Annotated in this window: 48 protein-coding genes (2 of these 48 only partly in view); 29 read left to right on the forward strand and 19 right to left on the reverse strand. The window is 53.4% G+C overall.

The genetic code is table 11. The features are described from left to right. Positions 1 to 886 carry the end of an alpha-L-rhamnosidase-related protein gene (locus CCY01nite_RS17185; RefSeq protein WP_146864409.1) on the forward strand. Its footprint begins 1,478 nt before the window's first position, so 886 of the gene's 2,364 nt are visible here — the last part of the coding sequence; its start codon lies beyond the left edge, outside the window; it ends in the stop codon at positions 884 to 886. A 20-nt stretch (positions 887 to 906) separates the two neighbouring features. Continuing rightward, positions 907 to 2,754, forward strand: a complete 1,848-nt coding sequence (locus tag CCY01nite_RS17190) for a glycoside hydrolase family 2 protein (protein ID WP_146864411.1) — start codon at positions 907 to 909, stop codon at positions 2,752 to 2,754. 391 nt (positions 2,755 to 3,145) lie between these two features. Here CCY01nite_RS17190 and CCY01nite_RS27040 read toward each other — a convergent pair whose 3' ends face one another. Further along, positions 3,146 to 3,265, reverse strand: a complete 120-nt coding sequence (locus tag CCY01nite_RS27040) for a helix-turn-helix domain-containing protein (RefSeq protein WP_307726086.1) — start codon at positions 3,263 to 3,265, stop codon at positions 3,146 to 3,148. A 243-nt stretch (positions 3,266 to 3,508) separates the two neighbouring features. Between CCY01nite_RS27040 and CCY01nite_RS17200 the strand changes: the two genes are divergently transcribed. From CCY01nite_RS17200 to CCY01nite_RS17240, 9 genes are all read left to right on the forward strand, one after another. Then, positions 3,509 to 4,090 (forward strand): RNA polymerase sigma factor, encoded by a 582-nt coding sequence (locus tag CCY01nite_RS17200; RefSeq protein ID WP_186831115.1) that lies wholly within the window; start codon positions 3,509 to 3,511, stop codon positions 4,088 to 4,090. A gap of 65 nt (positions 4,091 to 4,155) precedes the next feature. After that, on the forward strand, positions 4,156 to 5,316 hold the full coding sequence (locus tag CCY01nite_RS17205) for a FecR family protein (protein WP_186831116.1): 1,161 nt from the start codon (positions 4,156 to 4,158) through the stop codon (positions 5,314 to 5,316). 333 nt (positions 5,317 to 5,649) lie between these two features. Further along, positions 5,650 to 8,940: a SusC/RagA family TonB-linked outer membrane protein gene (locus CCY01nite_RS17210; protein ID WP_186831117.1), complete on the forward strand. Its 3,291-nt coding sequence runs from the start codon at positions 5,650 to 5,652 to the stop codon at positions 8,938 to 8,940. A gap of 29 nt (positions 8,941 to 8,969) precedes the next feature. Further along, positions 8,970 to 10,349: a RagB/SusD family nutrient uptake outer membrane protein gene (locus CCY01nite_RS17215; protein WP_146864419.1), complete on the forward strand. Its 1,380-nt coding sequence runs from the start codon at positions 8,970 to 8,972 to the stop codon at positions 10,347 to 10,349. 159 nt (positions 10,350 to 10,508) lie between these two features. Next, positions 10,509 to 11,912, forward strand: coding sequence for a TlpA family protein disulfide reductase (locus CCY01nite_RS17220; protein ID WP_146864421.1), 1,404 nt, complete (start codon positions 10,509 to 10,511; stop codon positions 11,910 to 11,912). A gap of 26 nt (positions 11,913 to 11,938) precedes the next feature. After that, positions 11,939 to 12,865, forward strand: coding sequence for an ABC transporter ATP-binding protein (locus CCY01nite_RS17225; RefSeq protein WP_146864423.1), 927 nt, complete (start codon positions 11,939 to 11,941; stop codon positions 12,863 to 12,865). 11 nt (positions 12,866 to 12,876) lie between these two features. Next, positions 12,877 to 15,171: a Gldg family protein gene (locus CCY01nite_RS17230; RefSeq protein ID WP_146864425.1), complete on the forward strand. Its 2,295-nt coding sequence runs from the start codon at positions 12,877 to 12,879 to the stop codon at positions 15,169 to 15,171. 24 nt (positions 15,172 to 15,195) lie between these two features. Beyond that, on the forward strand, positions 15,196 to 15,663 hold the full coding sequence (locus CCY01nite_RS17235; protein WP_146864427.1) for a protein-disulfide reductase DsbD domain-containing protein: 468 nt from the start codon (positions 15,196 to 15,198) through the stop codon (positions 15,661 to 15,663). A gap of 172 nt (positions 15,664 to 15,835) precedes the next feature. Further along, entirely contained in the window at positions 15,836 to 16,948 is a 1,113-nt protein-coding gene (locus CCY01nite_RS17240; RefSeq protein ID WP_146864429.1) for a glycoside hydrolase family 88/105 protein, read from the forward strand. Here the strand turns inward: CCY01nite_RS17240 and CCY01nite_RS17245 are convergent. Beyond that, the gene (locus tag CCY01nite_RS17245; RefSeq protein ID WP_146864431.1) at positions 16,945 to 17,718 is read right to left on the reverse strand and encodes a response regulator transcription factor; all 774 of its coding nucleotides are present in this window, start codon (positions 17,716 to 17,718) and stop codon (positions 16,945 to 16,947) included. The genes CCY01nite_RS17240 and CCY01nite_RS17245 overlap by 4 nt on opposite strands. Next, the gene (locus CCY01nite_RS17250; RefSeq protein ID WP_146864433.1) at positions 17,715 to 20,909 is read right to left on the reverse strand and encodes a ligand-binding sensor domain-containing protein; all 3,195 of its coding nucleotides are present in this window, start codon (positions 20,907 to 20,909) and stop codon (positions 17,715 to 17,717) included. Before CCY01nite_RS17250 ends, CCY01nite_RS17245 begins: the two co-directional genes overlap by 4 nt. Positions 20,910 to 21,067: 158 nt before the next feature. Here CCY01nite_RS17250 and CCY01nite_RS17255 point away from each other — a divergent pair, with 158 nt between their 5' ends. Then, complete coding sequence (locus tag CCY01nite_RS17255; protein ID WP_146864435.1) at positions 21,068 to 22,627, forward strand: family 43 glycosylhydrolase; 1,560 nt, start codon at positions 21,068 to 21,070, stop codon at positions 22,625 to 22,627. A gap of 68 nt (positions 22,628 to 22,695) precedes the next feature. On the opposite strand, the gene CCY01nite_RS17260 is transcribed toward CCY01nite_RS17255, so the two are convergent. Further along, positions 22,696 to 24,234, reverse strand: coding sequence for an alpha-N-arabinofuranosidase (locus CCY01nite_RS17260; RefSeq protein WP_146864437.1), 1,539 nt, complete (start codon positions 24,232 to 24,234; stop codon positions 22,696 to 22,698). Between the two features lie 323 nt (positions 24,235 to 24,557). Here CCY01nite_RS17260 and CCY01nite_RS17265 point away from each other — a divergent pair, with 323 nt between their 5' ends. Together CCY01nite_RS17265 and CCY01nite_RS17270 are read left to right on the forward strand one after the other, a co-directional pair. Next, positions 24,558 to 27,395, forward strand: a complete 2,838-nt coding sequence (locus CCY01nite_RS17265) for a M16 family metallopeptidase (RefSeq protein ID WP_146864440.1) — start codon at positions 24,558 to 24,560, stop codon at positions 27,393 to 27,395. Positions 27,396 to 27,527: 132 nt separating this feature from the next. Then, entirely contained in the window at positions 27,528 to 28,295 is a 768-nt protein-coding gene (locus tag CCY01nite_RS17270) for a DUF4846 domain-containing protein (protein ID WP_146864442.1), read from the forward strand. Positions 28,296 to 28,364: 69 nt separating this feature from the next. Here the strand turns inward: CCY01nite_RS17270 and CCY01nite_RS17275 are convergent, their stop codons facing one another. Further along, a complete protein-coding gene (locus CCY01nite_RS17275) occupies positions 28,365 to 28,568 on the reverse strand; it encodes a cold-shock protein (protein WP_146864444.1) in 204 nt (67 codons plus the stop codon). Between the two features lie 176 nt (positions 28,569 to 28,744). Here CCY01nite_RS17275 and CCY01nite_RS17280 point away from each other — a divergent pair, with 176 nt between their 5' ends. The 9 genes from CCY01nite_RS17280 to CCY01nite_RS17320 all read left to right on the forward strand — a co-directional run bounded on the left by CCY01nite_RS17280 (position 28,745) and on the right by CCY01nite_RS17320 (position 40,198). After that, entirely contained in the window at positions 28,745 to 29,575 is an 831-nt protein-coding gene (locus CCY01nite_RS17280; RefSeq protein WP_146864446.1) for a CvfB family protein, read from the forward strand. A 40-nt stretch (positions 29,576 to 29,615) separates the two neighbouring features. Further along, entirely contained in the window at positions 29,616 to 29,996 is a 381-nt protein-coding gene (locus CCY01nite_RS17285) for an SRPBCC domain-containing protein (protein ID WP_146864448.1), read from the forward strand. Beyond that, positions 29,993 to 30,472 (forward strand): hypothetical protein, encoded by a 480-nt coding sequence (locus CCY01nite_RS17290; protein ID WP_146864451.1) that lies wholly within the window; start codon positions 29,993 to 29,995, stop codon positions 30,470 to 30,472. Before CCY01nite_RS17285 ends, CCY01nite_RS17290 begins: the two co-directional genes overlap by 4 nt. Before the next feature lie 69 nt (positions 30,473 to 30,541). Then, a complete protein-coding gene (locus CCY01nite_RS17295; RefSeq protein ID WP_146864453.1) occupies positions 30,542 to 31,465 on the forward strand; it encodes a helix-turn-helix transcriptional regulator in 924 nt (307 codons plus the stop codon). A 158-nt stretch (positions 31,466 to 31,623) separates the two neighbouring features. Next, on the forward strand, positions 31,624 to 33,123 hold the full coding sequence (locus tag CCY01nite_RS17300; protein ID WP_146864455.1) for a S10 family peptidase: 1,500 nt from the start codon (positions 31,624 to 31,626) through the stop codon (positions 33,121 to 33,123). A gap of 672 nt (positions 33,124 to 33,795) precedes the next feature. Next, entirely contained in the window at positions 33,796 to 36,966 is a 3,171-nt protein-coding gene (locus tag CCY01nite_RS17305; protein ID WP_186831118.1) for a SusC/RagA family TonB-linked outer membrane protein, read from the forward strand. Between the two features lie 35 nt (positions 36,967 to 37,001). Next, positions 37,002 to 38,510, forward strand: coding sequence for a RagB/SusD family nutrient uptake outer membrane protein (locus tag CCY01nite_RS17310; protein ID WP_186831119.1), 1,509 nt, complete (start codon positions 37,002 to 37,004; stop codon positions 38,508 to 38,510). Positions 38,511 to 38,533: 23 nt separating this feature from the next. Next, positions 38,534 to 39,217: a fasciclin domain-containing protein gene (locus tag CCY01nite_RS17315; RefSeq protein ID WP_146864461.1), complete on the forward strand. Its 684-nt coding sequence runs from the start codon at positions 38,534 to 38,536 to the stop codon at positions 39,215 to 39,217. A 6-nt stretch (positions 39,218 to 39,223) separates the two neighbouring features. Next, positions 39,224 to 40,198 (forward strand): DUF5007 domain-containing protein, encoded by a 975-nt coding sequence (locus tag CCY01nite_RS17320; RefSeq protein WP_146864463.1) that lies wholly within the window; start codon positions 39,224 to 39,226, stop codon positions 40,196 to 40,198. A gap of 60 nt (positions 40,199 to 40,258) precedes the next feature. Here the strand turns inward: CCY01nite_RS17320 and dinB are convergent, their stop codons facing one another. Together dinB and CCY01nite_RS17330 are read right to left on the reverse strand one after the other, a co-directional pair. Then, positions 40,259 to 41,326: a DNA polymerase IV gene (gene dinB, locus CCY01nite_RS17325; RefSeq protein WP_146864465.1), complete on the reverse strand. Its 1,068-nt coding sequence runs from the start codon at positions 41,324 to 41,326 to the stop codon at positions 40,259 to 40,261. A gap of 52 nt (positions 41,327 to 41,378) precedes the next feature. After that, positions 41,379 to 41,693, reverse strand: coding sequence for a hypothetical protein (locus tag CCY01nite_RS17330; RefSeq protein ID WP_146864467.1), 315 nt, complete (start codon positions 41,691 to 41,693; stop codon positions 41,379 to 41,381). A 98-nt stretch (positions 41,694 to 41,791) separates the two neighbouring features. Between CCY01nite_RS17330 and CCY01nite_RS17335 the strand changes: the two genes are divergently transcribed. Further along, positions 41,792 to 42,298: a DUF4251 domain-containing protein gene (locus CCY01nite_RS17335; RefSeq protein WP_146864469.1), complete on the forward strand. Its 507-nt coding sequence runs from the start codon at positions 41,792 to 41,794 to the stop codon at positions 42,296 to 42,298. Here CCY01nite_RS17335 and def read toward each other — a convergent pair. After that, entirely contained in the window at positions 42,295 to 42,822 is a 528-nt protein-coding gene (def, locus tag CCY01nite_RS17340) for a peptide deformylase (RefSeq protein ID WP_146864471.1), read from the reverse strand. The two genes, CCY01nite_RS17335 and def, sit on opposite strands and share 4 nt — an antisense overlap. 86 nt (positions 42,823 to 42,908) lie before the next feature. Between def and CCY01nite_RS17345 the strand changes: the two genes are divergently transcribed. Continuing rightward, a complete protein-coding gene (locus CCY01nite_RS17345) occupies positions 42,909 to 43,739 on the forward strand; it encodes a helix-turn-helix domain-containing protein (RefSeq protein ID WP_186831120.1) in 831 nt (276 codons plus the stop codon). 25 nt (positions 43,740 to 43,764) lie between these two features. After that, positions 43,765 to 44,259, forward strand: a complete 495-nt coding sequence (locus CCY01nite_RS17350) for a putative outer membrane beta-barrel protein (RefSeq protein WP_146864475.1) — start codon at positions 43,765 to 43,767, stop codon at positions 44,257 to 44,259. Here CCY01nite_RS17350 and CCY01nite_RS17355 read toward each other — a convergent pair. Next, positions 44,256 to 44,906: a DsbA family oxidoreductase gene (locus CCY01nite_RS17355; protein WP_146864477.1), complete on the reverse strand. Its 651-nt coding sequence runs from the start codon at positions 44,904 to 44,906 to the stop codon at positions 44,256 to 44,258. The two genes, CCY01nite_RS17350 and CCY01nite_RS17355, sit on opposite strands and share 4 nt — an antisense overlap. Positions 44,907 to 45,076: 170 nt before the next feature. Between CCY01nite_RS17355 and CCY01nite_RS17360 the strand changes: the two genes are divergently transcribed. Further along, positions 45,077 to 47,038: a M1 family metallopeptidase gene (locus tag CCY01nite_RS17360; protein WP_222614429.1), complete on the forward strand. Its 1,962-nt coding sequence runs from the start codon at positions 45,077 to 45,079 to the stop codon at positions 47,036 to 47,038. 50 nt (positions 47,039 to 47,088) lie between these two features. Here CCY01nite_RS17360 and CCY01nite_RS17365 read toward each other — a convergent pair whose 3' ends face one another. From CCY01nite_RS17365 to CCY01nite_RS17375, 3 genes are read right to left on the reverse strand one after another with little or no spacing between them, the layout of a single operon-like run. Continuing rightward, a complete protein-coding gene (locus CCY01nite_RS17365; protein WP_146864479.1) occupies positions 47,089 to 47,778 on the reverse strand; it encodes a LytR/AlgR family response regulator transcription factor in 690 nt (229 codons plus the stop codon). A gap of 5 nt (positions 47,779 to 47,783) precedes the next feature. After that, entirely contained in the window at positions 47,784 to 48,830 is a 1,047-nt protein-coding gene (locus CCY01nite_RS17370) for a sensor histidine kinase (RefSeq protein WP_146864481.1), read from the reverse strand. Beyond that, positions 48,814 to 49,824 (reverse strand): LytS family sensor histidine kinase, encoded by a 1,011-nt coding sequence (locus CCY01nite_RS17375; protein WP_146864483.1) that lies wholly within the window; start codon positions 49,822 to 49,824, stop codon positions 48,814 to 48,816. Before CCY01nite_RS17375 ends, CCY01nite_RS17370 begins: the two co-directional genes overlap by 17 nt. A gap of 152 nt (positions 49,825 to 49,976) precedes the next feature. Here CCY01nite_RS17375 and CCY01nite_RS17380 point away from each other — a divergent pair, with 152 nt between their 5' ends. Next, the gene (locus tag CCY01nite_RS17380; protein ID WP_186831121.1) at positions 49,977 to 51,197 is read left to right on the forward strand and encodes a TlpA family protein disulfide reductase; all 1,221 of its coding nucleotides are present in this window, start codon (positions 49,977 to 49,979) and stop codon (positions 51,195 to 51,197) included. 105 nt (positions 51,198 to 51,302) lie between these two features. Here the strand turns inward: CCY01nite_RS17380 and msrC are convergent, their stop codons facing one another. From msrC to sufB, 7 genes are read right to left on the reverse strand one after another with little or no spacing between them, the layout of a single operon-like run. Next, on the reverse strand, positions 51,303 to 51,773 hold the full coding sequence (gene msrC, locus CCY01nite_RS17385; RefSeq protein ID WP_146864487.1) for a free L-methionine (R)-S-oxide reductase MsrC: 471 nt from the start codon (positions 51,771 to 51,773) through the stop codon (positions 51,303 to 51,305). 8 nt (positions 51,774 to 51,781) lie between these two features. Beyond that, positions 51,782 to 52,090: a DUF59 domain-containing protein gene (locus CCY01nite_RS17390; RefSeq protein WP_146864489.1), complete on the reverse strand. Its 309-nt coding sequence runs from the start codon at positions 52,088 to 52,090 to the stop codon at positions 51,782 to 51,784. Between the two features lie 6 nt (positions 52,091 to 52,096). Next, positions 52,097 to 52,525 carry a SufE family protein gene (locus tag CCY01nite_RS17395; protein WP_146864490.1) on the reverse strand — a complete coding sequence of 143 codons (429 nt, stop codon included), beginning with the start codon at positions 52,523 to 52,525 and terminating at the stop codon, positions 52,097 to 52,099. A 14-nt stretch (positions 52,526 to 52,539) separates the two neighbouring features. Next, positions 52,540 to 53,784, reverse strand: a complete 1,245-nt coding sequence (locus tag CCY01nite_RS17400) for an aminotransferase class V-fold PLP-dependent enzyme (RefSeq protein ID WP_146864492.1) — start codon at positions 53,782 to 53,784, stop codon at positions 52,540 to 52,542. 12 nt (positions 53,785 to 53,796) lie between these two features. Further along, entirely contained in the window at positions 53,797 to 55,113 is a 1,317-nt protein-coding gene (gene sufD, locus CCY01nite_RS17405; protein ID WP_146864494.1) for a Fe-S cluster assembly protein SufD, read from the reverse strand. A gap of 4 nt (positions 55,114 to 55,117) precedes the next feature. Further along, positions 55,118 to 55,885, reverse strand: a complete 768-nt coding sequence (sufC, locus tag CCY01nite_RS17410) for a Fe-S cluster assembly ATPase SufC (protein WP_146864496.1) — start codon at positions 55,883 to 55,885, stop codon at positions 55,118 to 55,120. A 16-nt stretch (positions 55,886 to 55,901) separates the two neighbouring features. Continuing rightward, positions 55,902 to 57,347: a Fe-S cluster assembly protein SufB gene (gene sufB, locus CCY01nite_RS17415; RefSeq protein WP_146864498.1), complete on the reverse strand. Its 1,446-nt coding sequence runs from the start codon at positions 57,345 to 57,347 to the stop codon at positions 55,902 to 55,904. Positions 57,348 to 57,589: 242 nt separating this feature from the next. On the opposite strand from sufB, the gene CCY01nite_RS17420 reads away from it, so the two are divergent. Beyond that, positions 57,590 to 57,671: the beginning of a helix-turn-helix transcriptional regulator gene (locus tag CCY01nite_RS17420; RefSeq protein ID WP_146864500.1), read on the forward strand. 560 nt of this gene lie beyond the right edge of the window; the window shows 82 of its 642 coding nt (coding positions 1-82); it begins with the start codon at positions 57,590 to 57,592; its stop codon lies beyond the right edge, outside the window.

Below are 57,671 nucleotides of genomic sequence, written 5' to 3' on the forward strand. Positions count from 1 at the left end.
CCGGTACCTCAGCGCCGCGCGCGGGGTGCTGGACTGGTACGAGGGGCATGTTGATAAAAAAATGGGCATGCTCGGGCCGATGAAATGGTGGAACTTCACCGACTGGAACGACGCATTCCCGAATGGTGTACCGGACGGCGCGGATGACGGGCATTCTTCCGTGATTAGCCTGCAGTTCGCGTATACCCTGCAACAGGCCGCCCCGCTCTTTGAAGCGTTCGGGCAAACCGCGCAGGCCGCGCACTACCGCGAACTGGCCCGGCAGCTGACTTCCTCCGTATACAAACATTGTTATGACGCCGGAAAAGGAGCGATGGCCAATACGCCGGAAAAACGGACCTTTAGCCAGCATGCCGGCATCATGGCCGTATTGTCCGGCGCCATTCCCGCGGCGGATGAACAGGCATTCCTGCAGCGGGTGATCACTGATCCGCAGCTGAGCAAAGCCACGATCTACTACCGCTTCTACCTGATGCTGGCATTGAAGAAGACCGGCATGGGAGACCGGTACTACGAGCAGCTGACGCCCTGGCGCGACATGCTGAAGATCGGGCTGACCACGTTCGCAGAAAAAGAGGAACCCACCCGTTCCGATTGCCATGCCTGGAGCGCCAGCCCGAACTACGACTTCCTGGCTACCATCTGCGGCATCATGCCCGGCAGCCCCGGTTTTGCATCGGTGCTGGTGGAACCGGCGATGGGCGCATTAACGGAAGCGGAAGGCAAAATGCCGCTGCCGGACGGTGAAGTAACGGTATCGCTTAAACGAAAAAAGAACGACGGCGTACGCGCCGTTATCATCCTGCCCGGAAAGCTGAACGGAACGTTCAAATGGAAGGGGAAAACAGTGCCGCTGCACTCCGGCAGGCAGGAGATCAATTTATAAACTAAAACACAGACATCGATATGAAACAACTCCTGGCAGCTTTATTACTGGCTGCATCTTCCTTACAGGCGCAGGACACCTCCTGGCAGATCGTGCCCGGCAGGATCACTTCTCCCTGGAGCGAACAGGTTCGTCCTGATTCCGTGCTTCCCGAATACCCGCGCCCGCAGTTCGTGCGGGATAACTGGAAGAACCTGAACGGACTTTGGAACTATGCCATCACCTCCCGCAAGGAAAGCAAACCCGGCAGTTACCAGGGAAAGATCCTGGTGCCCTTTGCCATCGAGTCCGCCCTCTCCGGCGTAGGCAAAACGGTGGGAAAGAACAACCTGCTCTGGTATCAAAATACGTTCATCCTTCCTTCTTCCATGAAAGGAAAGAAGATACTGCTGCATTTCGGGGCAGTGGACTGGCATGCGGAAGTGTATATCAACGGCAAGCTGGCCGGCGGCCACAAAGGCGGCTTTGATCCATTCTCTTTCGACATCACCACCTACCTCGCCAACGGCAAGAAAAAGGAACAGGAGATCGTAGTGCGGGTATGGGACCCCACAGATGAGGGCACGCAGCCAAGAGGCAAGCAGGTCAGAAAACCGGAAGGCATCTGGTATACGCCCGTAACCGGCATCTGGCAGACCGTATGGCTGGAAGCGGTGCCGCCGACCTACATTGTGGAAGCAAGGCAAACGCCGGACATCGACAAACGTACCATCACCGTGGCTACCACCGTGCAGGGGCCGATGGAAAACGACAAGGTAAAGATCTCCGCCTGGGATGGCGAGAACATGGTGTCTGAAGAAGTGGTGGAACCCGGCGCCACAGCGGTATTGAAGATCAATGAACCGAAGCTCTGGTCCCCCGCCCAGCCTTTCCTCTATGATCTTAAAATGGAGATCATCCGGAAAGAAAAAGTGGTAGACGAAGTAAAAAGCTATTTCGCCATGCGCAAAACATCCATTGGTAAAGATGACCAAGGCGTATTGCGGATGCTGCTCAATAATGAATTTGTGTTCCAGTACGGCCCGCTGGACCAGGGCTGGTGGCCGGACGGCCTGTACACTGCGCCAACGGACGAAGCACTGCGCTTTGATGTGGAGAAGACAAAGGAGATGGGCTTTAACATGATCCGCAAACACATCAAAGTGGAGCCCGCGCGCTGGTATCATCATTGCGACAAACTGGGACTGCTGGTGTGGCAGGACATGCCGAGCGGCGACCTTGGCAACCACTGGGAACCGCGCCCCGGCATCGTTGGCCGCGGCACCGAACAGAACCGTAACAAAGAGTCCGAAAGGTCTTACCGCGAAGAATGGAACGCGATCATAGACGCCCTGTACAATGTGCCCTCCATCGTGGTATGGGTGCCTTTCAACGAGGCGTGGGGTCAGTTCAAGACCGCCGAGATCACCGAATGGACGATGCAGAAAGACCCCTCCCGCCTGGTGAACAGCGCCAGCGGCGGCAACTTTGTGCAAACAGGCCATATCATCGACCTGCATAACTATCCCGATCCCGCCATGCCCGATCCGGCCATTTACGGCAGCAAACAGGCGATCGTGCTCGGCGAGTACGGCGGCCTCGGCCTGCCGGTGGACGGTCACGTATGGCAGCAGAAAGATAACTGGGGGTACCAGAGCTTTAAAACGCCGGAAGAGCTGTTCAAACGGTATGAAGGCATGATCGGCAAAATGGAAGAATTGATAAAAATAGGTTTATCCGCCGCGGTGTACACGCAAACCACGGACGTGGAAGTGGAAACGAACGGATTGATGACCTATGACCGGAAAGTGATCAAGAACCCGGTGGAGAAATTCAAGGCTGTGCATGAGCAATTGTACGATCCATCACTGGTGACGATCGTACCCTGATCCGGAGTTAAATCGAAGCAGACCCATAGATTACCGGGGGATTATCCATGGATCATCCATAGCATATCCATGGTATACCCATAGATGCGAAAAGTGGGTGATGATTTATTAGTGTTTTTTCTTGTTTTACTGCGATTAGCAGATAATTGAACATAAGAAGGTGTCTCAAAAATAGAGGCACCTTCTTTTGTTTTAGACAAAGCTTTTCCTTGTCTTCCAGCCACTGGTAGTTTTGCTCGCTGCCGTAACCGGCGTCCAGACCCTCGTACTGGCCTCGTACTCGCATACTATCGGCCTTGGATCGGCCTTAATCGGCCTTTAATCCGCTTCATACCCGCTTCATCCTGGCCTTGCCCTTGCCTTTATCGGCCATTAATCCTCATCCCTGCCATCAGAAAAACGCCCGCACATCCTCTTTCGTCCGGAAATAAATCCTTGACCGGACTTTGTAGGGTTTGAGCTTGTCGTGCCTGATCCAGTCGTAAATCGTGGGGCGGGTAACCTGAAAGATGGTGCATACTTCCCGATCCTGTACAGTGGCTTGTAGGTAAGGCCGGGAGTTTCGTAAGCCGTCTCAAAAGTAATTTTACCCTGATTTTATTCGGGTATCTGATGGAGAGAATTTTCGTCTGTGCGATTCTCAAGCCCATCAAATTACTTTTGAAGACGGTCTCTTATGTCGCTAAAATATGTATCTTGTCCGGGCTCTCGCATATTTTTAGTTATTTATAAAGGGGATCAACCATTGATGAATATGGATATACACGACGAGAAAGCTTTGCTTCGCCGTGTTGCGCTGGGAGACGAAGCGGCCTTTACGCTATTGTTCGAGCGATGCCAGCCGGGGATCAGTTATGTGGCCTATCAAATGTTGCATGACCTGGAAGATACCAGGGACGTGCTGCAGGAGATCATGTCCAAAGTGTGGCAGAACCGGGCACGGCTACCGCAGCTGGATAATTTCGGTGCTTACCTGCATACGCTTACCCGCAATCATATTTATGACCAGTTCCGAAAGAAGGCGAATGAAGATGCCTTCATCGCACAGGAGTTGCAAAAAGGGCCGTTGTCTCACAATGCGTTTAACGAAATCCAGTACAGGCAGTTGCTGGACCGCCTGCATCACCTGATGAAGCAGCTTCCGCCGCAGCAATACCGCGCGTTCCGCCTTAGCAAGCTGGAGGGACTCCGGTTAGAGGAAGTGGCGGGCCATATGGGCATTGCAAGGGAAACGGTGAAAAAACACCTGAAAGAAGCGCTGAAGACCATCCGGCTGCAATTGCAGCGGCAGGAGAATGGATGGCTGTTATGTATGCTGCTGGCCCTGCACAATTAATTTTTTTTACGCACTACCCCTTTTTCTTTTTTCAATCGTTCATTTATTCAGATACGAGGATCGGTATGAAAACAACACGCAGACAATATTTACTGGACCTATATAAAAAAGGTGGGTGTACCCTTGCCGAAAAGCGTGAGTTGTGGGAGATCATCCGGTCGTCCGGAAGCGAAGAATGGCTTTTGCAGGAGATTGAAACGGAGTTAAAAGCTGCTTCAGCGCCATTTTCGGTGATACTTTCCGAAACGGAAACGGCCGGCGTGTTGCGGCAGGTATTGTCTGAAAACAAGGTAGCAGACCGCCGGTATGTTGTACTCCGGCGGGTGCTTTCAGCGGCGGCAGTTGTACTGGTCGTGGCGGCCGCCGGGTACTTCCTGTTGCGGGAACCGGTAAAGCAGCCCGCCGCAGGCACCGTGGTGGAGGTAACGGCCGATATTGCGCCGGGTACCAGCAAAGCGGTTCTCACGTTGGCGGACGGCACCACAATTATGCTGGACAGCACCGGCAATCAGATCCTTGCGCAAGGGGGCACGGCCATCCGTCAGCATGGCGGCGCCTTGCAGTATGATGCCAGCGCCGGAGGAGAAACGATCGGTTATAACATACTTTCCACCCCGCGCGGCGGCCAGTTCCATATTCTGCTGCCGGACGGTACCGGCGTATGGCTGAATACCCTTTCTTCGCTGCGTTATCCCACTGCTTTTACAGGAAAGGAAAGACGCGTGGCAGTAACAGGGGAAGCGTATTTTGAAGTAGCGAAAGATGCCGCCCGTCCATTTATCGTGCAGGTAGATGACCAGTCAGAATTGATCGTGCTTGGCACCAGCTTCAATGTAAATGCTTACAAGGATGAAGAGGCAACGAAAACAACCTTGCTGGAAGGCAGCATCAAGATCGTGAAAGGCGGGCGGCACGCGATATTATCTCCCGGCCAGCAGGCGCAACTCGGAAAGTCGGGTGCTATTCAGGTGCGGGAGACCAATACGGCCAGGGCCGTAGCATGGAAGCACGGCGTATTCAATTTTGAAAATGCCAGCCTGCCGGAAGTGATGCGCCAGCTGGCGAGATGGTACGATATAGAAGTGGCATTCGCCACAGATGCTCCCCGGATAGAGTTTGTAGGTGAGATCAGCCGCAGCACCTCTTTGAAGGGCGTATTGAAAGGACTGGAAAAAACAGGGGTCCGCTTCCGGTTGGAGGGCAGGAAGCTGACCGTAATGCCTTGATGCAGGGCAGGAATTAAATACATATCACATATTCTTACGTACAGGCATGAGCGGTAGCCATTAGCTGCAGGGGAAACGCATGCCTGTACAGGAAACGAAAATTCCTGGCGTGGCACAGCCCCGTCAGTCCACATAAAGGCCGTCCATAAAAAAACCGGAAGTGCTGGTAACACATCCGGTAGTGTGTGATGGCTGAACGTTCGTAACAAAGCGGCCTAGGAAACTGCTTTATTTAATTGATCAACCAAACAATGCAAATCTATGCAAAAAAAATGTGATCGCTTGCCGGTTCATCCGGCATTACAGCGATGTGTAACCAAAATCTTGCTGGTGATGAAATTGACCATCATGCTGCTCACCGCGGCTTTCATCAACGTTTCTGCCGCGGGTTTTGCCCAGGGCGTTACTTTGTCCGGCAGCAATTTGCCACTGGAAAAGGTCCTGGATGCCATCCGGGAGCAAACGGATTACGTGGTGTTTTCCACCCGGCAGGACCGGGAACATACAAAGCCAGTGACGCTTTCCGTAAAGAACATGCCGGTGGAGGAAGTCCTCAGGATCGCACTGAAAGACCAGATGTTGGGCTTTACGATCGAAGACAAAACCATCTTCCTGTTCCGCGCTTCTCCTTCCGCCCAGCCATTCGCCGCAAAACCACTGGATAACAAACCGGTATTCATTCCTGTAACCGGCAGGATCGTGGATAAGGCCGGCCAGCCGGTGCCGGGTGTTTCGGTACGCGTCAGGAACAGCCAGACGGGCACCATTACGGATGCCGAAGGCCGTTTTTCGCTGGTGAATATTACAGCGCATGCGGTCGTTGATATTTCCGCCATCGGATTTGCCAGCCTCACCATTCGCCTGTCCAACGGCGCATTTGCCGCCCAATTACCGGCGGGTGCTGCTTCTGAAGAAGCTGGCAGTATACTGCGCAGCGCGCCGGAAGACCTGCTGATACAGCTCGCAGCAAGCACCGCCACGCTGGCGGAGATCACCGTCAACAAAGGATATTACCGTTCAAGCCAGCAGCTGAATACCGGCTCTGTGTCTACCGTCACCGGCAAAACAATAGAAAAGCAACCGGTCAGCAATGTGCTGGGCGCGTTGCAGGGAAGGGTGCCCGGCATGGAGATCACGCAATCCAACGGTTTGCCCGGCAGCAACTTCACTGTGATGATACGGGGTAAAAATTCTATCGATAATGGTAACGAACCGCTGTATGTGGTGGACGGTGTTCCCTGGCTGAGTAACTCCCTCACCGTGGTATATGGTGCACAGGGCTCCCAGAGCCCTTTCCATAGCCTCAATCCAGTGGATATCGAAAGCATAGAAGTGCTGAAGGATGCGGATGCCACCGCCATCTACGGCAGCCGCGGTGCAAACGGCGTGATATTGATCACCACCAAAAAAGGAACTGCCGGCAAGACCACCGTGGATTTCAACTACTATCGCGGTATGGGCAGGCCCACGCATCTGATGCCGATGATGAGCACACAGCAATACCTCGAAATGCGCCGCGAAGCCATGCAGAACAACGGCCAGACGCCCACCGTGGTCAATGCGCCGGACCTCCTGCTGTTTGACACCACCCGTTATACGGACTGGCAGGATATGCTGATCGGAAAGAATGCGAATGTGGATGATGCCAAGGTGACCGTGTCCGGTGGTAACGGAAATACCCGCATGCGCCTCTCCGCAGGATTCCGGAGGGAGAACACGGTGTTCTCGAAAGAGCTGGCAGACAAACGCAGCACCGTGCAGCTGAACGTTTCGCAGGGCAGCAATAACAAGCGGTTCCTGGCTTCGCTGACCGTCAATTATTCAAATGATGATAACCGGCAATTGCCAACTGATCTGACCTCGCTGACTTATGCCATGCCACATATCAAGTTGTATGAAGACAACGGCGATGTTGCATGGACGGAGAACGGCTCCTCCGTGTATACCAACCCCCTGGCCAACTTCAGGGAAACTTTCGTTGCAACGACCAATAACCTGATCAGCAACCTGAACCTGGAATACAAGCTGGCCGAAGAACTGACCCTCAAGCTGAACGCCGGGTACACCAATACGCATCTGAAAGAATCCTCTGTACGTCCGCTGAATTCCATTCAGCCCGGCAACTCCAGAACAAGCGGCTGGGGGTATTTTGGAGACAATGCTTTCAAAAGCTGGATACTGGAACCGCAGTTGCTGTATTCCACCTCCCGCAAGTCGGGCGATTGGGACGCGCTGTTCGGCATGAGCTGGCAGCAGGACCACAACCAGGGCCAGCGGCTGATGGCCGAGAACTACAGTAGTGAAGCGCTGCTTTATTCGATTGCCGGGGCAGGGCTTATTACGGCAACGGATCGTTACAGCCTTTACCGGTACCAGTCTTTCTTCGGCAGGATCAACTATTCCTGGCAGAAAAAATATGTGGTCAACCTGACAGGGCGGAACGATGGATCTTCCCGTTTTGGCCCCGGCAGGCAATATGCATTGTTCGGCGCCGCCGGCGCGGCATGGGTATTCTCTGAAGAAAGCTTTGTGAAGGAAGCCCTGCCGTTTCTGAATTTCGGCAAGCTGCGCGCCAGCTACGGCATTACGGGGAACGACAGGATAGGGGACTACCAGTTTATGGATACCTACGGTGCGGTTTCTTACATCTACCAGGGTATCAAAGGCATCTCGCCGCAGCGCCTTTTTAACGCGGACTACGGATGGGAAAATAACCGCAAGCTGGAAGCCGCCCTGGAACTGGGTTTCCTGAATGACCGGATCAATTTTTCCGGCGACTGGTTCAAGAACCGCAGCGGCAACCAGTTGGTGAGCTACACGCTGCCTACGCAGACCGGCTTCAGCGGTATTACCCGTAACCTTCCTGCGGTTGTACAGAACAGCGGTGTGGAATTGCAGCTGGATGTGCTGCCGGTGAAGACCAGGAAGATCCGCTGGAACAGTGTTTTCAATATTACCATTGCGCGCAACAAGCTGTTGGAATTTCCGAACCTGGCTACTTCCAGCTATGCAAGCACTTACGAGGTGGGCCAGTCCCTCAGCATTCTCAAGCTTTACCCGTACCTCGGCGTAAGTCCTGAAACAGGCGTCTATACCTTCGACCTCAACGCCGGAAGATCAGTTATAAAAGATATGACCACGAAGTATTACGGTGGATGGGGGAACAACCTGCAATGGAAGAATTTCAACCTGGATGTTTTCCTGCAGTTTGTGAACAGGCCCGCGCGCGATTTCAGGAACTCGTTGAGCGCTTCGCTTGCAGGCATACGCGGATATAACATGCCGGCAGTGATGGCGGAACGCTGGCAGAAAAAGGGCGATGAAAGCCGCTTCCAGCAATATTATGTATCGGGCGGCGATCCCTCCGCGGCGATGACCAACTTCCGGAACTCCACCGGCATTGTGGTAGACGGTTCTTTCATACGCCTGAAGAACGTGGCGCTGAGTTACCAGTTGCCGGAAAACATCAGCCAGCGTATGCATGCCACCTACAGCAGAGTGTACCTGCAATGCCAGAACCTGCTGACGCTTACGGATTATGAGGGACATGACCCTGAAACCCAGGGCGTGCGGGTTTTGCCACCGTTGAGAATGCTCACGGCAGGCGTGCAGGTATCTTTTTAACCACCGTTTCAGGATTTAAATGTTTTATCATGAATTTCATCAAGCCTTCTTCTATTCTATCATATAGCTGGTACCTGGTGTTGCCGGCCATGCTGCTGACATCCTGCAAAAAATTCCTCACCATAGATCCGCCTGTGAACCAGCTGGTGAAAGCTAATGTGTTCACGGACGATCAAAGTGCGCAGGCCGCCGTTACCGGCATTTACAGTTCCCTGAACAGCCTGATGGGCCCTCTCAATTTCTGTGCTTCCGGTAATGCGGACGACGTGGAATATTCCGGTTCGGATGAGAGTTATATCCAGTTCTGCAGCAGCAGCCTGCAGATCGATAACTCTTATATAGCGTCTGCCTGGCGCTATCTCTACAAAAGTATATACGATTGCAACGCCGCCCTGGAAGGGCTAACCGGCTCAAAGTTGAGCGAAAGCCTGCGCACACGGCTGACGGGAGAAGTGCGGTTCCTACGGGCGTACTGCTATTATTGGCTGGCCGGTTTATGGGGTGATGTGCCGCTGGTATTGACTACCGACTATGACAAGAACCAGTCCCTGCCGAGAGAAAAGGTGGCGCTGGTATATGCGCAGATCATCAACGACCTCACCGAAGCAAAAGCGTTGCTGACGAATGAATATTACGGCGCAGAGCGCGCTTATGCGAACAAAGCAACGGCGTCAGCCCTGCTGGCGAGAACATATCTCTTTCTTGGCGACTGGGAAAAAGCGGAATCCGAAGCCGGCCTGGTCATTTCCGATAATCAGTATCAAATGGCCGATCTGGCCGTGACATACAAAAAAGGAAGCACTGAAACGATCTGGCAGATCGAGCCTTCTGCGCTCTATACCGCTGTGGGGTTGCAATACGTGCCCTGGTATGTTACCAGCGTTCCCTACTGGCCGCTGGCCGCTACGTTGCTGGACGCATTTGAGGCGGGCGATGAAAGGAAGACGCAGTGGATCGCCAAAACCACCGTTCGCGATGAGGATTATTACTATCCCTATAAATACATGGCGACTATACATGAACGGACGGAAAAGAACGAGTACGTGATCGCCTTCCGCTTGGCCGAAATGTACCTGACGAGAGCGGAAGCCCGTGCGCAGCTGAACAAAGTCAACGGAACGAACAGTGCGGAATCTGATCTGAATATCATCCGGGGAAAAGCCAACCTGCTCCCGCTCACCGGTATGGGCAAAGAAGCTGCGCTTGCTGCAATAGCGCAGGAGCGGCGGCTGGAGTTCTTTTCGGAATGGAGCTTCCGGTGGCTGGACCTTAAAAGGACCGGCAAGGCCACCGCTGTGCTCGGCAGCCTGAAAGGCAGCAACTGGTCTGAAGACGATCTGCTCTGGCCCATCCCTTTTGCGGAAAGACAAGCCAACCCTTTTCTTGAACAAAATAAAGGATACGAGTAAAACTTCCCGCGGCCCGGGTAAAGATGCCGGGCCGTTTTTCTGACCGCCAGCCGCGGTGTTTTCATCCACATCTATAACGCAGTATCCGCCGCCTTGCATGCAGGGCGGACAGGGGAGCTGCATGCTTCAAAGCATTCATCGGAAAAAATAAAAATACATATGAGAACATTCATTTTATTACTACTGGCGATGATCGCCGGTACACAGGCCCTGCATGCGCAGAAAAAAGTCATACAGCTGCATGCCATGAAGATAGGGGATACCGTACTCGCAGGTATTCCGATGAGGCACATGATCAACCATTCCGCTCCGAAAGCCACCTTCGGGGATTTCAGAGGTAAATGGCTGATCCTGGATTACTGGGCGATCAACTGTCCCGCCTGCATCATTGATATGCCGTCTATAGACACCTTGCGCAGAAAGTTCAACGACAGGCTGAACATCGTGCTCGTGACCATCAATAACGAAGAGCAGGTGAATAAACTGTTGCAGGAACGGAAAGAAGTGGTCAAAGGCGCGGTGCTGCCTTTCTCCCTGAAAGATACGCTGGTGACCCGCCTGTTCCCGCACCGGATCATCCCGCACGAGGTATGGATCGATCCAAACGGCGTAGTGAGGGCTATCACGGACGGGGACCAGGTGAATGAGCGGAACATTGAAGGGATGCTCTCCGGCAAGATCACCTCCCTGCCGCTGAAAGACGATTTCCCGAAAGAATCCACTGCGCCCGTTTCCGCGCTGCCGGACAGTCTTTTTGTTGGGCATTCCTACCTGCTGAAGTATCGCCCCGGTATTGGAAGCCGCACGGGAGACCAGCTGGATTCGGTCAACCATGTCCGCAAGCTGAAACTGCAAAATCTGCCGGCCCTGTCGCTGTTCTATCATGCATTTTGCAGCGCAACGGATTATGGTTCCAACATCAACAGGATGCGTGTCAGCATCGAGATCACAGACAGCGCGCTGTATGAGTTGTACGGCCGGCCGGTGGAGGAAAGGGGCCGATGGGCGCCGCATCCCAGGCATTTTCCCTTTCTGCGTTGGCCAGACAAGGATGCGTACTCGAAAGACATGTTGTACACCTATGAGTTCTTTTCCCCCGAAAACATGCCTGACAGCTTGCGTTTTAAATATGTGATGCAAGATCTGAACCGCTATTTCCCGATCAAAGGAAGAATAGAGCACAGAAAAACGCCGTGCTGGATACTGGTGGCGGATACGTCTGCACAACGACTGCTGGCAACGAAAGGAGGCGAGCCATACTATCTGCATAATACTGACTCGATCGGCACAAGGAACCGTTCCTTCCGTGAAACCCTGTTTAACTACGGCTTGTCCCGCTTCATGGACCATCCGCAGATCATCGACGAAACCGGACTGGACCCCGAAATGAAAGTGGATTTCTACCTGGATATGACGGCTTCGCCGTACCATGACCGCAAGAACGGGTTGGTGGTGAATACGCCCCTGCATTATCAAACGGCAAAAGACCAGCTGGCGAAATATGGCCTGCATCTGCATCAGGCCTGGCGTGAAATACCCATTCTTGTCATCTATAACGAATAGTATTTCCTCACGCTAAAAAGAAACAGATGCAACAGAATATTGTCAGCGTACAACAGCTGTCACATCGCTACAGCAAGTCCTGGGCGATACGCGACATCAGCTTCGACATCAGCCAGCACGGCATTGTGGGTCTGCTCGGCTCCAACGGTGCCGGGAAGTCCACCACCATGAACATCCTCTGTGGTGTACTGAACCAGACGGAAGGCAAGGTGTATATCAACGGCATCGACCTGCGGGAAAATCCACGCGAGGCCAAGCGACTGATCGGCTTTCTGCCGCAAAATCCGCCATTGCATTTCGACCTTACGGTGGATGAATACCTCGCCCACTGCGCTGTATTGCGGCTGGTGGAGAAAGACCAGGTGAAGGCGGCGGTGGAAGCGGCCAAGGAACGCTGCGGGATCGCGCATTTCAGCAACCGGCTGATCCGCAACCTCTCCGGCGGTTACCGGCAAAGGGTGGGCATTGCGCAGGCCATCATCCACCGCCCCAAGCTGGTAGTGCTGGATGAGCCCACGAACGGCCTCGATCCCAACCAGATCATTGAAGTGCGCAGCCTCATCAAGGAGATTGCGGCGGACAGGGCTGTCATCTTCTCCACGCATATCCTTTCCGAAGTACAGGTGATCTGTAAAGACATCAAAATGATAGAAGGCGGCAGAATGGTCTTTGCCAATACGATGGACGCCTTTAATAATTATATCGCACCGTCCAGCATGCTGGCCCATATGGAAAACCCGCCGGAAGAAGCGGAGCTGTTAGCGGTTCCGGGTATTGCAAAGGCCACTTTCCTGACCGGCAAACTGGTGCGCCTGCACTTCAACACTGCTGAAAAAATAACGGAAACGTTTATACGCGTTTCCATCGAAAGAAGCTGGCGTTTAACGGAGATATCGCTGGAGAAAAGCTCGCTTGACGAGATTTTTGCACAACTCTCCCAAAAAGCATCATAATACTATAGCATATGAGAATAATTTTCAGAATAGCCCGCCTGGAGCTGAGCATATTGTTCTACTCGCCGATCGCCTGGCTGATACTGGCCGTATTCATTTTTCAGGCCGGGCTGCAGTTCTCGGACCTTGTGCTGAGGCATGAAGCCGCGCAGCAGATCGGTACGCGCCTTCCGTCGCTCTCTTTCAGGATATTTGCGGATCGGCAGTACAATGGCGTGTTCCACGAGATACAGAGCAAGCTTTTCCTGTATATACCGCTGCTGACAATGGGGCTCGTCAGTCGGGAAATATCCAGCGGTTCCATCAAGCTGCTGCTGTCTTCTCCGGTACGCACCAGTGAGATCGTGCTGGGCAAGTTCCTGGCGATGACCGGTTATGCATTTCTCCTGGTGTTCCTGGCCAGCTGCATTGTGCTCGCAGGAGGCATTGCCATTGAATCGCTGGATTACAAATTCATGTTATCCGGTCTGTTGGGCATCTTCCTCGTGATCTGCGCTTACTCCGCCATCGGCCTGTTCATGTCCTGCCTCACCTCTTACCAGGTAGTAGCGGCCATTAGCACGCTGGTGGTGCTAAGCGTACTGAACTATGTGGGAAAGATAGGGCAGGATATAGACCTGGTGAGGGATATCACTTACTTCCTCTCTATCGCGGGACGGTCAAACCAGATCATCAGCGGGCTTGTTTCCAGCAAGGATGTGCTGTATTATGCGATCGTAACGGGTATGTTCCTGGGCTTCAGCATGCTCAACCTGCAGGCAGCCCGCGAATCCAAACCGTTCTGGGTAAAGGCCGGTAGATATGCGCTGTTGATCGCTGCATGCCTGACAACAGGCTATATTACCTCACGCCCGGCATTTACACTGTATTACGATATGACCGTTCACAAAAGCCGTACTTTAACGCCCGCCAGCCGGGAGATCGTGAAGAACGTGAAAGAGCCGCTGCAGATCACCACCTATGGTAATGTGCTGGACAGGTATTTTTATATGGTCACGCCGAAGCAGCAGAATTTCGACATGCAGCAGTATGAGCTGTACACCCGTTTCCTGCCGGATATGAAGTTGTCTTACGTGCATTACTACGACACTGTACCTAATAAATCACTGTTCACGAACAACAAAGGCCTGTCGCTGGAAGAGCTGGCAAAGAAAGTAGCCCGTTCCCGGAACATGGATTTTGACCGGCTCCTTCCGCCGGCCGAAATCCGGCAGCAGGCAGACCTTGCGCCGGAGGAGAACCGGCTCGTTCGCCAGGTGAGCCTGAACGGAAAGACCAGCTTTATCCGTACGTTCGATGACATATTGCATTATCCTTCGGAAGCGGAGATCTCCGCGGCTATCAAGCGCCTGCAGCATCCGCCGGTTAAAGTCGCTTTTCTGCAAGGCAGGGGCGAAAGGGATTTCGCCAGGGCGGGAGATAAGGACTACAAAAACGCGACAACGGAACTGACCTTCCGTTACTCGCTGATCAACCAGGGATTTGATGTGATCGGATTGAATCTCGCGGAGCAGCATATTCCGGCCGGTGTTGCCGCCATCGTGGTCGCGGACCCGAGAGCGGCCTATACATCCGCCGAGATCGGCAAGCTGAAAGATTTCCTGGATGCCGGTGGTAACATGCTGATTGCCGGGGAACCCGGCAGGCAGGAACTGCTGCAACCTGTTCTGGACCTGCTAGGCGTACATTTTATACCCGGCCAGGTGGTAGGGAACAACAAGGAATATCCACCCAATTTCATCTTCGCTGATATAGACACACAAGCGGTCATACTGTCACCCGTTTTTGAAAAGCTGCTGGAAGACAGGATAAAGGTCAGCCTCTCTGGCGCTTCCGGATTGCAGTATGACGAAAACGGCTCCTACAAGGTCATGCCCCTGCTTTTCAACAACCCCGCCGATACCTGGAACAAGGCTGGGAAGTATAATGATGATTCTACCCATGTGAGCTTTCTGGCGGAAGCAGGAGACCGGCGCGGAACGTTCCCCGTTGCGCTGGCGCTTTCCCGGGATGTGAAGGGGAAGGCGCAAAGGATCATGATACTCGGGGATGCGGACCTGATGAATAATGTAGAGTTGGCGCGAGCGAAACCCAGAGTGGCTAATTTTTATTTCAGTATTTATACCTTTAAGTGGTTGAGCAATGATGTGTATCCGGTGAATACGGACAGGCCGGAGCCGCCGGACAGGAAGTTCAAGGTCAGCCGCGCAGGCGTGCAGACGCTTAAATACCTGTTGCTCGGCGCCATCCCCGCGCTCATCTTCGGCGCCGGAGCGTGGACGCTTGTAAGGCGTAAACGGAGCTGACATTAAACTGTTAAAAATGCATATATGAGACGCTGCCTGATAGTAATGTGCCTGCTTGGTATCACATACGGTCTTCATGCCCAGCAAAAGGAACCTGTTAGCTGGCAATACACCGTAAAGCATCTGGGAGGCCGGAAAGCGGAATTGCATCTTACCGCTTTATTGGAGAAAGGCTGGCACCTATATAGCCAGCATCAGCCGGAAGGCGCCATCGCCACGCCCACCAGGATCGAATTCTCCAAAAATCCGATCCTGGCACTTGGTGGGCCGGTAAAGGAGATCGGCCGGCTGGAAAAGTACACGGTCAGGGAACTGAACGTGGTGCATCATCAGTATGAAGGGACGGTGGATTTTGTACAGTCCATCACCCTTAAAACAAAGGCGAAGACGGTCATTAAAGGTACCGTTCGTTACCAGGTATGTACAGATGAGATGTGCATGCCGGAAGAGCTGGCGGCATTCGCCGTGGAAATACCGGCAACGGTAAAATAACATAAAAGGCCGTCTCAAAAGAAATAGAGGCGGCCTTTTACTTATGAGATACTAATTCCATTATCTGAGAGAAGACAGCAGGAACGACACATCACAAACTGATATAAATCGACAAACAATTGAACAGATTTTGCGGTCTTAATTGGGTTACTTTAATGCCAAAATTATTATTGTGTACAAAAGATTATTTACCACGTTACTCCTTCTGCCTTTCCACTTCCTGTTTGCCCAGAAAAATACGCTGACCGGCTTTCCCAAAGGGTATGCTCCCGAAGAAGTGGGGAAGCTCATCGCCTACCGTTTTATTGACAAGAAGCATGCGCTTCATGCCGGGAAATGGATCAGTTACCCGGAAACATTTTACTGGAGCGGCGGCCTTAAATTTGCCACATTAACAGGCGATACCGCCCTCATGACCCTCTTGCAAAACAAGTTTGAACTGCTGATAACTTCGGAGAAGCAATTGCTGCCGATTAAGAATCATGTGGATTTGAACATGTTCGGCAGCTTGCCGCTGGAGCTTTATCAAATAACCGGGGATAAAAAATATTTTGAATTAGGCATGCCATATGCGAACACCCAGTGGGAAGTGCCTGGTAATGCGAAGCCTAAAGAAAAAGAATGGGCGGAGAAAGGATATAGCTGGCAAACGCGCCTGTGGATCGATGATATGTATATGATCACCATTGTGCAGACACAAGCCTATAAAGTGACCAGGGACCTCAAATACCTCGATCGCGCCGCCAGGGAAATGGTGTTGTACCTGGATGAATTGCAACGCCCGAACGGCCTTTTTTACCATGCACCGGATGTTCCTTATTACTGGGGGCGGGGCAATGGATGGATGGCCGCGGGTGTAACGGAGCTGCTACGTTACCTGCCAAAGGACCATAAGGACCGTCCGCGTATCATGAAAGGCTACCGGAAGATGATGAAAAGCCTGAAAAAATATCAGCGGCCGAACGGCATGTGGAACCAGTTGATCGATGAACCGGATTACTGGGCGGAAACCTCCGGCTCGGCCATGTTCGCCTATGCCTTCATCACAGGCGTTAAACATGGATGGCTGAATGCCAGGCAATATGCGCCGGCGGCCCGGAAGGCATGGATGGCGATGGTGCCGTATGTGAATGAGCAGGGCGCTGTGGCCGAGGTTTGTGTTGGAACGAATAAAAAGAATGACAAACAATACTATTACGACCGCCCGCGCAGAACAGGCGACTATCACGGCCAGGCGCCCTATCTCTGGTGTGTGAACGCCCTCCTGGAAAAGGTGACCGACTAATTCGCCTGATCCTTGTCCAGGGAATTGATGTATTCCCCGGGAGAAACATTGAAGTACCGCTGGAAATTTTTGTTGAAGAGGCTCTGGCTGCTGTAACCCACCATCCTGGTGATCTCGGACATCGTAAATTCATTCTGCGCGATCAAGCGCGTAGCCTTTTTAAGGCGGGTGATATTGATCAGCTCTTTGGGCGATAAGGTGGAAAGGGATTTTATCTTGCGATAGAGTGTCGGACGGCTCATGTTCATATGTTCGGCCAGCTGATCGATATGCAGGTTCGGGTCGCTGATGTTTTTACGGATGTACTCGTCGAGCTTGTTCAGGAAGGCTTCGTCGGTTTTGGAATGCGCCATCACACGTACGTCTTCAAAAGGCGAGCTGGCAAAATGGGTCTTTATCTTCGCGCGGTTTTCCAGCAGGTTGGCTATTTGCAGCTGCAGCAGTTCCGCGGAGAATGGTTTCTGAATATAGAGGTCGGCTCCCACTTCCAGACCTTCGATATGCGACTGGTAAGTATTTTTGACCGTCAACAGTACTACCGGGATGTGGCAATATTCAACGTTCGATTTGATCAGCTGGCAAAGCTCGAAACCATCTATCCCCGGCATCATGATGTCCGATATGATGAGGTCTACGATCTCTGCGTCCAGTATCTTTTGTGCGATCTCTCCGTTGCCGGCCAGATGCAGTGTATAGGTGTCGCCCAGCACCTGCGACAGGAACTCCAGGATATCTTCGTTATCGTCTACGATCAGAATTCTGTAGGTCATGCTTTTTTTATCTTTTTCCAACTGCCTAATTTAAATTCAATTTTTTGATGGACCGGCAAAATTAACTCAAAAACGATCATATCTGTATTGCCGGATACGAGCTTTAGCGAGCCGTTATGTAATTCCGCCAGGGATTTGGCCAGTGAAAGCCCGATCCCGGTGCCGGGTTTGTCTTTGCCGCGCCATCTGAAAAACGGCTCAAATATCCGCTCTCTGAATTCAGGAGGGATGCCTTTCCCGTCATTACTGAACCGGATGGTAAATTGTCCGTCCACCGCACTTTCCGCCACTAAAGCTACGCTGACTGTGGTAGCGGCGTATTTGATGGCGTTCGAGATCAGGTTGCTGCAGATCTTTATCAGCGCTTCCCTGTCTATAAACGCTATAAAGGAATTTTCAGGCAGCCCGGCATGCAGGGATATATTGCTTTTTTCGGCTTCCGCCCTGAATGCTGCAATTTGTTCTTTCAGCAGCCTGCTGATATCGGTATTGACGAAGTTTAACCCGAACTGGTGTATTTCGGTCTTACGAAAGTCAAGCAGCTGGCTGGTTAGCTCGGCCAGGCGTTTGGCGTTCCTTTTCACCATCAGGAGGCTTTTTTTCATTTCTTCTTCCTCCGCCTTTTTAGCCATCAGCTCCACCGGCCCCAGGATCAATGTGATCGGGGTCTGTATCTCATGCGCGATATTGGTGAAAAACTCGATTTTCGCCTGGTAAATCTCTTTTTCCTTTTCGTGCTCAAACAGCTTCTGCTTGTTGAGGTTCTTATGCTCCAGGTAACGGTGATAGTAGCGTATGGCCCAGAACAGGATGGTCATCAATACGAGCAGGTACACAAAATAAGCGGTATAGGTTTTCCAGAAGGGGGGAAGTATCCTGATAAAAAGGCGCCGCTCTTCCCCCGTCCAGCTACCCGTATTGCTGCGGGCCCGCACGGTGAACGTATAATCGCCGGCAGACAGGTCGGTAAAATAGGCTTTACGGTTTTTGCTTAAATAGGTGCGGGTTTTATCGAGTCCCTGCATCAGGTACTCGTATTGGGTCACTTCCGGGGATGAATAATTCAAGGCGGCAAATTCAATGCTGAAATTGTTTTGATCGTACACCAACACAACGGTGTCTGTATAAAGAATGGAGGTGTCGAGCGGACTGTTTTTCACGTGGGGGATCACTTCCTTGTTGTTGATCTGGAAGCCGGTGATATAAGTGGGAGGCCCTGACGCTGTTTGTTCAAAATCCTTCGGGTCAAAAGCGATCATTCCCTTTACAGATCCAAAATACATTTTACCATGGCTGTCTTTGTAAGCCGAGCTGAAGTTGAACTGATCGGTGATCAGCCCGTTGGATTTCGTGTAAGTGCTGAACTGTTCTGTACGGATATCAAAGCATATCAATCCTTTGAGCGAGCTGATCCACAAATGCCCCGAATCGTCTGCCAGCATACGGAACAGGATATTGGTGGGCAAACCGTTTTCGGTACTGAACTTTTTTAAGGTCTTCCTGTCCGGACTTAACCTGATCAGACCGCCGCCTTCCGTAGTAAACCACATGGCGCGGCTGCTGTCTTCCAGTATGCCATATACCGGGAATTCGTTGATGACGGTATTGTTGACCGAATCCCCAAAGCGGATATTGCCATGTTTCCCCGTCCGTGGATTGTAATAGAACGCCCCCAGCTGCACGCTGCCCGTCCAGATATTGCCTTCGCTGTCCTCATAAATGTCAAAAACATACGAGTTGTAAGGTATTTCCCTGATGCGGCTGAATGTCTTCCGCTGCCTGTCGTACGTAAACAAACCGGAACTGTGGTATCCTGTGCCCACAAGCAAGGTGCTGTCCCTGGTAAGATAGATGGACAGTACAAAATCACCCGCGTCGCCGTTCTTTTCTCCAATGAGCTTGAAACGTTCCGTTACCAGGCCGGTGCGCATATCCATTATTTCCATCCCCTTGTAATACGGGCCGATGAACAGCTGATCGCCCAGGGCCAGCAAGCCGTGTACGTTAGGATAGGAAATATCTCCTTTTTTTCCGCCTGCGGTATAGTTGGTAAATTTTCCTGTTTCCGGGTCAAACTTGCTGATGCCCGCATCTTCCGTACCGATCCATAAGTTACCCTTATCGTCCGAACAGATTTCCCGTACGGCATAGCCCGTTATGGAATTGGTGCCCGCCACCGGATAGTATTTTTTAAACCGGGCGTTCTCCTTCGAATAGTAATTCAATCCGCCAAAAAAGGTGCCTGCCCACATGCCGCCCTGGTTGTCCCTGTACACCGCGTAAACGGCATTATCTGAAATGGAATAGGGATCGTCCGCCCGTTTGCGCAGGTTAACGCTGGTGTTGGTAGCCGCATTGTAAACATAGATACCGGATTCCGTGGCTATCCAGTATTCCCCGTTGCCGGCAGCGGTGATATCGCGCACGTATATATCGGTATTGTGGCTTTTTTGCAGCGGTATGGTATGGATCTCTCCTGTTTGCATGTCATAGCTTTTCAACCCCTGTTGAAAGCATCCTATCAACACCCTGTTTTCACCGGCGGGCAATATTTTGCTGATAGACCGCAGGTTCGCGGGCACATGCTGGTCAATTATCCGCACGCGGTTTATAACCGATCTGCTTCGCGGGTCGTAGATACCGATAACGCCGTCCCTGTTCCCGATCCATACATTCCTGCTGCTGTCAATGGTGATACAGGTTACCTGCATTTTAAGATCTTCCAGCTTTTTTGTTGCCTGATCGTATTTGTACAGCGAAGTATTAACGAGGAACCACAGGTTGTTTTCATGATCTATCAACAGGCGGTCTATATATGATTGCGGTGCTGTATCAAGCGCGGTAAAGACTTCCTGGTAGGGATCATACATGAACACTCCTTTGCCGGTACCGACCCACAGCATTCCGTTATGGTCCTCCGCAATAGCGGTGATGCGGTTGTTCCCTACATTGCCGAATTTGTTTTTTTCATCCCTGCAGTTTTTAAAAGTATAGCCGTCAAAACGGTCCAGCCCCCCGCGGGTGCCGATCCACATCAAACCTTTCCGGTCCTGTATGATGGAGGTGACGGAATTATGCGCCAGCCCGTCATCCGCCTGGTAGTGTTTAAAGTAAAGAGATTGCCCTTTGCATGCAAAAGCAGCAAAAAGAATTATTCCCGTGGAAAGAACAAGTGAAGAAAGAAACCGCATAATGTATGACTGTCAAAGATATAATAAATAGCATCTGATCGCGTGAGACGAATCGACAAAAAGATGATCAGAATTTACAGGCATTATTGCTTTCCTTTGGTTACACCTGACAGGTAATACCCAAAATCTCTTTTTCCACGACACAAAAATTCCCCTTTATGAAAAACAGAACCTTTCCCCAGCTGGTCGTACTCATGGCGATATTAGCGACCGCCTGCCAAAAAGAAACATCAAAAGATGTAAATGATCCGGCAACTATTAAACTGGAAGGCCAGATCAGCGCCGCACCGCCACTGGGCACGCTGATCGATGGCGCCATTTACCGCATCAGAGGGCAGTCGTCTATGCCCGGCGGCCCCGTAGTGGAAGTTACCGGCAACTCAACGGCTGAAAACCAGAAAATTCAGCAGTGGTACTGGTTTCCGAACAACGGGCAGAAATGGAAACTGGTAAAAGTGGATGCCACCTATTATAAGCTGATCAACGTCACCAGCAACAAATGCCTGAAGTCGCCCTCGGCAACATCAGGGGATATTCTGCAACAGGGTACGGATGATGGTTCCGACGCACAGCGCTGGGCCATTACCTATTCCGGCAGCAACAATATGTATTCGCTGGTGAACAAGGCTACCGGTATGAAAATGGCGGTGGACCCCGGAGATGATGTTCCCGGAAGAAAAATAAGGCAACTGTCTTCCGTAAGCGGCACGCAGGACCTGTTTCATTTCCATAACGTCAATTTTCAGAACCCGCTGATCAACGCCAGCAGACCTGATCCGTATGTAACACAAAAAGACGGTTACTACTATTTCATGTACACCCGGGGAAACAAGCTGGGCCTCAGGAAAACAACTTCGATGTCATTACTGTCCACAGCAACGGAATCGGTGATATGGACCCCGCCCGCCGGTACGGCCTATTCTTCGAATATATGGGCGCCCGAGCTGCATTTCCTTTCCGGTAAATGGTATATCTATTTTGCCGCGAACGATGGCGGGGGAGACAATCACCGGATGTGGGTACTGGAAAACGGGAATGCGGACCCCATGACCGGAACATGGACGCTTAAAGGCAAGATCACCGATCCAAGCGATCAATGGGCCATCGACGGTTCCGTATTGACGATCGGTTCGAATAATTATTTTATCTGGTCAGGATGGGAGAGTACAGCCTCCCGGTACAAACAGTACATCTACCTGGCTCCCATGTCGAACCCCTGGACGATCAATGGCCCGCGGGTAAAAATATCATCACCAACGAATACCTGGGAAAAGCACGAGCCTAATTCTATCGGCGCGGGCGTTAATGAAGGTCCCATTATGCTGCAGAAAGACGCCGGCAGCCCGGTGTTTGTCATTTATTCCGCCAGCCGTTATACCAGTGACAATTACTGCCTGGCGCAGATACAGCTGAAAAGCGGCGGCAATCCAACCGTGGCGGCCGACTGGATCAATAAAAAACAGGTCTTTGTAAGGAATGATGCGAACGGCGTTTACGGACCGGGACATAACAGCTTCTTCACCAGCAGCTATACAGATCCCAACGGCGTATTCCGCAACGAAACCTGGTTTGTATATCACGCCCGCAGCGTGCCCGCTACCACCAATGGCGCCAGAACGCCAAGAATGCAAAAGCTGAGCTGGAACGCGGACGGCTCGCCCAATTTCGGCACCGCCACAGCAACCGGTGTGGATATCCCTATCCCTGTAGGGGAATAACGTAAAAAATCAGGGGATGAACCGCATAGGCAGTTCATCCCCTTTTCGTTCACTGTTTTTCCAAAAGTCTATTTCAGCTCCAGCATCACCACCGATTGCGGCGGCAATACCGCCGTCAGCTGATCGCCCTGTTTGCGGGCGCCGTCGAATTTTTGAATCCTGATTTTATCCGGGGCGGCAAAAGTGTTCACGTCCGTGAATTTCGCGGAGGTGATCACCTGGCCCGTTACATTTTTCCATTTTACGTCTTTCAGGGTGGTTTGCAGGCTGACCTTTTGAGAGGGATGCATGTTCACGATGGAAATATGCACCGTGCCGGTGGAATCCTGCGAGGCGGATACGTTCAGCGCGGGGATCTTTTCGCCGCCTACGTTGTAGTCCGGGCTGTTCAGCTGAATGGACAAACGCTTCGCGTCGTGATGCGCCTTGTACAGGTCGAACACATGGTAGGTGGGCGTCAGCAGCATTTTTTCTTTCTCTGTGAGCACCAGGGCCTGCAGTACGTTTACGGTCTGCGCGAGATTGGCCAGGCGCACCCGTTCGCTGTGGTTATTGAAGATGTTCAGCGTTACGGCGGCGATCATGGCGTCGCGGAGGCTGTTTTGCTGGTAGAGGAAGCCGGGGTTGGTGCCGGGCTCCACGTTGGTCCAGATGCCCCATTCGTCCACTGCCAGGGCCACTCTCTTTTTCGGATCGTATTTATCCATGATGGCGCTGTGTTTGGTCACGAGGGTGTCCATGAACAGGCATTTCTGCATGGTGGTGAAATATTCCTGTTCAGAGAAGGCTGTGGCGGAACCTTTGTCGCCCCATGTTTTGGGGACGGTATAGTAGTGTACGGAGAGGCCCCACATCTGGTTGAGGGGAATGCCTTTCATACAGGTTTCCGTCCAGTGATAATCCCCGGAGTTGGCGCCGCTCACGATCTTTTTCAGTGGGGCGCCGGGGTAGTTGCGGGCGTAGGTGGCATAACGCCGGTATTCGCCCACGTAATACTCCGCGGTCATATTGCCGCCGCAGCCCCAGCTTTCGTTGCCCACGCCCCAGAAGCTCACTTTCCAGGGAGCGGCATGGCCGTTCTGCTTTCTTAATTCCGTCATGGGGCTGAGGCCGGAAAAATTGAGGTATTCTACCCATTTGGACATCTCGTCTACCGTGCCGCTGCCCACGTTGGCGGAAATATAGGGCTCGCATTGCAGCAGCTCGCACAGTTCCAGGAACTCGTGGGTGCCGAAGCTGTTGTCTTCCGTAACGCCGCCCCAGTGGGTGTTGATCATTTTGGGGCGCTCCGTGCGGGGACCGATGCCGTCCCGCCAGTGGTATTCATCCGCGAAGCAGCCGCCGGGCCAGCGGAGATTGGGAATATTGATCTTTTTCAGCGCTTCTACCACGTCCAGGCGGATGCGGTCTTTTTTGGGCACGTTCAGACTTTCGTCTACCCAGAAGCCGTCATAAATACAGCGGCCGAGATGCTCTGAGAAATGGCCGTAGATATGCCGGCTGATCACGTTCCGGGGGGCGCCGTCCACTACCAGGCTGGCAGTTTGTTGGGCAAATGCGGTCGTTGTGGCGAACAGCATGCCTGCGGCAAAAAGGATTTTCTTCATATCGTGGTGCAAGTTTTGTGGAAGAACCACAAGATAAAATAAATAATTGTCAATTTTACATGTAATTTCCGGATGATGATCGTTATGTCGAATATTAATGCATGTTTATATCGATTTATCTTTCATTATGATGAATATTTAGTAGTGTATAATTGACAGTAATTGATGATGGGGAAGGATGGAAATTATCCTGTCCGTTTCCCGTTCATCCATTCCACCCCGTATTTACATCCCCCGATTGTAGTATATTAGCCCCCCGGTCCGCCGACCGGTTACCTGTTATGTTATACAACAAGATCAAAACAAAAAACCAACATCATCTTATGAGAAGAAATTTCCTGGTGCTGGCGCTTGCGGTTTCAAGCGTCTTTTCCTTTTGGAATAGTCCCGTCTCTGCCCAGAAAAAGGCTACGGCAAGATTTGCCGGTGAGCTGATCCCGGCGGACGCCGGGGTGAAAATAGGCAAGCTCCCCAACGGCCTGACCTATTACATCCGCAAGAACGCCGAGCCAAAGAACCGCGCCGTGCTGTACATGGCCCTCAAAGCCGGCTCCCTCATGGAAACCGATGCACAGCAAGGACTGGCGCACTTCACCGAGCACATGTCATTCAACGGCACCAGGGATTTCCCCAAGAACGAGCTGATCAACTACCTGCAGAAAGCCGGCGTGAAGTTCGGGGCTGACCTGAACGCCTATACGTCTTTCGATCAGACCGTTTACCAGCTGCCGATCCCTACAGACAGCGCCGCGCTGTTCCGCAACGGGTTCAAGATACTCGCCAACTGGGCGGGACTGGTAACCATGGAAGCCTCCGAGATCGACGCGGAAAGAGGCGTGATCGTGGAGGAAGACCGCCAGCGGGGCAAGAACGCGCAGTCCCGCATGCAGAAAGAGCTGCTGCCGGTTCTCCTGAAAGGCTCCCGCTATGCGGAACGCATCCCCATCGGCAAGATCGACATCATCCAGAACTTCAAACATGAAGAGCTGAGGAACTTTTATAAGGACTGGTACCGCCCCAACCTGCAGGCCGTGATCGCCGTCGGCGATTTTGATCCCGCACAGGTGGAAGCGCTGATCAAGGAGCACTTCGGCCCGCTGAAGAACCCCGCCAATCCAAAGCCGCACCCGACCTACGGCCTGCCCGACAACGACGAGCCGCTCATCAAGATCGTAACGGACGTGGAATTTCCCTATCACCAGGCATTCGCCATGATGCGCCACCGCGGCAATATCTCCAGAACAACCGCCGATGTGCGGGAAAGCGTTGTGGAAGGAATGATCAACAACATGATGGCCAGCCGCATCAACGAGCTGATGCAGAAAGGCACCGCGCCCTTCATTTACGGCAAGTTCGGCTACGGCCCCTACCAGGGCGGCCTGATACCCGGACTGGATGCCACCGAAGTGGCCGCGGTATCCAAAACGCCGGAAGGACTGGCAGACGCGCTGAAAGGTATGATGGTGGAAGCGGAAAGAATGGCGCAGTTCGGCTTCACGGCCTCCGAGCTGGAAGTAGTGAAAAAGAACATGGACGCCGGCAACGAAAAAGGCTTCCGCGAAAAAGATAAAACACCCTCCAATGCATACGTGCAGCAATACCTCCGGCATTTCCTGCAGGGCACCGCTATTCCGTCGGCCACCTACCGGTATGAGCTGATGAAAAAGCTGATCGGCGAGATCACCCTCGAAGAAGTGAATAAAGCCGCAAAAAGAATGGTGAAGGAAGAAAACCTGACCATCATTGTGCAGGCCCCGGAAAAAAGCAAAGACAAGCTGCCCACAGAAGCGCAGTTGCTCAATGCGATCCGCAGCGCCGGCAAAGGCGTGACGGCGTATGTGGACAATGCCGTTGACAAACCCCTGCTGGAAAAGAAACCGGTAGCCGGGAAAATAGTGGACGAACAGAAGATCGATGCGATCGGCGTTACAAAGCTCACGCTGTCCAACGGCGTGAAAGTAATGCTCAAACCCACCGACTTCCGCAACGACCAGATCATCTTCTCCTCCTTCGCTACCGGCGGTACTTCCCAGGCAGACGATAAGGACTACCTCGCCATCAGCTATGCCAGCAATATTGCCGGCGACGGCATCGGCGAATTTGACAACACGCAGCTCCGCAAGCTGCTGGCCGGTTCCACCGCCAGCGCATCCGTTTACATCAGCGAGCTGCACCAGGGCTTCAGCGGCGGCGCTTCCCCGAAAGACCTGGAAACCGCGCTGCAGCTGGTGTACGCACATGCCACCAATCCCCGTAAAGATCCCGTGGTGTTTAAAAAGAACATCGATGACTATAAGGTAGTGCTGGCCAACTCCGGCGTTTCCCCCGAGGTGGCGTACCGCGATACCGTGAACGCAGTGTGGACTTCCTACAGCGAGCGCGAAAGAAAAGCTACGCCCGCGGAGCTGGACAATGTATCCCTCGATAAATCCTTCGACTTCTATAAAGCCCGCTTCGCGGATGCGAGCGGCCAGACCTTTGTGTTTGTCGGCAATTTTGAAGTGGAGAAGATCAAGCCCCTGCTGGAAACATACCTCGGCGGCCTGCCGGCTGACAAGCGCAACGAGCAGTACATCGACCGCGGCGTGAAACCGCTGCCCGGCAAAGTAGAACGGACCGTGCGCAAGGGCATTGAAGACAAAGCGCAGGTGCAGTTATTCTTCCATGGCAGCTACAGCTACGCGCCGGAGAACAACATGCAGCTGAGCGCATTGAGCGAGATACTGGAATTCAAGGTGCTGGAACGCCTGCGCGAAAAAGAAAGCGGCGTGTACAGCCCGAGAGTGGGCGTATCCTACGAGAAGCTGCCCGCGCCCTATTACGCCCTTTCCATCTCCTTCAGCTGCGCCACCGCGAATGTGGACAAGCTCATCGCCGCCGCGCTGGACGAAGTGGAACTGATCAAAAAGAACGGCGCCACCGCGGTGGACGTTGAGAAATTCAAAGCCGAAAGCAGGCGCTCCATTGAAGTGAGCCTGCGCGAGAATAATTTCTGGCTGAACTACCTCGTTGGCAAGTTCAGGGATAACGAAGATCCCACCAGCATCCTGAAGCAAAACGAACGCCTGGGCAAGGTAACGCCGGAATCTGTGAAAGCAGCGGCACAGCTTTACCTCAGTGGTAAGAACTTCTTCCGGGCCGTGCTGGTGCCGGAGAAATAAATAAAACTGATTTTTAAAAAAGGGAGTGTACCGGAACTTTTGGTACACTCCCTTTTTTATGCAGGCAACCATATATACAACCCTGTTTACCGCCGCTTTTATGGAATTATCCCCGCCCCGCATCTCTACAGCATGCCATACCTTCCGCTGTTCCTCATCACCTGCATGCTCCGCCCGGACGTATCCGCCATACAGCCCCCGGCAGGATATACCCGCATCCACCAGCCCGCAACCGCCTTCGGCAGCTGGCTCCGCAAAGTGCCGCTGAAAGCGGACAACACCGTGTATCTCTACAACGGTCAGCAAAAAGCCAATCAGTCCGCGCAGTTCGCCGTGCTGGACGTAACAGTAGGAGATAAAGACCTGCAGCAATGCGCGGACGCCGTTATGCGCCTCTATGCGGAATACCTCTACAGCCAGAAAAGATACGCCGGTATCGCCTTTCATGCCACGGACGGCACGCTGATGGACTATCAAAGCTGGACGGAAGGAAACCGCTTCGTGATCCGGCAGGGGAAGCTGAAGAAGCAGCGTATGGCCGCGGCCTGCGACAGCCGCGCCTGTTTTGAATCCTATCTGCAAACCGTATTTGCTTACGCCGGCACCCTTTCCCTCAGCAAAGAGCTGCAGCCGCTGCCGTCTGTAATGGATATCAGGCCGGGAGACGTGTTCATCAAAGGCGGCTCGCCGGGGCATGCGGTGATAGTGATGGATGTTGCGGTGAACGGGGCGGGAGAGAAGATGTTCCTGCTGGCGCAAAGCTATATGCCGGCGCAGGACATTCATATTTTAAGGAACCCATCCGGCGCACATTCCCCCTGGTACAGCACGCGCCAGGCGGATGTGCTGGTAACGCCGGAATGGACGTTCGAAAGCGGGTCGCTGAAACGCTTCAGATAAAACGCTTCCAATAAAAAAGGGCCGGTCAGTAATCTGTCCAGCCCTGTAAAACGATATTATTAAGCAAGCTTAATCGATACGTCTAACATTAACAGCATTCATGCCTTTCCTACCTTCCTGCAGTTCAAACTCTACGCGGTCATCTTGCTGGATCTCATGAATGAGACCGTTTACGTGTACAAAAGTTTCTTTGGCTGACTCATCATGTTTGATGAAACCAAAGCCTTTTGTTTCATTGAAGAACTTTACAGTTCCGGTGAATTTTTGTTCCATTGTGTAAATAATTAAAAAAAATGTGTGGAAGCGAAGGTATGATTAATAATCAATAGCACCTAATTAACCAGATGTTAATAGAACGATCGAATGGTGTTTTTGTTTTATATGGTGGATGGTAAAGCATTTCAAACGAGTTATTTTATTGTACCTTTGGCGGATCAGACCGTAAAATCATGGTAAAAACAGGAGAATACAACATTTTGAAGATTAAAAAGGAAACGGATTTTGGCGTTTTCATGGATGGAGGCGACCAGGAGATACTGCTTCCGAAAAGGTATGTGCCGAAAGGCGCGAAGCCCGGAGATGAGCTGGAAGTGTTCCTGTATCATGATTCCGAGAACCGCCTTATTGCCACTACCGACCGTCCGTATGGCGTGGTGGGCGATGTGGTGACCCTCAAAGCAGTGGACGCCACGGAACAGGGCGCGTTCCTGGACTGGGGATTGATGAAAGACCTTTTTGTTCCGCTTTCGCAGCAAATGATGCGGATGCGTAAAGGGCAGGAATATCTCGTCAGGATCTATCTCGATGAGCTGACCGGCCGCGTTGCCGCCACCGAAAAGATCGATCCGTACCTCAGTAACGAGGAGCTGACCGTAAAGGAAATGGATGAAGTGGACCTGATCATCTACCGCCGTACAGACATCGGCTTCGTTACCATCATCAACAACAAGCACACCGGCATCCTCCACAAAGCAGACCAGGTGAAGCCATACGATATCGGCGACCGCCTGAAAGGCTTTGTAAAAGCCATCCGCGAAGGCAACAAGATAGATGTGGTGCCCGGAAAAGCAGGCTATAAAAAAGTAGAAGACGAAGCCGGCAAGATCCTGCGGCTGCTGCAGGAACACGACGGGTATCTTCCTTATCACGATAAATCAGACCCCGAAGAGATCGCCGCATTCTTTGGCATGAGCAAGAAAACCTTCAAGATGACCACAGGCAGCCTCTACAAACAGCAGAAAATCGAATTTACGAAAACCGGCATCCGCCTGCTGGACTGAACGCCGGCAGTTACACAATAATTGCTAGTTTTGCATCCATATGAAGGACTACAAAAAGCATTTTGTGATCACCGCGCCGCCGGAAGACGTGTACCGCGCGCTCACGCTGCCCGCCACCATTCAGCTGTGGACAGGGGAGAAGGCCGTGATGAGCACAGAGCCGGGCTCGGAATTTTCCCTGTGGGACGGGAGCATCGAAGGCATGAACCTCGAATTTGAAGCCGACCGCAAGATCGTGCAGCAATGGTATTTCGGTGAGCAGGAAGAGCCCTCTATCGTTACCATCATTCTGCACCCGCATAAAAAAGGCACCTCCGCGGAACTCAGGCATACCAATATCCCCGACGAAGATTATGATAACATCACCGGAGGCTGGAACGAAGCCTACTTCGGCGCGCTGATCGATTTTTATACCGAATGAGGACCGCTACCATCAATGAACTGAAGAAGGAACTGAGTACGGTTCCGCATGCGCAGCTGGCGGAGCTGTGCCTCCGGCTGGCAAAGGCCAAAAAGGAAAACAAGGAACTGCTTACCTACCTGTTGTTCGACGCGCATGATCTGGACGGCTACATCCGCTCCGTCCGCGAATACATCGACCTGGAATTTGCATCCCTCTCCACCACCCATCTCTACTTCGCAAAGAAAACGCTGCGAAAGATACTCCGCATCACCAACAAGCACATCCGCTTCACCGGATCAAAGCAGGCTGAAACAGAACTGCTGCTGTTCTTCTGCGAGAAAATGAAGAAGTCCGGCATACGGATGGACAACAGCGTGCAGCTTACCAACCTTTATTTTCAGCAGTTGCGGAAGATCGAAAAGGCCATTGAAGCGCAGCACGAAGATCTGCAATACGACTACCGGAAGAAGCTGGACGCGCTGTCGTATCCCTGATAAAAATGATGAACGCTGTTGGTCAATCCATCAGCTGCCGGGTAAAAAGATTTGCTAATTTTATCCGGCATGACCACCACATTACCCTCTCCGGAAATCATTTATACAGACGATCGGGGCGCGCGGGCCCAAATCCGTTCCATTGAATACCAATGGGAAGATGTGCATATGTTCGCCACGGAATCCCGGCATGAGCAGCCGGTGCGTTATACGGACAAACAGGAAACGCCTTCGCTCTGCATGTATTTTTCGCTGGAAGGCACCGGGTATGCCGTTACCTCCAACCGCCGGGAAGACCTGCAGGTGGCCGCCAACCAGCATGTATTGTGCTACTCGCCTTACTTTGAAGGGCACTATGTGCTGGAACCCTCCGTCAGCCGTAACTTCGGCATCGATATCGGTCCAGCTTTCTTCGAACGCCTGCTTACCAGCGACCTGGACTGCCTGCTGCGCATGGGCGACAAGATCGCGCGGGGGCAGGTGGCGGACATCTCTCCCTGGCCCATGCACATCACGCCGCGGCAGCAATGGGTGATGAAGGAAATGATCCATTGCAGCTATGAAGGCCAGATGAAACAGTTGTATTACGAAGCAAAGATCATCGAACTGTTTCTCATGCAGGCGCAGCAGGCGGAAAACCTCATGGGCCGGAAGCCGCTGCAGATCAAGGCTGCGGACATCGAGAAGCTGCATGCCGCGCGCCAGTTCGTGCACCTGAACATGTTCGAGCCCATCAGCCTGCAGCAGGTAGCGCGGGCGGCGGGGTTAAATGATTTCAAGCTGAAGAAAGGATTCCGTGAGCTGTTCGGCACCACCGTGTTCGGTTATCTCAATGAGCTGAAGATGAATCACGCGAAGCGGTTGCTGCAGGATGGCGGCGTGTCCGTTGGAGATATTGCGATAGACCTGGGGTACAGCGAGCCGCAGAATTTTACGAAGGCTTTCAAACGCTATTACGGCTACACGCCGGGCGAAGTGAAGGGCCGCCATTGATCAAAATCTTCCTCCCGATACCGGAATATTCCCTAAGTTTAAAATATGAAACCGAGCATGATCATGTCAATGCGAGGTTTATCTCGATCATGTTTAGATCTTATTAGCCTCGATGCATCTTCGATGTCATCTGGCCCGTAAAAAATCAATATTAACAGATGAAAAGCATCCTTACCATTGCCCTGTTACTCGGCAGCACCAGCCTCTTTGCGCAGAAAACCCCCGCGGCCGCGGAAACGCATCAACGCGCTATAAAGATCGATTCTTTCGTAGCCACCAGCCATGAAGCCACCATCCGCGGGCAGAAAGTGCCGTACAAGACCATCGCCGGGACCCTGCCCGTATGGGACGATGACGGCAAAGCGATCGCAGGCGTGTTCTATACCTATTTCGAAAGGCAGAACGTGGCGGACCGCAATGCGCGGCCATTGGTGTTCTCGTTTAACGGCGGCCCCGGCACCGCGTCCGTCTGGATGCAGATCGGCTACACCGGCCCCCGCGTGCTCAACATTGATGACGAAGGCTACCCCGTGCAGCCATACGGCCTGAAAGACAACCCGCATTCCATCCTGGACGTGGCGGACATTGTGTATGTAGACCCGGTGAACACCGGCTTCTCCCGCCCGGCGAACAAAGACGTGCCACGCGACAAATTCTTCGGTGTGAACCAGGACATCAAATACCTCGCGGAATGGATCAACACCTTCCTTTCCCGTTACAAAAGATGGGCCTCGCCCAAATACCTCATCGGCGAAAGCTACGGCACCACCCGCGTTTCCGGTCTCGCGCTGGAATTGCAGAACGCGCAGTGGATCTACCTGAACGGTGTGGTGCTGGTATCGCCCACGGATCTTGGCATTGAAAGAACAGGTCCCGTCAGCGCCGCCCTGCGCCTGCCGTACTACGCCGCCACGGCATGGTACCACAAAGCCCTCCCCGCCGATCTGCAGCAAAAAGAACTGACCACGCTGCTGCAGGAAGTGGAAACGTTCACCGTCAGGGATTACATACCCGCACTGGCGGAAGGCGGCTTCATCAGCGACGCGAAAAAGAAAGAAATGGCCGCGAAAATAAGCCGCTACGCCGGCCTCCCGGAAAAATCCGTACTGCAGCAGAACCTGGACATACCCACCAACTTCTTCTGGAAAGAACTGCTGCGCGACCGCGGGTACACCGTTGGCCGGCTGGATTCCCGCTACCTGGGCATCGACCGGAAAGACGGCGGCGACCGCGTGGACTTCAACGCGGAACTCACCTCCTGGCTGCATTCCTTTACACCCGCCATCAACATCTACCTGCGTGAAGAACTCAACTACAAGACCGATCTCAAATACTATATGTTCGGCCCCGTTTTTCCCTGGGACAATGATGGCAACAGAACAGGAGAGAACCTCCGCCAGGCCATGGCGCAAAACCCTTTCCTGCATGTACTCATCCAGAGCGGATATTACGACGGCGCCTGCGATTACTTCAACGCCAAATACAGCATGTGGCAGCTGGACCCAAGCGGGAAGCTGAAAGACCGCCTCTCCTGGGAAGGCTACCGCAGCGGGCACATGATGTACCTCCGCAAAGACGACCTCGCCACCAGCAACGAACACCTCCGCAACTTCATCCTGCAGTCCATTCCCAAAGCCGGACAACCCGCAAAATATTAACATCGCGCCCCTTGCCTGATAAGTTGGCAAGGGGCGTTTACATACGCCGGCAGGAAGCCCTCTCTTTTGTTGAAATTTTGTAAAGTTTGTTTTTTGTTTTGCGTAACTTTAAGCTACACGCCATTGATCGTTGTCACTATAATGTCATTTCAGAAAGACCATATTTTTAACTTACCAGCAAAGTTGATAGTTTAGAAGTATTATCATCATACACCCAAAAGACCAGGAGAGAACTAAATCGCGACTTTTATCAGACATGAGAAAAGGCTACTCTGACTTTCACCAGCAAAAAAATTAGAACATTTACGAGGAAAGGATTTTATAGGAATTCAACATTTAACTGTTTAAACCAAGCTAAATCGATTTTTTCAGGTGCCTTATCGGATTTCCGGCAAGAGAGCGCCGTTGTATAATGCTGTGAAAAAAGGCACACCCTTCATTACATCAGGACCCAACAGAAGAGTATGATCAAACGCCGCCGGAAGGCGGCAGGGAGTTTTATTGTCTTTACTGTAACCAGCATCAAAATTGCCCGGAAGGGCAACAGGGCATGCTATGCCTGTAACATACCAGATTACTCACCAAAAAATGATACATGAAAGTGAACAACGTTTGACATCCACTCGCACATCCTTACCAATTATCCAAATTCAACAACCAAAATTTAAACGTATGTTTAAAAGAACAATTTACCTCATGTTCCTGGTGCTCCTATCCATGCAAGGGATAGCGCAGGAACAGAAAATCACCGGTACGGTGAAAGACAAATCCGGCACCGGCCTGCCCGGTGTAACGGTCGTGGAGAAAGGCACTACCAGCGGAACGGTCACGGATGCCGACGGCCGGTTTTCCATGACATTAAAGGGCACCTCCCGCATCCTCACATTTTCCTTTATCGGGTTTAACAGCCAGGACGTGAATGTAGAAGGCAAGACCGCTGTGCTCGTTGTGCTGGAAGACAACCAGAAAATGTTGCAGGACGTGGTGGTGATCGGTTACCAGGAAGTTTCGCGCCGCAAGAACACTGCCGCCGTATCCACCGTTAAAGGCGAGACCATCGCCAATCTTCCCGCCGCGAGTGTAGACATGATGCTGCAGGGGCGCGTGAGCGGCGTGAACGTGCAGAACTTTTCCGGTGAGCCCGGCATCCGCAACAGCCTGGTGGTCCGCGGCAACACCTCCGTACTGCGCGGATACGACGAAGCCCGCGCCCTCAGCTCCCCTTTATATGTGATCGACGGGATCATTACCACCACCAATGATATCGGCGCCATGGAGGGCAACGGCACCGGAACGAATGTGATCGCCGGTCTGAACCCCAACGACATCGAATCCATCGACATCCTCAAAGATGCCTCCGCATCCGCCATCTACGGCTCCCGCGGCTCCAACGGCGTGATCATCATCAAAACCCGCCGCGCAAAGACCGGCAAGCCGGAATTCAATTTCTCCACCTACATGGGCATCGCGCAAAAGCCCAAGCTGGTGGAAACCGTGATAGGCGCTGAAGAACGCCGGATGAAACGGGATGTGATGGAACTCTATAACCAGTACATAGACAATGAATCCCTGCCCATGATGCTCACAGACAGCCTCAATCCGGCTTTCAACAATGCAACGGACTGGCAGGGCATGTTCTACAAGACCGGCATCCTCAATAACTACGACCTCTCCGTGGCCGGCGCCACAGACGCCATCAACTACCGCCTCAGCCTCGGGCATTACAAGGAAGACGGCATCGTGAAAAATACCGGCTTCAAACGCTATTCCATACTCGGTACGGTAGGCGCCACCATTACGCCCTGGCTCCGTAACCAGACCCGCTTCCGCTATAGCCGCACAGACCGTCCACGCAGCGTGAACGAACGCACCGGCAGCTTCTTCGCCTTCAGCACCTACACCATGCCTTCGTCTTTCTACGCATTGACGGATGAAAGCCGGGAATACCTGCTGGGCAACAGCAACCGGGTGGACAAGAACATCGACAACGACCTGCAGTTCAGCACCTCCTTCACGGCGGACATTCTCAAGAACCTGCATTTCAACGGCACCGTCAACTACCAGAATAAAACGTCCAACCGCGATTACTATCAGCCTTCCGTGGTGCGTGACAACGGGCAGGGCTTTGCGTCTTCCTTCTCCTCGAAATCGGAATACATCACCGCGTATGCCACGCTGGACTATTCCGCGAAAATCGGCGAGCACGACATCAACGTGATTGCGGGGCAGAATATAGAATACACCCAATACCGCTCCAACTACGGGGATGCGGACCTCATACCGAATGACTATGTATGGCGCGTGATCGTGGCGAATAAAAATTATTCATATACCGAAAGCAAGATCCAGGAAACCGGCCTGCAAACGCTCTTCGCGCGGCTGAACTATTCCTTTAAAGACCGTTACCTGCTGTCCGCCGTATTCAATGCGGATGCATCTTCCAAATTCGGTAAGGATAACCGCTGGGGCTTTTTCCCTTCTGTTTCCGCGGGATGGATCGTGAGTGACGAACCTTTCATGCAGGGGACAATGGGGTGGATGAATTTCCTGAAGGTCCGCGGCAGCTTCGGCGTTACGGGGAACCAGCCGGAAGGCAATTACCTCGGGTATAATAACTACCTGGTGAACAATGCATCTTTTGCCGGCGCGGATGGTAACTGGGGCTCGGACCTGTCCACTTCCTACAACGGCACCCCGGTGATCACGCCTAACTATTTTAACGGCATCGCGCAGCGGAACCTCTCCTGGGAAGAGTCCCGCCAGGGCAACATTGGTATAGACATGGGGTTGTTCAAAGACCGCGTCCGGCTGACGGCCGACCTGTATAACCGGCAAACGACAAAAGGTTTCTTCAACTACCTGCTCCCCAACGCGAGCGGATACACGCAGGCGCAGACCAACGCGATCGGCTTACGCAACTCCGGCCTGGAAGTAACGCTGAACACCCGCAACCTCTCCGAACGCAGCCCGCTGCAATGGTCCACAGACTGGACCTTCGCCTATAACGAGAACGTGATCACCGCACTGCCCAACGGCGGCCGGAGCATCGTGTTCAATTACAACACAGGGGTATACGGACTGGATTACCTGCTGTCCGTGGGCCTGCCCGTGAACCAGTATTACGTGTTCGAGTTCAACGGCATTTACTCCCGCCCGGAAGATGTGCCGTACAACCTGCTCACAGGCCAGCCTATGAAGAATTTCGTGGGATGGGAATATCATGCGGGCGATCCTATCCTGATAGACCAGGACGGCAACTTTGACCTGAAAGAACCGATGGACCAGATCATCGGCGGTGATCCCAACCCCAAATTCTACGGCGGTATCCTGAACACTTTCACCTGGAAAGGCATTTCCCTCAGCTTTTTCCTCAACTACACTTTTGGCCGCGATATCATGAACAGCTATATGAACCGCCGCCTGGAATACCTGTTTGAAGCCACCGGCAACGACGGCGAACGCCAGCTGATGCAAAGGGCCATGATGGACATTACAAAGCTGAACTACTGGAAGAAGCCCGGCGACATTGCTGACCTGCCCACTTTCTCCATCGTGAACGGCCAGCGCTCGCCTTACCGTTTCCTGGACAAGAGCACCATGTATATCGAAGACGGCAGCTATCTCCGCGTGAAGAACGTGACGGTCGGTTACAATTTCAGTCCGGATGTGCTCCGGCGCATCAAACTGAGCCGCCTGCGCTTTTATGGGATGATCGATAACCTCTACACCTTCCAGCGTTCCAGCATCCCGGATGCGGAAGCGGTGAACGCATACGGCGTGTATACCGGGGATGGATATCCGATCCCCATGAAATTCACGCTGGGCCTGGACCTCAGTTTCTAAAGGGAACTTAATTGCTACAAGTAAAACAAATGAACATGAAACGACTTACATATATCATACTACCTGTATTGCTGGCCGGATGGTTCCTGGCGGGCCAGACATCCTGCAAGAAGGTATTGGAGCTGGAATCCAAGGAAACGCCTTCCAGCAACAAGTTCTGGAAGAACCAGGGCGATGCGCTGGCCGGCCTCCTCGGCGGCTATTCCCTGCTGCGGGATGCCCTCACGGACGAGAACCGCTATTACGTATATGGCGACGTGCCCGCCAATACGTTCCGCATCACTTATTATTCCGATTATTCCATCCACCAGATCCGCGACGGGTCTTTTGACGGCGTATACTACGGTTACCTGGAAAATCTGCAGAACTGGACGAAGTTCTATAAAGCCATCGCGCAGGCCAACCTGCTGATCATGAAAATACCGGGCATCCCGGAAATGACGTTTAACTCCGGTTACAAGGATTACTTTCTCGGAGAAGCCTACTTCCTCCGTGCATTTAATTACTTCTACATTTCAAGGGTATGGGGTGATGTGCCGTTGGTGCTGACAGCTGTGGAGGATGTGGAAGAAGCGCAGAACTACGGCCGCGAAAAGCAGGAGGTAGTGCTCGCGAAATGTCTGGAAGACCTGGACTCCGCCATCAGCCTGCTTCCCCAGATGCCGCTCGGCAGCGGGGACCGCGGCGTAAGGGCCACCAAAGCCTCCGCGCTCGCCTTGCAGGCGCATATTTATGCCTGGATGAAGGATTACACCAAATGTGAGGAGGTGACGCGCGACCTGGTAGCCAACCCCGGCAGCTACGGCCTTACCTTCATTACCGATTCCGCGGAATATGCGAAAATGAGCATTGGACGTTCTACCGAAGGCATTTTCGAGATCAATATCAATTATGAACAGAACGAATCATCCACTGACGGCATCGGGCAGAAAACCCTGTATGCCCCGTACCTCGCCACCCGCGAACCGGGCAGCGATCCGGAAAAAGTGCCCTGGCTGGTGCTGGGCGAAACGCTCAACAAAATATATGATAACCCGGACGACCTGCGCAGGAAAATGTGGATATATGAAGACCCCATCGGGCCGGACATGCTGATGCTGCGGAAATACGCCAGCGTATTCTACCGCGACGGCGATGAACGGAAAGACCCACGTTACTCCAACAACATCATCATCAACCGCCTGTCAGATGTTATACTGCTGCGGGCGGAAGCACTGTACATGAACGGCGATGAGCCCGGCGCCCGCCTGCTGGTGAACATGACCCGCAACCGCGCCCGCATCGGCGATCTGGACCCTTCCATCACCGGCGACGACTTCCTGCTCGAACTGGTTTATGAAAGGCAGCGCGAGCTGTTCGCGGAAGGCCATGCCTTCTGGGACCTGCTGCGCACCGGCAAGATCACGGAATTCAATTCCATCTTCAACGGCGCGATGGAACAGGGCACCACCACCTACGGCCGCAACTACTGGCCGATCCCCCGCGTACTGTTCAAAGACAACCTGCTGATGAAACAAACACCTTACTGGAACGGCAGGCTTTAAACGATCATCTTAAAAATGTAAACATGCAACCGTATATAAAATGGCCGCTTTTCGCCCTGCTGATCATCGCTTTTGCCTCCTGCAAAAAGAATGACTACCTCGTTGGCGGAAGCACCCACAACCCGCAATTCAATGGTACCACTTACGAGTACCTGAAAACAAACCCCCTGTTCGACACCCTGCTGCTGCTGATCGATAAAACCGGCATGCAGGAGGAAGTGAACGCCGCCGGCACCACTTTCTTTGCACCGACGGACTACGCCATCCAGAACTACGTGAAAAAGGTGGTGCAGGCCAGGAAAAGACTGGAGGCGAACGATGAGAATCTCGTATTCGAATTTGGCGAACTGGATTTTGACCTGCTGAAGGATTCCCTGCGGGCCTACCTCTTCGGTGAGAAGATCGAACGGACAGGGCTGAACGAAACCGGGCAGTTCTTCACCGCAAAGGATACCGAGCAAAGGCACATTTCCCTGCGGGAAGATCCGACAGGCGAATACCAGACCGGCGGCCTCACCATCGTTCCGGAATATATCTATTTCTCAAAGGTGATCGGCGCGGTAGACCCGGTTGATAATTCGGACGTGCCCGAAGCGGAGCGCGATCTCCGCGTCGTGGCGCAGACCACCGGCATCCTCACCACCACCGGCGTGCTGCACGTGCTGTCCAATACACACATTTTCACCTTTGCCACTGAACCTAAATAAACGATCATGACTATACGTAAATATATTTTGCTGAGCCTCCTCGTACTGGCAGCCGCGGTTGCCTGCAAAAAGATACCCGTTGGTTACATCAGCGACCAGATCAGGTATGTGAACGACACGTTCCGGGTGCCGCGGGGCACCAATTACAAGGCCGATCCCAAAGCGTTCGAGCTGGACGGCTCCAATTATCCCATCAGCGTAAAGCTGCTCGAAGTGCGCGACCTGGCTACCGGGAAGCCCACCACGCTCTTCTCCGAAGAAAAGGAAGTCTGGATATGGACCGCGCTTTTCAATCCCGATACGGACACTACCGTGGAGCTGCTGAACAAAAAGCGTGAAATGAAAATGGTGCCGCCGCTGGAACTGGTGGAGAAATCGGGGCAGCTGATCTTCAACGAAGGGTCTATCAATATTCCCGTCGGGAATTATTCGTTTGATGTGCAGGTTTCCAATGGCAGCGGCACGAAGGTATTCAAGGACATCTCCGTGATCCAGATACAGGACCAGCCGTTCCGGCAGGAGGGCGCGCCGGGCTGCGCTTATTTCATAGACGGCACCAACACCAGCGGGGACATTGCCACGCCTGTGATGACCTACCGCAAGATCTCCGATGAAGGCTACCAGGTAAGGTTGAAGATCACGGACAAGAACGGCATTCCCTTCAATCCCGATGCTGGTGAGCTGATCCGCCGTGGCGACCGGCCCACTTTTGAAACATATGCCAAGTTCAACCCGGTGGAATACACAGATACCACCATGGTCTGCAACTTCGAGCTGACGCCGTTCCCCATCCTGGAATACCCGGGCTACGGTTTCCTGATGTATTACCGCATCCCGAGCAATTTTGTAACCATCGATCCGGGTGTAACGCCAACGCCTGAATCCATTTATAATGTGAACCCGCGTTTCGCCTTCCGCCTGCTGGTGGCCGGAACGTACGAGGTAACGATACAGTTGCCGAAGGTCACACGGAAAGCCTGAAAACGGGGTAGCCATAAAAGGCGCCGGAGCCGCATTTTCGCGCTCCGGCGCTTCCCCTTTTTAAAATAACGTCAGTTGCCGGCTCTCTCCCGGTGGCTCTTCATTAAAATTGGACAAGGTGATCCCCAGCAGCCGGATCTTCACATCGTCCGGCTCCGTTTTCAAAAGCAGCTGCTTGGCCGCTCCGGCGATCGTTTCAAGATCACCGACAGGGTGGGGGAAAGACTGGTTGCGGGTGATCTGCCGGAAATCGCTGTACTTGATCTTGAGGGTGACGGTCCGCCCTTTCAGGTTATATTTCTTCAGCCGTTCTGTAACGGTAACGGCTATTTTATCCAGTTCCGCATTCATTTCATCCACCGTAGTAAGGTCAAAGGCAAAGGTATCTTCCGCGCCGAGCGATTTGGTTTCCCGGTGCGGCTGCACTTCGCGCTCGTCGATGCCGCGCACGATCCGGTAATAGAACCTGCCCGTTTTACCGAAATGCTGCACCAGGTCGTTTTCCGTGAGCCGTTTAAGATCGGCGCCGGTATGCAGGTTCATGCGTTTCATTTTTTCAGCGGTCACCCTGCCTACCCCGAAGAACTTTTCCACCGGCAGCTTCTCCATGAAATCCTCCACCTGGTCCGGCGCGATGAACGTAAGCCCGTCCGGCTTCTGCATGTCAGACGCGATCTTCGCCACGAACTTGTTCACGGAAATGCCCGCCGAAGCGGTCAATTGCAGCTCCTCGCGGATGGCCTGCTTGATCTGCTGCGCGATGGCGATAGCGGAGCCGATGCCGGGTTTGTCCTGCGTAACATCAAGATATGCTTCATCCAGCGATAAAGGTTCGATCAGATCGGTATAACGGTGGAATATTTCCCGGATTTTCTGGGATACTTCGCGGTAAACGGGGAAACGGGGGCGAACGAATATAACGTGTGGACAAAGCTGCTGCGCCTTTTTGGAAGGCATGGCGGAGCGGACGCCGAACTTGCGTGCTTCATAACTGGCCGCGGCCACCACGCCTCCGCGTCCTTCCGGTGAGCCGCCGACAACGATGGGCTTGCCTCGGTATTCAGGGTTGTCGCGCTGCTCCACCGATGCATAGAACGCATCCATATCAATATGAATGATCTTTCTCACGGCCCTGCAATATACACAGAAAAAGAGGGGCCGTAGCCCCTCCGTGATGACATTATTTTACCTGGTAGCGCGGCAGCACCAGGTACCGCACGATGGTGTGCGCCACGATGGACAGCACTGCCACCACCATCAGGATGAGCCCGCGCCTGACAGGTGTGTCAAACACGTCCACGATCCCGGATTCGCCGGTGCCGGCATACAGGGTGGTAAGGGTAAAGACCAGTACCCCGCTGATCCAGAGGGTCAGGTGCGACCAGAGATATTTGGTCTTGCTGTAGCGGTCTTTACCGAATGATGTGAACAGTAAAAATACATGGGCAACGAAAAACAGGGCTGCGGCCAGCGCAATGAGCATAAGTGTGGTCATAGTGTATGGTGTTAGTCAGGATGATCTTATAAATATAATAAAAATATGACAACTTTTATGGCCTGTGTTTTGTTGTACTACCATCTAAACGGTTCGATATGAAAATTATCCGTTCAATATTTGTCCTGCTGATAGTAGCCGCCGCCATTCCCGCCTGTTCCCCCACACAATCGCAACAGATCGGTCAGGGGATGGATGAGGGAACAGTGAGCCGGCTGATCGCCGACCGCAAATATGTTTTCCAGGCGCAGACCGTTTTCCCGATGAGAGGCCGCAGCCGGCAGATCACGGGCGACGGCTATGATGTATATGTGTCAAAAGATACGGTGATCTCTTACCTGCCTTATTTCGGCCGTGCCTACAACGCACCGATGGACCCTTCGCAGGGCGGCATCCAGTTCACCTCCACCAATTTTGAATACAAGGAAGAAAATGGAAAAGACGGTGGATGGAACATCACCATTAAACCCAATGACGCGCGGGACGTGCAGCAATTCTATCTCACCGTTTCGAAAGACGGATATGCATCCCTGCAGGTGACGAGCACCAACCGCCAGCCGATCTCCTTTAACGGCGTGGTCCGCGAGAAACGCAACCGGCGCTAAAAATACCGGAGCGGGTAGGGGCATGGCGCCTTTCCTTTCCGGATGCGCTCCAAATGCGCATGCAGCAGGCGTTTGCGCAAAGGCGCCAGTCTGTCTGTATACAGCTTCCCTTCGATGTGATCATATTCATGCTGGATCATCCTGGCCACGGGGCCGTGCCAGGTTTCCGTGCGGGCTTCCAGCGTTTCATCCAGCCAGCTGATGGTGATATGTTCCGCTCTTGCCACCGGCGCCTGTATGCCGGGGATGCTCAGGCAACCTTCGTCATCCAGCCAGGTGGCTTCACTGTAAGCGGTGATAAGCGGATTGATGAACGCCTGCTTTACATTCCACTCGTCCGCCTGCACTACAAAAACACGCGCGTCAATATTGATCTGCGGCGCGGCCAGCCCCACGCCGTTGGCGTTACGCATGGTATCCCACAGGTCTTCCAGCAGCAGGGGAAGTTCCGGCGATGTAACGTCTGCCGGCTGGCAACGCTTTCTCAATATGGGCGCGCCGTATGCAACGATCGGTTTAATCATGGATGCAATTTGCGGACAGGCGCGGTGGATGCATAGTAAATTTTAGACAAAACCACGGCGGCCTTTTATCGTATTTTTGCAGGATCATGCCGGTGCATTTACTCCGATATTTCATGCAGCAGGACGCGCTCCCTGCCCATAGCAGGATGTTTACTCCCGCGGCTGACCTGCGCGCTATCGTGGAAGGCTGCTGGCTGTTCAGCCGGCAGGAGGCTGTTTCGGGCACCCTGGCGTTCAGCGATGGTATTCCGGCATTGGTATTTTATCTCGATGCACAGCAGCGGGTGCAAAGCGGATGGTGCAGCGCGCAGCTGCTGCAGAACATTCACATGCGTCCTGCGCCGGGCGCCTTGCTGGTGCTGCGGTTTACCGGGACGGGGTTTTACCGCCTCGCGCCGGATAAAGTGCGGCTGCTCCGGCATCAGCCGGTTTGGTCTTTTGAAGAAGTATTCGGGGAAGACTGGATAGCGAAATTGCAGGCCGCGGAAGATATTGAAACGATGATCGGCATATTGCAAAACCTGGTTCGCGAAACTGCCGTCCGCCATGAACAAACGGTGCCACCCTTACTGGAAACAGCGCTGGCAGTCATCCGTAAAGCAAAAGGCAATCTGTCCATTGAATCACTGGCGGATAGTTTGAAGGTGAACTACAAATGGCTGGAAAGAAAATTCATCAGCATCACCGGCATCAGTCCCAAAGAATACGCCCGCCTGCAACGTTTCCTGCATGCGTACTTTCATTTGCTGCAAACCGGTGGCCGCGATCTCATGGGCACCGCGGTGCTGAACGGGTATTATGACCAGAACCATTTTACGAAAGAGTTCCGTTTATTCACGGGCAAACCGCCGGGCGCATATTTGTCCGTGAAAAGTTCTTATTTCCCTCATTCCCAAATAATTAATACTTTCGCATAATAAGCTAACCACCAAATATCCTTGCATGAAAAACAAAGTTGTTATTACCCTTTTGTTCCTGTTGACAGGTAGCATAGCCGCGCATGCCCAGTTGAAACGTTTCAGCATCGGGCCGTATGTAGAAGCGGGCTTTCCCGTTGGAGATTTTGGCGACACCCATAACACCGGGTACGGCGTTGGATTGAATGCCGATATCAAGCTGGTAGCCGGTCTTGGTGTAACAGGCTCCGTCGGTTACATGCGCTTTGGCGGTCAGCGTGATGCGGCAGGCGATAAATACCCCGCGGTATCAGCGATCCCTGTACGGGTGGGACTGAAGTACAAGCTGGTTTCCATCCTGTACATCAAGCTGGAAAGCGGCGCTGCCAACTTCACCGGCGATAACAGCGGTTCGGCTGTGATCCTGGCGCCGGGTGTGGGCATCAGGGTGCTTGGGCTCGATGTGCAGGCGAAGTATGAAGCCTGGTTCAAAGACGGCACTACCGGCTTTTTTGGCCTGAAGGCAGGATATAATTTTTAGGGCTCCACGGGCTGCGCTTCCTCCCATACTTTCTCTAAAGTCTGTTTGAAAGCATTCACCGGCTGCGCACCGGAAATGGCATACTTGCGGTCGAACACAAAGAAAGGAACGCCCCGTATGCCGAGCGCCTGCGCTTCCGCTTCATCCGCCCGCACTTCATTCGTATAAGCGTCGCTGTTAAGTACCTGTTCTGTGGCGGCAGCATCCAGCCCGATGGAACCGGCAATTTCCAGCAGGGTTTCCTTCCGGCCTACATGTTTCCCTTCCTCGAACTTCGCTTTGAACAGCTGCTCTTCCGCCGCGTCCTGCCGGCCATGCTGATGCGCGAACTGTATCAAACGGTGCGCATTGAATGTATTGGTGGGGATCACTTTATCGAAATCGAAGGCGATGCCAACGGCTTGTCCGGACATGGCCACGCGCTCCGTATTCTCCCGCGCCTGTTCCAGCGACATACCGTATTTTTTCGCCAGCAGCTCGTATTGATTTTCCTTGTATTCCGTTTGCGCGCCCGGGTCCAGCTCGAAGTTTCGCCAGATCACTTCCACATCGTTCCGGTGGGGGAATTGCGCCAGTGCCGCTTCCAGGTTCCGTTTGCCGATGAAGCAAAACGGGCAGGCCACATCCGACCATATCTCTATCTTCATAATTTCCGTTTTAAGTCTGCAAATTTACGATTTATTACCCGGTTGGCCCGCAAGCGGAGAATGCCGTATTTTAGCGATATGTTATTCCGGCAAATCCACATAAATCATCCTCCCCATTTTAAAAACCGGGATTTTATAACTAGATTTCAGGTTCGTTAATCAACAAATCTATGCCCGCAACAAGACACCGATTCCATTTGCTGGCGGTCCTTCTCGGATCACTATGCCTGCCAATGGCGCTATCCGCGCAGCAAAGCGCTTCCAACTTCAATGCATACAAAGCATTCGAACCCCTGTTCTATGAATCCGAAGGCGACGATATCAGGACCGCCAGCGGAAGACCAGGCGACAAATACTGGCAGAACGCCGCCGATTACAGGATCAACGTCACCTTTGACGATGTAAAGGAAAGCATCAGCGGTTCCGTTGTGATCACATACCGGAACAACAGCCCGGAAACGCTGCCGTTCCTCTGGCTGCAGCTGGACCAGAACATCTACAAACCCGAATCCCGCGGCGCGGCCGTAACGCCCGTGAGCGGCGGGCGCTGGGCGAACCGCAATTTCAACGGCGGTTACACCATCGGAAAGGTGGCGGTCATCACTGGCGGAAAGGAGCAGAAAGCGGACTACGAAGTGGTGGACACCCGCATGCGCGTAGACCTGCCCACCGCGCTGAAAGCCAAAGGCGGCCTGGTGCAGCTGAAAGTGAACTTCTCTTTCAACATCCCCGAATACGGCACAGACCGCATGGGCATCCTCAAAACAAAGAACGGCAAGATCTACGAGATCGCGCAATGGTACCCCCGTATGTGCGTGTTTGACAACGTGCTCGGCTGGAACACGCTGCCATACCTCGGTCAGGGCGAGTTCTACCTCGAATACGGCGATATCGAATATACTATCAATGCGCCGTCCAGCCACATTGTGGTAGGTTCCGGCGAACTGCTGAACCCCGGGGAAGTATTGACCGCAAAGCAATTGCAGCGCTACAAACAAGCGCAGCAAAGCGATAAAACGGTGATGCTCCGCGCACCGGAAGAAGTAACGGACCCGGCTACACGTCCGAAGAAAGACCGGCTGGTATGGAAATTCAAATGCGAAAATACCCGCGACGTGGCCTGGGCTTCATCGCCCGCCTTCATCTGGGACGCAGCCCGCATCAACCTGCCCGGCGGCAAGAAGGCGCTGGCCATGAGCGTTTACCCGGAAGAAAGCGCCGGTGATTCCGCCTGGCGCCGCTCCACCGAATTTGTGAAGGGCTGCATCGAGCATTACGCTGAAAAGTGGTACCCTTATACTTACCCGGTGGCCGTGAACGTAGCGGGCATTGTTGGCGGGATGGAATATCCCGGCATCGTGTTCTGCTCCGCCCGCGCGCAGAAGAATGGGCTGTGGGGCGTAACCAACCACGAGTTCGGGCATAACTGGTTCCCCATGATCGTGGGTAGCAATGAAAGAAGCCATGCGTGGATGGACGAGGGTTTCAATACGTTCATCAACGGCCTGGCGGACAAAGCGTTCAATAACGGCGAATTTGCGCGCGGCAAGAGAGACCGCCACCAGATGAGCCGCACCATGTTCTTCGATTCCGCCAGCGCGGTCTATCACCGCGCGGATGTAGTGCGTGGCGCCAGCCTGGGTGTGCTGGCCTACTACAAACCCGCCATGGGGCTTGACCTCCTGCGTGAGGAAGTGCTCGGCGAAGAGCGTTTCGATAAGGCGTTTAAATATTATATCGATAACTGGGCCTTTAAACATCCCACGCAATGGGACTTTTTCCGCGCTATGGAGAACAGCAGCGGCGAGAGCCTGGACTGGTTCTGGCGCGGCTGGATACTCAATAACTGGAAGGTGGACATGGCGGTAAAAGGTGTGAGCTACCAGAACGATACCACCGCCATCATCACCATTGAATGCCTGGAGCAGCTGCCGATGCCCGTAACCGTGGAAATAAAAGAAGCGGGCGGCGCCACCAGCAAGGTGAAGCTGCCTGTGGAGATCTGGCAGAACGGCGGCGAAAAGGCGTTCCGCCATACGGTGGGAGGCAAGATAGAAAGCGTGACGGTGGACCCGGACAGGGTGCTGCCGGACGTGAACAGCACGAACAATACCTGGAAAGCATTGCCATAAAGAAACAGGAGTGGTTGCCAAACGGCAGCCACTTTTTTTTGCCCTCTCAATTAACTCATCCTGATCGCATCGAGGAACTGCTTCACATAAGCATCTCCCACCGGCAGCGTGTGCTGCCCGATGAACACCCGCTGTTTGTCCACACTGCTGATCTTGTCTATCGCGACAATGAAGGATTTATGCACCCGGATAAAATGGGTGGCCGGCAGCAGGTCTTCGAAGCTGCGCAGGTTCTGAAGGGTCAGTATTTTTTGGGTGTCTGTCTGTATCGCTACATAATTCCGCAACGCCTCAATGAACAGGATGTCTTTCATATCGATGCGCACGATACGTTTATCGGTGCGGATGAAGATGGACGTTTGTTCCGTGGCCGGCGGCGCCGTTTTTTTGTTGATCACCTTTTGCACGGCTTTCACGAAACGCTCGAAAGACACGGGTTTCAGCAGGTAATCCACCGCTTCGTATTCAAAGCCGTCCAGCGCATATTCATCGTAGGCGGACACGAGGATCACGTCCGCGCGGCCGCGCAGCAGCTGCATGAACTCGATGCCCGTCAGTTCCGGCATCTGTATGTCCAGGAAAATAAGGCTGGTCTGATGGTCTTCTTTCAGCCAGGCCAGCGCCTCCGCGGGATTGTAAAAGCTGCGCTGCAATTGCAGCTCCGGCACTTTTTTGATAAGCTCGGTGATCACCTGTACGGCGAGCGGCTCGTCATCTATCACAATGCATGGAATGGCCATATGATTTACCAGTGAATGATCAAATTACAATAATAATCCCGTTCCGTATCCTTTATGTCCAGTTCATAACGCCCCGGATATACGAGTTCCAGCCGCTGGCGGACGTTGTGCAGGCCGATGCCGCCCGTTTTGTCGCGCCGGTGACCGGATTTGAAATTATGCACGGAAAACGACAGCCTGTCTGCCCCGCAATGAATATGAATGCTCACAGGAAATGCCGACTGATGGGTGATGCCGTGCTTGAAAGCATTTTCCACAAAGGGCACCAGCAGCAGCGGCGCGATCCGGTGTTGCGCGGGATCGCCTTCCATTTGCAGCTGAATGCAATCGTCACAGCCGGTACGCAGGCGCTGTAACGCAATGTAATCTTCCAGGTAACGCACTTCCTCCTGCATGCTGCCGCGGTAATCCGTCACCGGTGGCTGCCCGGTCATGTATTCCAGCATGTCCGTCAGCGTGCGGGTAGCGCCTTTTACTTCAGGCGAGCGCACGAGTGCGAGGGAATAAATGCTGTTCAGGCTGTTGATGAGGAAATGACTGTTGAGCTGCATCTTCAGAAAAGCAAATTCGGCCTGTTGCTTTTGCAGCGAGAGTTGCTTGCGGCGTTTGTCCTCCTGCAGCCAGGCGAAGAAGAGCACGTAAGCGAACGCCGCCATCAGCACGAGGGCGTTGGCCCACCCGCTGTATATCATATAGGCGTCAAAGGTGCGGTAGACCTTCGCCGCGCCGCGGGTGCCCATCAGCAGTACGTCTTCACGGAAGAAAGTAACGGCCAGCACGTATTTGAGCAGGGCCGCCGCCACCGCGAGCGTAATCAGCTGCAGCAGTAATGGTAGTAGCTTCCGGCGTTGCAGGAACTGCGGAACAGGCCAGTGAATGGCGGTAAAGAAAAGGAGAAAGTTAAGAAAGCCGAACACGCCGTTATGGATGTGTATGTACCGCAGCACAGCCTGCGTTTTCACCGCGGTGACGCCCAGGAAGCTGTGCGCATACATCAGCAGCATCCACACTCCCAATAGCACGAAGAAACGGCGGCTATACATTTTCCACATACAACCGTGTTTTAAAGCCCCGTAATGCCCGGAAATTCCTGATACGGGAAAGCAGCTTCGAAGGTGCTTTTTTCGGGTGAACGGCCAGCTCGAGTGAATCGTTGTGGATGTACAGCCATAAGGATAACGGCGCGGGATTTGCCTGCTCCTGTAACAGCTTTTCCGTGGCGGTTTGCAGCAGGAGGGGCTCTACGCTTAATCCTGTAGATGCGCCTTCGATGTGCAGCTGTACCGGTTGCTGCGGGAACAGCCGGTTATGGAGATCGAGGTAGATGCCGTAGTAATGCAGCTCTTTGGCCAGCGTGGTTTTCCCGGCCTGCACGGAACGGTCGTACAGCATGTACCGCAGCAGTTCAGACAGGGCGAGGATGCCGGGAACGCCCGTTTTGTCCCGCTCCGTTTCAACGTCCAGCACGCCTTCCAGCGCCCGCAGGTGGCGCAGCAGCAGCTGGGAGCTGAATGCCATCCGCTCATACTGGCGGGACGTTTCCATCACCGCTTTTTCCATCAGCCTGCTTTCCTGGTCGCTGTAACGCCAGTTCAGGAAAATGCGGTAGGCATATGCGGCCAGCGTTACGGCAATGCCGGTTTGCAGCGTATAGCGGAGATAGGTAAAGAACGGCGTGTAGGGCGGCGAAAAACCGACCAGCGGAATGGCGCGGCGGAGCACCTGTTCCGGGTACAGCAGGCCCACGCCATATTTGAGCAGGCAAAAGAACAGGATGGTGAGCACCACGCCCGCAACGGCCTTGCCATGCGCCTTTGCGGCATGCAGCGGCAATATCACGAACACCAGCGCATAAAAGAGATGGAAGTTGATGAAGCCGAACAGCAACCCTCTTATCATGATCCATTGCAGCGCAACGGGAGCCGACCAGTTGGCGAGCAGCGAGGGGAGGAAATACAGGCACACGAGGGCCATGCAAACGGCGAGGTGCACGAGGTAACGGTATGTTTTTCCGGCAGTCATCAACGCCCAAGTTACTGCATCCATGCAGCGTTTGGGCGTAGAAAAACGACTTTTTTTTTCGTCCCCGCCAGATGCCGGAACGTACCTGTCATCGCCCTTTATGTACAGTTTCCGGGGAAATGACGCAAAGGCTGATTATTTTGCGGAAGACCAACCAACAGATCATGTCATACACAATGAGAACAAAAATTTTACGAGCCGCGCTGTGGACGGGCATCCTGGCGCCGGCAAGCCTGCTGGCGCAGCAACAGCCCATGCCGAAGCAGATCAAGGTAAAGGGAAAAGTACAGTTCAACGTGCCGGCTGACCGGCCGGCGAAGATCTGGCTGTCCCGCGACAATGGCACGGGCAAAGCAATACCGGTGGATTCCACGGAACTGGGTCCCGATCTGACCTATTCCTTTACCATCAAGCAGGACCATCCCGGCATCTACCAGCTGAACGTGCTGCACTGGGACCGTATCAGCTTCTGGAGCGATGCGGACGTGACCGTATCTTCCCGCGGGTATGATACCGCGAAGATGAAAATGAAGATCCCGCATTTCTATTATGTGAAAGGCTCGCGGGACAATGATTTCATCAACCAGATGGAGCTGATCAGCACTAACGGCTATCTGCGCATGGTGGAAGATTACAACGAGGAATATTTTGCGAAGCAGCACAAGGAGAAATCCGGTGATTCCACGTGGATACACTACCTGCAGACCCGCAAGCGCTACAATACCGGATCGGATGACCGCAAGCAGCGGACGGACCTGGTGATGAAGATGTACGAAGACCGCCCGGTGACGATCTACGCCCTGCGGGGAAGGAGCGACGCGGAAGGGCTGGCGAAGCTGGACAAGCTGATCGCGCTGTATCCCTGGCTGACGGAAGCAAAGGATATGAAGGCCACCATCCTGAAGAACAAGGCACAGCAAATGAAGCTGCAACCGGGCCAGCCGGTGCCGTCTATCGCTTACCCGGATGCGATGGGTAAAGTACAGGGACTGGAAAAATACAAAGGAAAATATGTGCTGATCGATTTCTGGGCCAGCTGGTGCGGTCCCTGCCGCCAGGCCATCCCGAAAGTGAAGGCATTGTACGATACGTATAAAAGCAAGGGCTTCGATGTGGTGAGCGTGTCCATCGATACGAATGAAAAAGCGTGGAGAAAGGCGATGGAAGAAGAAAAAATGCCCTGGGAGCAATTGCTGAGCGATAACAAGGACAAAACGATGGAAGAATTCCAGTTCGGCGGTATTCCCACGCTGTACATGATCGATCCGGCAGGCAAGATCATGGGTAAATACACCGGGTTCAGTCCGGAAGCGGAAGCGGGTATTAAGAAGATACTGGAGGAAAGAACGGTTGCGCCGAAAGCGAAAAGCGCGGCTGTGCCGATGGCGTCATTTTAAAAAGATCAACCGTTAGATAAAAGGCTGTGTTGAAAGCAGTGCATTCGCAATTGCTATCAATGCAGCCTTTGCATTTGGGAGAAGCTTATGGTATGCGAAGTCTTTTTACGCGAGCCAGGAAACGATCTCTTCGAGGAAGCGCTGATCGGTTTCGTCAAACTTGTTCAGCTCCGTGCTGTCCACGTCCAGCACGCCAACTACTTCACCATTGCGTTTCAGCGGCACTACGATCTCCGAGCGGGAGAGGCTGCTGCAGGCGATGTGGCCGGGAAATGCTTCCACGTCCGGCACAATGAGGGCAGCGGCGTTGGCCCATGCGGTGCCGCAAACGCCTTTGCCCTTACGGATACGGGTACACGCTATCGGTCCCTGGAAGGGGCCGAGCACCAGCTCATCCTGTTTTACGAGATAAAATCCTACCCAGAGCCAGTTAAACTGCTCTTTCAGCGCCGCTGTGATATTGGCGAGGTTGGCGGTTTCGTCCGGTTCGCCGGTGATGAGCGCCTTGATCTGCGGGAGGAGGGAAGTATATTGCGCGGTTTTGTCGCCCTGCGCGATGTGGAGGTCTTCTGCCATAGCGGGTATTACATGAATCCTAATTCGAGCCTTGCTTCTTCGGTCATCATTTCCTTTGTCCATGGCGGATCAAAGGTGAGGCGCACGTCCGCGCCGGTGACGCCTTCTATGGCGAGTATCTTGTCGTTCACTTCCTGCATGATGGTGCCGGCCACGGGGCATCCGGGCGCGGTGAGGGTCATCACCACCAGCACCTGTCCGTCGTCACCGATCTCGATATTGTATACCAGTCCGAGATCAAAGATGTTGACGGGGATTTCCGGGTCGTACACGGTGTGCAGCGCTGCTTCTACCTGGTCTCTGAGTGTTGTTTCCATTGTTCGTCAGTTTTGCATTGATTTCATTTGATACCCGATAGCGTACAGCTTGATCTGTTTCAGCATGGAGAGCAAACCGTTGGAACGGGTGGGGGAGAGATGGCTGGTAAGGCCGATGGCGTCTATGAAGTAAATATCGGCTTCGGCAATATCTTTGGGCGCCTGGTCGCTGAGCACCTGGATCACGAGGCCCACAAGCCCTTTGGTGATCACGGCGTCGCTGTCAGCGGTGAAGTGCAGCTTGCCATCCTTCAGTTCCGCATGCAGCCAAACTTTGCTCTGGCAGCCGCGGATCAGGTTTTCGTCTGTTTTATATTGCGGGTCAATGAGCGGCAGGTCTTTACCCAGCTGGATGATGTATTCGTATTTCTCCATCCAGTCCCCAAATACCTCGAAATCCTCAATGATCCTGTCCTGTTGCTCTTTGATAGTCATAATATCATACAGTTTTATCCCAGCAAAGTTACGGCTTTCCGCACGCCTTCCACGAGGCGGTCTATTTCCGCTGTGGTGTTGTAAAAGGCGAGCGAAGCCCGCACGGTGCCGGGGCATTCGAAACGGTCCATCAGCGGCTGTGTGCAGTGGTGGCCGGTGCGTACGGCAATCCCCTGCTGGTCCAGCAGCACGCCCACATCGGAGGGATGCGTGTCACCGATCAGGAAAGAGATGGCGCCGGAACGTTCTTTGGCGTCGCCGACGAGGCGGAGGCCATCGATCGTGCGCAGTTGTTCCAGTGCGTATGCGGTGAGCTGATGCTCATATGCCATGATCTTGTGAATGCCTGTCTGCGTGATGTATGCGAGCGCGGCGCCCAGTCCGATCGCTTCCGCGATGGCGGGGGTGCCGGCTTCGAACTTCAGCGGGGGCTCGGCGTATGTTGTTTTCTCGAAGGTTACGTGTTTGATCATATCGCCGCCGCCCTGGTAGGGAGGCAGCTTGTTCAGCCATTCTTCCTTGCCGTAGAGGATGCCGATGCCGGTGGGGCCGTACACCTTGTGGCCGGAGAGGGCCAGGAAGTCCACGTCCAGCTCATGCACTTTCAGCGGCAGGTGGCCTGCGGCCTGTGCGGCGTCCAGCAATACGGGGATGCCCTGCTCATGGGCGAGGGTGATGATATCTTTTACCGGGTTGATGGTGCCGAGGGTGTTGGATATCCAGGCGATGCTCACCAGCTTCACGCGGGGATTGAGCATGGATGCGAAGGCTTCCATGTCCAGCTCGCCGTTATCATTTACCGGCACTACTTTCAGGTGCGCTTTCTTTTCTTCGCAGGCCAGCTGCCAGGGAACGATGTTGGAGTGATGTTCCATGGCGGAGATGATGATCTCGTCGCCTTCATGCAGGAATTCTTTGCGGAAACCGGCGGCTACGAGGTTGATAGCATCTGTAGTGCCTTTGGTGAATACCACTTCGTGGTTGTGCGCGCCGATGTAGTGGGCTACCTGGTGGCGGGCCGCTTCGTAAGCCGAGGTGGCCTGCTGGCTCAGGGTATGCACGCCGCGGTGCACGTTGCTGTTGTAGCCGGTGTAATAATCCTGCATGGCGCGGAGCACCTGCACGGGCTTCTGGGTAGTGGCCCCATTGTCCAGGTACACCAGCGGTTTGCCGTTCACGGTCTGCTTGAGGATCGGGAAATCGTTCCGGATCAGCTCCAGTTCAGGCCATACGATATGCGGTGCTGTGGTAGTTTCCATGGTTGTTCCGGTTTAGTTGTTCGCTGCCGCGGTCAGGTATTGCGAAGCAAGCTGCTCCACCCGTTTGCGGACGGCGGGAATTTTCACCTGTGCCGTAATGTCGAAAGCGAATGCCTTCACCAGCATGCTGCGCGCCGTAACGTCGCCGATGCCGCGGGCCTTGAGGTAGAAGAGCGCGTCTTCGCTCACCTGGCCGATGGTGGTACCGTGGCTGCACTTCACGTCGTCCGCGAAGATCTCCAGCTGCGGCTTGGTGTAGATGTTGGCATCCGGACTTAACACCATATTGTTATTCTGCTGGAAGGCGTTGGTCTTCTGCGCGTCTTCATGCACGAAGATCTTGCCGTTGAACACGCCGGTACCTTTGTCCAGCATCACGCCGCGGTACAGCTCGTTGCTTTCGCAGTTGGGCATGCGGTGGTCTACGGAGGTGTGGTTGTCTACCAGCTGGTTGCCCATGGCGAGGTAGAAACCGTACAGGTGTGTTTCGGTGCGTTCATCGTCCAGCGAAACATTCAGGTTATTACGGACGAGGTCCGCTTCCGTGAGGGTAAAAGTATAATTGTTGTACAGGCTCTTGCCGTGTTGCTGCACCAGCGTCTGGTTGATGAAGCGGGAGTGCTGGCCGGAGGTCTGCAGCTGATAATGGCTCAGCTGCGCGCGTTCGGTCACTACTGCTTCCACCACGCTGTTCACCAGCACGGTGCCGGATTGTTCAAGTCCGGCTACGGATTCGATGATCTGCATTTCGGCGCCGGGCTGTGCTACCCACAGATGGCGGGGCTGCACGAGCAGGTTGCCGGTGCTGTGGTACAGGTGGATGATATGAATGGGTTGTTCCACCTGCGTCTTGGCTTTGGCTTCAATGAAGAGGCCGTCTGTGAACAGCGCGGTGTTGAGCTGTGCAAAGTGGTGTTCATCGAGCTTTTTGCTTTTGGCGAAGTATTGTTGGAAGGCGGCTTCCTCCGCGGCTTCGCTCATTTTGCGGATCGTCACTTTAGAGGCCGGCGGCAGTTCGGAGAGCTGCGGCTGCAGTTCGCCGTTCACGAGCACCAGGCGGTAAACGTCCGGCAGCAGGAGGCCGGTGGCTTCCAGTTGGGCCGCGGAAAGCGAAGGAGCGGCGGGCAGTTGGATGCCGATGCCGTTCTTCAGGTAAGGAATTACGTTGGTGTATTTCCAGTCCTCTGTTTTTACGGTGGGGAAGCCCAGTTGCTGAAACCGCTCGAAGGCGGCTTTGCGGGCTTCGGGATAAGACGCGCCGCCGATCTGTTCAGCGAACAGTTCCGGCAGGCTGTCGTATAATGATATATTTGTGGCGATGGTGGTCATGTTTCTATTGTACAGGTTCTTCTAAACGGATGTCAGCTTTCAGCCAGTCGTAGCCTTTTTCTTCGAGTTCCAGGGCCAGTTCCTTGGTGCCTGATTTCACGATGCGGCCGTTGTACAGAACGTGCACATAATCCGGAACGATGTATTCCAGGAGGCGCTGATAGTGGGTGATGATCACAAATGCGTTGTCTTTGCTGCGCAGCTTGTTCACACCGGCGGACACTACGCGGAGGGCGTCGATGTCCAGCCCTGAATCCGTTTCGTCCATGATCGCCAGTTTCGGTTCGAGCATGGCCATCTGGAAGATGTCGTTACGTTTCTTTTCACCACCGGAGAAACCTTCGTTGAGGGAGCGGTTCATCAGGTTGGCGTCGAATTCCATCAGCTTCTGCTTTTGCTTCAGCATGTCCAGGAAGGCTTTTGCCTGCATGGGCGGCTGGCCGTGATGGGCGCGGATCTCGTTCACAGCTGTTTTGAGGAAGTTGATGTTGGAAACGCCGGGTATTTCTACCGGGTACTGGAAGGCGAGGAACACACCTTCGCGGGCGCGCACTTCGGGGCTCATGTCGAGCAGGTCTTTACCTTCGAATTCCACGGAGCCTTCTGTTACTTCATAAGCTTCCCTGCCGGCCAGCACGGAGGCCAGGGAACTTTTGCCGGAGCCGTTGGGCCCCATGATGGCGTGTACTTCGCCCGCTTTCACATTCAGATTAATGCCTTTCAGTATAGCATTGCCTTCTACTGCAGCATGCAGGTTCTTGATATTGAGCATTTCTTTGACTTTTATGTTATCCTACACTACCTTCCAGGGTAATGGATAATAATTTTTGCGCTTCCACGGCAAATTCCATGGGAAGCTGGTTTAAAACTTCTTTTGCGTATCCGTTCACGATCATGTTCACCGCCTGTTCGCTGTCAATGCCACGCTGGTTCAGATAGAACACCTGGTCTTCCCCGATCTTGGAGGTGGTGGCCTCGTGCTCTACCATGGCCGTATTGTTCTTTGATTCGATGTAAGGGAACGTGTGCGCGCCGCAACGGTCGCCTATCAGCAGTGAGTCGCACTGCGTGAAGTTACGGGCGTTGGAGGCGTTCGGGCCGATCTTCACGAGCCCGCGGTAGGTGTTCTGGCCGTGCACGGCGGAGATACCTTTGGAGATGATCCGGCTTTTGGTGTTTTTACCGATGTGGACCATCTTGGTACCGGTGTCCGCCACCTGTTTTTTGGAGGTCACGGCCACGGAATAGAACTCACCGATGGAGTTGTCGCCCTGCAGGATCACGCCGGGATATTTCCAGGTGATGGCGGAGCCGGTTTCCACCTGCGTCCAGGATATTTTGGAGTGGTGGCCTTTGCAGATGCCGCGTTTGGTCACGAAGTTGTAGATGCCGCCTTTACCGTCCTTGTCACCGGGGTACCAGTTCTGCACGGTAGAGTATTTGATCTCGGCATTGTCGAGCGCAATGAGTTCCACCACGGCGGCGTGGAGCTGGTTTTCGTCCCGCATGGGGGCGGTGCAGCCTTCCAGGTAGCTCACGTAGCTGCCTTCGTCCGCGATGATGAGGGTGCGTTCGAACTGGCCGGTATTTTTGGCGTTGATACGGAAGTAGGTAGAGAGTTCCATCGGGCAGCGTACGCCTTTTGGAATATATACGAACGAGCCATCGGAGAATACGGCGCAGTTGAGGGCGGCGTAGATATTGTCCGATTGGGGGACCACGGTGCCGAGGTATTTTTTTACCAGCTCGGGGTGGTCCTGTACGGCTTCCCCGAATGAGCAGAAGATGATGCCCAGCTCATTGAGCTGTTTTTTGAAGGTGGTAGCCACGGAGATGCTGTCGAACACCGCATCCACGGCCACGCCGGAGAGCATTTTCTGTTCTTCGAGGGGGATGCCCAGTTTTTCGAAGGTGCGGAGCAGCTCCGGGTCTACCTCGTCCAGGCTTTCATATTTCACCTTGTTTTTAGGAGCGGCGTAGTAAGAAACTCCCTGGAAGTCCACTTCCGGAAGCTCAAAGTTCTGCCAGGTGGGCATGGAGAGCTTTTTGAAGAGCTGGTAGCCTTTCAGGCGCCATTCCAGCAGCCATTCGGGCTCGTTTTTCTTCATGGATATGAACCGGATGGTTTCCTCATTCAGGCCCGGGGGCGCAATATCCATTTCGATCTGCGTCTCAAAGCCAAATTCATATTCGCGGCCCGCCAATTCCTGTAATATGTCTTGTTCTGCGCTCATGATATATGTTTCTTCTCTATCAGTTTGTCAATTTGTCAACTTTCAACGCTTCGTCCGATGACCTTTTCCGGATCGTCTATCTCAGCTTATTGCCGTAATTGCAAAGGGTTGGTGGTACAAAGATAGTACGTCGGGAGCGGTAATTTGTCAATGGTCTCCGGGAATTTCCCGCCCTGGTAATAAATAAAGCGTTTAAAATTCCGCACAAAGTTACGATATTTGCCAATAAAGCAAGTGAAAACTTGGAAAATTACAAGACACATATCACATCTTCTTCCGACCGTCTTTTATTGTTGTTAAAGACGAAGGGACCGCTGTCTACCG

The organism is Chitinophaga cymbidii, assembly GCF_007992715.1.
Lineage (GTDB): Bacteria > Bacteroidota > Bacteroidia > Chitinophagales > Chitinophagaceae > Chitinophaga > Chitinophaga cymbidii.

What these genes read in the sequence shown, in the direction of transcription:
- sufB (WP_146864498.1), bottom strand. Translation starts at nt 57,347, where the DNA reads ATGAGCGCAGAACAAGACATATTACAGGAATTGGCGGGCCGCGAATAT.
- CCY01nite_RS17320 (WP_146864463.1), top strand. Translation starts at nt 39,224, where the DNA reads ATGACTATACGTAAATATATTTTGCTGAGCCTCCTCGTACTGGCAGCC.
- sufD (WP_146864494.1), bottom strand. Translation starts at nt 55,113, where the DNA reads ATGACCACCATCGCCACAAATATATCATTATACGACAGCCTGCCGGAA.
- CCY01nite_RS17310 (WP_186831119.1), top strand. Translation starts at nt 37,002, where the DNA reads ATGAAACGACTTACATATATCATACTACCTGTATTGCTGGCCGGATGG.
- CCY01nite_RS17380 (WP_186831121.1), top strand. Translation starts at nt 49,977, where the DNA reads ATGAGAACAAAAATTTTACGAGCCGCGCTGTGGACGGGCATCCTGGCG.
- CCY01nite_RS17315 (WP_146864461.1), top strand. Translation starts at nt 38,534, where the DNA reads ATGCAACCGTATATAAAATGGCCGCTTTTCGCCCTGCTGATCATCGCT.
- CCY01nite_RS17230 (WP_146864425.1), top strand. Translation starts at nt 12,877, where the DNA reads ATGAGAATAATTTTCAGAATAGCCCGCCTGGAGCTGAGCATATTGTTC.
- CCY01nite_RS17330 (WP_146864467.1), bottom strand. Translation starts at nt 41,693, where the DNA reads ATGACCACACTTATGCTCATTGCGCTGGCCGCAGCCCTGTTTTTCGTT.
- CCY01nite_RS17275 (WP_146864444.1), bottom strand. Translation starts at nt 28,568, where the DNA reads ATGGAACAAAAATTCACCGGAACTGTAAAGTTCTTCAATGAAACAAAA.
- CCY01nite_RS17345 (WP_186831120.1), top strand. Translation starts at nt 42,909, where the DNA reads ATGCCGGTGCATTTACTCCGATATTTCATGCAGCAGGACGCGCTCCCT.
- CCY01nite_RS17200 (WP_186831115.1), top strand. Translation starts at nt 3,509, where the DNA reads ATGGATATACACGACGAGAAAGCTTTGCTTCGCCGTGTTGCGCTGGGA.
- CCY01nite_RS17270 (WP_146864442.1), top strand. Translation starts at nt 27,528, where the DNA reads ATGCCATACCTTCCGCTGTTCCTCATCACCTGCATGCTCCGCCCGGAC.
- CCY01nite_RS17215 (WP_146864419.1), top strand. Translation starts at nt 8,970, where the DNA reads ATGAATTTCATCAAGCCTTCTTCTATTCTATCATATAGCTGGTACCTG.
- CCY01nite_RS17250 (WP_146864433.1), bottom strand. Translation starts at nt 20,909, where the DNA reads ATGCGGTTTCTTTCTTCACTTGTTCTTTCCACGGGAATAATTCTTTTT.
- CCY01nite_RS17305 (WP_186831118.1), top strand. Translation starts at nt 33,796, where the DNA reads ATGTTTAAAAGAACAATTTACCTCATGTTCCTGGTGCTCCTATCCATG.
- CCY01nite_RS17205 (WP_186831116.1), top strand. Translation starts at nt 4,156, where the DNA reads ATGAAAACAACACGCAGACAATATTTACTGGACCTATATAAAAAAGGT.
- CCY01nite_RS17300 (WP_146864455.1), top strand. Translation starts at nt 31,624, where the DNA reads ATGAAAAGCATCCTTACCATTGCCCTGTTACTCGGCAGCACCAGCCTC.
- CCY01nite_RS17245 (WP_146864431.1), bottom strand. Translation starts at nt 17,718, where the DNA reads ATGACCTACAGAATTCTGATCGTAGACGATAACGAAGATATCCTGGAG.
- msrC (WP_146864487.1), bottom strand. Translation starts at nt 51,773, where the DNA reads ATGGCAGAAGACCTCCACATCGCGCAGGGCGACAAAACCGCGCAATAT.
- CCY01nite_RS17290 (WP_146864451.1), top strand. Translation starts at nt 29,993, where the DNA reads ATGAGGACCGCTACCATCAATGAACTGAAGAAGGAACTGAGTACGGTT.
- sufC (WP_146864496.1), bottom strand. Translation starts at nt 55,885, where the DNA reads ATGCTCAATATCAAGAACCTGCATGCTGCAGTAGAAGGCAATGCTATA.
- CCY01nite_RS17365 (WP_146864479.1), bottom strand. Translation starts at nt 47,778, where the DNA reads ATGGCCATTCCATGCATTGTGATAGATGACGAGCCGCTCGCCGTACAG.
- CCY01nite_RS17210 (WP_186831117.1), top strand. Translation starts at nt 5,650, where the DNA reads ATGAAATTGACCATCATGCTGCTCACCGCGGCTTTCATCAACGTTTCT.
- CCY01nite_RS17190 (WP_146864411.1), top strand. Translation starts at nt 907, where the DNA reads ATGAAACAACTCCTGGCAGCTTTATTACTGGCTGCATCTTCCTTACAG.
- CCY01nite_RS17355 (WP_146864477.1), bottom strand. Translation starts at nt 44,906, where the DNA reads ATGAAGATAGAGATATGGTCGGATGTGGCCTGCCCGTTTTGCTTCATC.
- CCY01nite_RS17370 (WP_146864481.1), bottom strand. Translation starts at nt 48,830, where the DNA reads ATGTGGAAAATGTATAGCCGCCGTTTCTTCGTGCTATTGGGAGTGTGG.
- CCY01nite_RS17390 (WP_146864489.1), bottom strand. Translation starts at nt 52,090, where the DNA reads ATGGAAACAACACTCAGAGACCAGGTAGAAGCAGCGCTGCACACCGTG.
- CCY01nite_RS17280 (WP_146864446.1), top strand. Translation starts at nt 28,745, where the DNA reads ATGGTAAAAACAGGAGAATACAACATTTTGAAGATTAAAAAGGAAACG.
- CCY01nite_RS17295 (WP_146864453.1), top strand. Translation starts at nt 30,542, where the DNA reads ATGACCACCACATTACCCTCTCCGGAAATCATTTATACAGACGATCGG.
- CCY01nite_RS17260 (WP_146864437.1), bottom strand. Translation starts at nt 24,234, where the DNA reads ATGAAGAAAATCCTTTTTGCCGCAGGCATGCTGTTCGCCACAACGACC.
- CCY01nite_RS17360 (WP_222614429.1), top strand. Translation starts at nt 45,077, where the DNA reads ATGCCCGCAACAAGACACCGATTCCATTTGCTGGCGGTCCTTCTCGGA.
- CCY01nite_RS17375 (WP_146864483.1), bottom strand. Translation starts at nt 49,824, where the DNA reads ATGGATGCAGTAACTTGGGCGTTGATGACTGCCGGAAAAACATACCGT.
- CCY01nite_RS17265 (WP_146864440.1), top strand. Translation starts at nt 24,558, where the DNA reads ATGAGAAGAAATTTCCTGGTGCTGGCGCTTGCGGTTTCAAGCGTCTTT.
- CCY01nite_RS17350 (WP_146864475.1), top strand. Translation starts at nt 43,765, where the DNA reads ATGAAAAACAAAGTTGTTATTACCCTTTTGTTCCTGTTGACAGGTAGC.
- CCY01nite_RS17400 (WP_146864492.1), bottom strand. Translation starts at nt 53,784, where the DNA reads ATGGAAACTACCACAGCACCGCATATCGTATGGCCTGAACTGGAGCTG.
- CCY01nite_RS17285 (WP_146864448.1), top strand. Translation starts at nt 29,616, where the DNA reads ATGAAGGACTACAAAAAGCATTTTGTGATCACCGCGCCGCCGGAAGAC.
- CCY01nite_RS17335 (WP_146864469.1), top strand. Translation starts at nt 41,792, where the DNA reads ATGAAAATTATCCGTTCAATATTTGTCCTGCTGATAGTAGCCGCCGCC.
- CCY01nite_RS17220 (WP_146864421.1), top strand. Translation starts at nt 10,509, where the DNA reads ATGAGAACATTCATTTTATTACTACTGGCGATGATCGCCGGTACACAG.
- CCY01nite_RS17225 (WP_146864423.1), top strand. Translation starts at nt 11,939, where the DNA reads ATGCAACAGAATATTGTCAGCGTACAACAGCTGTCACATCGCTACAGC.
- CCY01nite_RS17235 (WP_146864427.1), top strand. Translation starts at nt 15,196, where the DNA reads ATGAGACGCTGCCTGATAGTAATGTGCCTGCTTGGTATCACATACGGT.
- CCY01nite_RS17395 (WP_146864490.1), bottom strand. Translation starts at nt 52,525, where the DNA reads ATGACTATCAAAGAGCAACAGGACAGGATCATTGAGGATTTCGAGGTA.
- CCY01nite_RS17255 (WP_146864435.1), top strand. Translation starts at nt 21,068, where the DNA reads ATGAAAAACAGAACCTTTCCCCAGCTGGTCGTACTCATGGCGATATTA.
- def (WP_146864471.1), bottom strand. Translation starts at nt 42,822, where the DNA reads ATGATTAAACCGATCGTTGCATACGGCGCGCCCATATTGAGAAAGCGT.